This window comes from Bacillus cereus group sp. Bce019, from assembly GCF_051781745.1.
GTDB classification, from domain to species: domain Bacteria; phylum Bacillota; class Bacilli; order Bacillales; family Bacillaceae_G; genus Bacillus_A; species Bacillus_A cereus.
The window spans coordinates 1-57,671 of record NZ_JBPWJX010000006.1 but is presented as its reverse complement, the minus strand read 5'-3'; the positions used below and the strand labels follow the sequence as shown (position 1 = coordinate 57,671).

Here is a 57,671-nt window from a genome sequence, read left to right as displayed (position 1 = left end):
TTAATTCGAATTTTATAAGTTTAGCAAAATTTGATGACAAATCTAATAAATATGAGTTTTTCAATAGCGAAACAGGTCAAAGCCGCGGTGATTATGGCTACTTCGATGTTGTACACGAAAATAAAATAAGAGCCCATGTTTCAATTGGAAATAACAAATACGGTGCTGCTCTTGAACTTACTGAACTAAATAAGAATAAATTTACGTATAAAAGAACTGGTAAAGATCAAGCTGGTAAGGATATAACTATATTCGTTGAACATGAACCTTATAAAGGTGATATGAAACCACAATTTAGTTTTTAAATACGTTTGATTAAAGATCCTGTACTGAGTTGCAGGATCTTTCTTATTAAGCAAGAGAACGAAAAGACGAAAAACATGTAGCTTTTCGTCTTCACAATATTCCCACCTTATAGTTAATGATTTACAAAACCTAAAAACATACCGATACAAAATAAAATTTATGACTAAGTAAAAAAGCGCCCTACTTATAGGGCGCTTTTTTTATACTTAATGACTAATACTAGCTGTTGGGTATAATGTTGTTCCTCCAATTGAAACTTTTATTTCATTTGTTAATGGAACGTTTTGTTCATTAATAATTGTTCTCCACCATTCCCATGCAAGACCTGTACATTCTCTTGCTACAATTTTTATATTTTTTGAGTTCGGTGGAAGAGGGATAACTGTAGAGTAATGAGCCGTTTTGTCTTTTCCGCTACCATCCCATGTTTTATGTGTTAGTACTTCGTTACCCTTTTGGTCAAATGTGAATTCATCCCAAGATACATCAAATTGAGCAACGTAAGCACCGTAATGATCAAGTGTCATTTTAGCACTTGAATATTCTGTAGTTGTCGTCTCAATATAATCTGTATTGTTATGAACAGCAGCAGTTGCATTATCTTTTAAGAAAGTACTTGTATATGAAATTGGGTATGCTGGATTTTTAAGACTTAATTCAGCATTATCTTTAATGATATTTCGGATTTCATTGAAATCTTTAGTAACAACCTTGTTATGCTCTTTCGCATCTCCGCCTAATACTACAGCAGTAAAGGTACTTTCTTCAAAAATGTCTTTATACTGTCCACTTGTTTCAACGCTGTTATTCTTAAGTAAGGCTTTAAAAGCAGCTTGTACATCTTTGCTCTTAGATGTTGTTTCTAATTTTACATAAATCGTTCTACCATAAGCTACATTTGAAACCATAACAGGTGGAGCCGAATTACTTACGCCTTTTCGAGTTAACTCATCAAAAGTAACACTATTATCAAAAAGGTCGGATGGATTGTTAGGTAGTTCAGCACTTACCGTATAAAATATTTGCTTATATGCGGCAACCATCACTTTTTTCTCTCCATTTGCAACCGCATTAAAATCAATATTTAGACTGTTATCAAGATATTTAGCGTTAACATTAAGAGCACTTGCAATTTGTGATTTACTATAAACCATAGATTCCGTATACTGCATTCTTGCAGGTAACGTATGTGTTGTAGAATACTTTTCATTCCAAGTAGATACTAAATCGTCTACTGCTCCAGCTACATTACCATATGTCGGATTTTGGACAGTGATTGTATTTTCTTTTCTCATGCCCGGTAAGTCTATACTAATATTCAAAGGCTTTCTCTTAGCCACTAATAAACTCGGTTGATTGTCTGCAAAAGCTTTATTAGCAAGTTGTACAGCTCCTGGATACGTGCGATTCACTACAGAATCAATAATTGAAATATCGACTGGTGACGTTGTAAGTGATTTTTTCTCGCGTTCCACTACTACAAATTTACCATTTGAATTGATACTTTCTTTCGGAACAAAACTCTCTACCTTATCACCATTTACAGCTAAAACCTCTTGATTATTATATTTAAGATTTGCTATACCAGTATCAATGCCACTAGCATTTTTGGTTACATCAGTTGCATTACTTGCTTGTGTTTCTGCGAAGGAAATAGATGAATAATTAATAGTGCATAGACTAACTAATAAACATGCAAGGAACTTTCTTCTTTTAGTGTTTTTCTTAATATTCAGAAAAATCACCCCGTTCTTTTTTTAGTAAAATATAATAATGATTGCTAACTAATAAATTTACATAAATGCTTTTAAAAGTTCTTGAATTAACGGGATTACGCCACCTACAAATTTTAAAACTGCCATTGCGATTTCCATATTATTTCCTCCTTTTTATTGCTACGAAAATATGATTTATCTTTATGCCCTCATTATAGTAACCCCTTACACTTTTATCAATACACTCTGATATGCAATATTACATATAAAAAAACAAGCTGAATTCTTTTGAAAAATTATACAGAGATATTTTTTCCACTTGGTACATACTTGAAAAGGTGAAGCATTCTTTTGCATTTTATGAGTAATCACATAAAAAAAGCTGCTGCCTATAAAATACAGACAGCAACTTCAACTAGAGTGTCTTGCATAATCTACGCAAGACATTTTATAACTAATACACCGCGATCGGCCCATAAGGACCATTAATAATCTCTATTTTTGTTTCAAAAATATCTGTCAAAAGTGTTGAGTCCATAACCTCTTCTACTGTTCCGAAAGCAGCAATTTGTCCATCTTTCATAGCACAAATTTTATCCGAGTATTTAGCTGCAAAATTTATGTCATGCATAACCGTCAAAATTGTTCTTCCAAATTCATTAGCTGCACGTCTTAAATGCTCCATCATTTGAACAGAACGAGCAACATCAAGGTTGTTCAAAGGTTCGTCCAAAAGTACATATTCCGTCTCTTGGCACAATACCATCGCTACATATGCCCTTTGTCTTTGACCACCAGAAAGCTCATCTAAATATCTATTCTCTAAACTAGTTAAATCTAAGAAATCGATATATTTAGAGATGATAGCCTCATCTTCTTTAGTCAATCTTCCCTTTGAATAAGGAAAGCGCCCAAATCCAACTAGTTGTCTCACAGTAAGCCTAGTTACAAAATGATTTTCTTGTCGCAATATAGTCAAAACTTTTGCTAAGTCTTTTGATTTAGATTCAGAAACATCCATATTTGCTACCTGAATTTGACCTTCATCCATATCTAAAAGTCTGCCAATCATCAAAAGTGTCGTTGACTTTCCAGCGCCATTTGGTCCAATTAAAGAAGTAAAGCCTGCTTTTGGTATTTCAATATCCAAAGGTCCTATTTTTACCTTATCAGTATAGAACTTTTTAACATTATCAATTTTTATCATAAAGCCCTCTTCCTTAAAACTATAGTTAAGAATATGATTCCACCGAATAATTCAATAATAACTGAAACTACACCTTGAGCATGGAATACATGATACATTAAAAAGTATGCGCTCGTCATTATTAAAAATCCTATAGCAAAAGCCATCGGAAAAATATATCTATGATCATAAGTTGACGCTGCCTGATAACTCAAAGTTGCCACTAAAAAGCCGTAGAAAGTAAGTGGCCCAATTAGAGCTGTTGAAATGGACATTAAAATAGCTACTAATACAAGCGTATAAATTACACTAGGTTGGTATTTAACTCCAAAAGAAGTAGCAACATCTTTTCCTAGTGATAAAACATTCAAATTCTTAGAATGAGCAAAAATTAATACCGCTACAATTATGATCATAGGAATTACAATAGGAAAATATGCAGGATCTGCATGATTAACAGAACCAAATAGTCTTGCTTGTAAAATATCAAATTCTGAAGGCGCAAGTAGTTTTCTCATGAAAGTTGACACAGAATTTAGCCCGGTACCAATAATAATTCCAACTAAAAGCATAAGTTGTAAATTCCCGTATTTACCGGAAAGTAACCATCCATAAAGTATCAAACTCATGAAGACCATAACAACAACTTGGAATAAAAATGATCCAATTCCATTAAAATTTATTAACGCACTAGCACCAAAGAAGAATACTGTACTCGTTTGAATTGCTGAATAAAGTGATTCGAAACCTAAAAGCGAAGGAGTAATAATTTTATTATTCGTAATAGATTGGAAGGCAACTGTCGACAAGCTATGGCAAACCGCAGCAATAATCATTGCAACAATAGCTACTATCCTTCTCTTAACAACTGGGATAAAAGAAGGTGAATCTATCGGAACTGGATTGTTATAAACTAAAAGTCCATATGAAGAAAGAAGACCTAAAGCAATCAATGTTATCAGTAAAATCCAATAACGTCTTGCTTCCTTCTTAGACCGAAAAGCACTAGCTGATCTACTTTCATTATGAAGGCTAGAATCGATTTCGACATTTTCTTTTTTTCTATATTCTAATGTGATCATCGTAGCCTCCTTGGTTTTCTTTGTCTCAATAAAATAGTAATAAACACGACTGCTCCCACTGTTGCAAGTATTAAAGAAACAGGTAATTCAAAAGGCTGTATAATTGTTCGAGAAATGATGTCACAGGCAGTTATTGATCCCATTCCGATCACACAAACCCAAGGTAAATTACTCCTAAGATCATCACCTCTAAACATTGAAACGATATTTGGCACAATTAATCCTAAGAAAGGTAAGTGTCCAATAACAGCTGCAACAATTCCAACTGCAACAGAGATAAGAGCAGTCCCAAAAAGAACAATTCTATTGTAATTAACTCCAAGACTTGTTGCGACATCTTCTCCTAGTCCAGCTAAAGTCAATCTATTAGCATACATAAAAATAAGAAAAGTAATGATAACAATCAGCCATAAATATTCATATCTTCCCACCTGAATGTTAGCAAATGAACCTACAAACCAAGTTTCAATACTTTGCGTCTTTTGAAAAAGGAGTCCTAAAAAAGTAGACACTGCAGAAATTACTGCTCCAAGCATCAATCCAATAATCGGAACAATTAAAGACGAACGAAGCTTAACTCTTCTTAAAAATAGAAAGAAAATCATAGTTCCTATAAAAGAAAAAATGATTGCACCAGTCATTCTTTGAACTAAAGTCGGGGCAGGAAATAATAAATACACAAAAAGCAGGCCTAAGCCTGACCATTCAATAGTCCCCGTTGTAGTAGGTTCAACAAAGCGATTCTGTGTAATGAGTTGCATGACGAGCCCTGCCATCGCCATCGCAGCTCCAGTAAGCATTAATGCAGCTGTTCTCGGAACACGAGTTATGAAAAACATCTCTGTCCCGTCCTCTTGTCCACGTATATCATAAACTCCAGTAAACAGTGATATAATCCCTAAAATTATAACAACTATAACTGCTATTATAAAAGGTTTTGTCCATATTTTATTTTGATTATAAAACTGGGGTTGAGAAATATTCTCAACCCTAGAAATCATATTTTTTGACACTGTTTCGTACTCCTTTACACTACTTAGCTAAAGTTTTTGCCATATTTCCAAATAACTCTATATAAGTTTGAATTGATTCATTCGTGTAAGTATCTTCTGGTGCATAAATAACTTGTTTTTTAGAAACAGCAGTTGTGTTTTGAAGAGCAGGTGATTTAGAAATAACATCCTTAGCAGGTGTTGACTTAGCTGCATCAGATGTTGCAGCATCACGATCTAATACGAAAATCCAATCAGGATTTGTTTGTGCAATAGCTTCAACAGAAACGTCATCACCTTTATGACCTGCAGTAGAATTTGAAACTTCTAACGCTGGAATCCAACCGAAAATTTCATACATTGGTCCCCAAACACGACCAGAATGTGGAGCAGCAAAACCAATATTACCACCAGTAACGATAACACTCATAACTTTATCTTTTCCGTTATAAGCAGATTTTGCTTTTTCAATAGATTTATCAAAATCAGCTACTAATTGTTTAGCTTCTTTATCTTTATTAAAGATTTTTCCTAAAGTAATCGTAGAATCTTTAAGTCCTTTTACTAAGTTTTCGCCAGGCTTAGTAGCTTTCTCAGAAACATCAAAATTAAGATCAATAACTGCTGCATTTGGTACTAATTTTTTGATTTCTTCGTAATGGTCAGCAAATCTTTGACCAACAATTACAAGTTCAGGATTTGCCGCTGCAATAATTTCTAGATTTGGTTCACGGTGATTCCCAATATTTTGAACTTTTTCATCCTTTTTATATGCTGAATCAGCAGGCATGATATCCTTTGGAGCAGCCGCTAATTTAATTCCCCAATCAGATAAAGTTTCAAACGTTCTGTTATCCAAAGCAACTACATTCTTTGGGTTTACAGGGACTTTAACAGTTCCATGAGCATCAGTGATTTCAACCGTTTTTGGCTTATCACTACCATTATCTTTATTATTAGCCTTCGAAGTTTCTTTACTTGAATCTGAGCAAGCTACTAACATTAACGTGAAAACTGCTAGAATACTCACTAATTTTAAAAGCATAGATTTTTTCATATGTATACTCCTTATAGTGTGATTTATTTCGAAAATGATGACATCCATAGATTGAATTAGAAGGTAACTTTTATTCAATTGAATCGCTATTGATAATCATTTTCATTTGAACATCCTGTTAATTAGTATAGTCATTAATTCTGTGAAAATCTTGTGAATGGTGTGAATTCATAAAATCAGGCATAGAAAGTAATATGTGAAGTCGGGTGTATTGATTAACCTTTATTCTTCAGAGCGTGTCGATTTTTTTCGAGTAGACACTTTCAGTAGAGCTGGTCTCAACTCGTCCCCTCCACACTACCCAAAAGATGCTCATTAATAGCTAATGTTTTCATAATCCATTGCCTGATAGAAATATTCTTTTTACAGTTTTCATCTATTAATATTTCTCAGAAACTATTTGATTATCACATTTAACAAAAAAACGAGTAAAACTGAATGAAATAGTTTTACTCTTTTTCTATTACCTTATTTTATCATTCAATCATTGAATAGCCTCTGCCGTGTATCGTTTGAATATATCTCTCTTTCTTCTCGCACTTTAACTTTTTTCTTACATACCCAATATATAAGTCTACTACATTTGGATTTACTACTATATTATATCCCCATACTTGATTCAAAAGCATTTCACGGCTCAATATTGTGTTTTTATTCTTGATTAAAAATACAAGTAAATCGTACTCCCGCTTAGTAAGCGAGAGGTTTTTGCCACCTTTTTTCACAATATTGCTAGATGCATCAACAAAGAGATCTTTAAACTGAAAAAAGTTTATCTCCTTTTGCTGGTTACAATCACTTCTCCTTAAAATTGCTTGAACTCTTGCTACTAATTCTTCTTTCGCAAATGGTTTTCTTATATAATCATCTGCTCCTGCTTGTAACCCTGCTACGCAATCCTTACTAGAAATATTGTCAGTCACAATAATGATCGGTGTCGTTTTAACAAGTCGTATTTGTCTGCAAATTTCTGGTCCAGATATACTTAATGAATCCCAATCCAATATGATAATATCCCAATCTTGTTCATATATTATATTTAAACCTTCGTTTTCATTGTGAAGTTTTAAAATGAAGTAACCTTCTTGCGTTAAACCGCTTACGATTTTCTTTGCTGAAGACCGTTCATTTTTAATCACCAACACCTGCTTCACCGATGGTTCACCTCTACTTCAATATAAATTATTTAGATAAAAAAATTATCCCGAAAAAATAATTTAAGATTTATAAATTTAAAACCCCTAAATAATCCATTAAAACAGTTTATTAGGAGAACTCTATATAATCTTACAATAGGTATGGATAAAAACACAAAACATATGAAGATTCGAATAAAGTGAAAAAATAATAAAAACTCAACAATTGGGCGTTTACTAGCAGCTATATTATCTACCTGCTTATCGTCAATAACCATTTCTTCATTTTCTATTTCAGGGATATCGTCCCATCAACTTCAGCATTCTATAAAACCACAAACAAAAAGAACCATAACCTCGCCAACCTGGCAAAGTTATGGTTCATATCATACAATGTGACTTTACCCATAAAGTTGCCGCTAAAGGAATCATAACTTTGCCGGAAATCACATGTTATTGAGGAGATTTAGTTGATTATTCGAGGAAAAAGGAAGCATAACTTTGCCGTGGACTAATTATTAACCCATAAGCTTGCCGTGAATTTTACAACAAGACAAATAAAAATACCTATTATCAGTATGAGGTATTTAATCTTACTATTTTATTCATTAGAACTTTTATACGACAAGTTCAGTAACTTTAACAATGGAATTTTAGTATACAGGCTTAATGATAAAAGTGCTTGTAGTGATATCCTTTGCTTTCTAAGCATAATTGCTTTTAGAGTCATAGGATGTATTCCTGCCGCTTTACAAAACTGGCGATGGTCACTTTGAAAAAGAACTGTTACATACTGTTCAAGCATTAAAGAGATCTCTTCTATTGTCGGAGGAACAATGTATGGAGCTACTTGTAACAATTCTCCTATACTTTTATTAATCCATTCATCTCTTTGAGTTATCTCATATTGCTTTTCCGAAAAATCATATTCTCTTTGTCCTAACCAATTACCACATGCATAACAATGACCCCGAGACTGTCTAATAGCTACTTGTTCTCTCCTACATTTTGGATTAGGACACAAAGCTTCTAATTTTCTTTTATGCTTCAAACATACAGTGGCACAATCAAAATACCAAATAAATGGTTCATATATTTCTTCATCAACCTTCTTCCATTCATCAAGACAGTGGGGACACCACTTCTTATGAAAATTATATAAATTCTGAGAATATACAACTCCCTTCCAAGTTAGCATCGTCATGTACTTAAAACCTTTTTGTAACGTTAACAGTTCTAAGGATTCAGCAATTATCGATGTACTTTTTGCCATACTATAATAAGAAGTCTGATTGATAAAACTTCCCTGTTGAGGTTCTTTAGAAAGTAAGTTACGCTTCTCTGGATGCAAAAAAATAATATGAGAAACAAGGGTTCTTAATTTAACATTATGCGCATCAGCAAGTCTTTTAAGATAACTATTTAAGCATTCAACCATTGGAGTACCAATATTTATAGGTTTTATAGGATAGAAATAACTAACTGTTGGCTTTTTAGATATATCCATATTTTCAGCCTTCCATATAATCTTGTTTACCTACAGGATCTCTTTTTGGATTACGTATTCCTACCTTACGCCCTCTAGTCGCAACTGTTTTTTTCGCTTGCTTTTCCTCTCTCTCTTTTAATCCTATTTTATATAAGAAATTCATCCTATGTTGTTCATTTTCATCAAATAGAGCTTCACCTTGTTCAATTTCCCCATACAACATTTCTAAAGCCTGAATTGGCATAGCATATTTATGTAGCATTTCTTTTGTAATGGTGCTTTTTTGATTATGAAGAGCATCTCCGAGACAACGAGTTAACCAATCTTTTAATATACCTACACACCCCAATGTACGCTCATAAATAAACTCTGCATGCTGTAATAAATTAGGTTCTTCTTCTAGAGGCATGTTTTTTTGCAACATACGAATCACTGATAAAAATGTACGGTATTCATCTACATTACTGGCTTTATATCTTGGGAAGTGTATACTAATTGTCCTACGACTAAGCTGAGCACTTAAATTAAAAAATTCTTTCAATTCATATGTACCAACTAATATGTGAGGTACTTTTGTTTGATTTGCTAAAGACTTAATAGTATCTAGTTGATTTTGTAAACTTTTAGAGCCCGATACTTTTAGCAAATGTTGCGCTTCATCCAATATACAAGCTACAGGTCTTCGAAACTTAAATGCGTTCTCAAGGGAGCTTCTTAACGCATACCAGGTAGATTTACTATGATAGTTAATTGTAGAATTTTGCACCTTATCCTTTTGGTTTTCTATAATAACCTTATGATTTATAAGTGGTTCCTGTAATGCCTCTAAAGTTCGATAATAATAATCTTTCCAAGTAAATTTTCCAGAATCAAATCCTACAACTTCAGTTCTTACTATAGGGACTCTCCCTCGATCCCTTACTAATTCTTCCTTCATTTGTTCAATGAAATATTCTTCTAACACGTGGGCTAAAGTTGTTTTTCCTACCCCACTTGGTCCAAGAACTAAAAAGATAAAGGTTCCTGCCGGATTAAGGATACAAGATATGAGTTGTTCTTTGACTTGTTTAATTATAGTATGTTCTACCACAAGACTTTCAAATTGCTTTAACTTTTTATCTTGTTCAACAAGTGAAGGTCTATTCTCATTCTCTTTATATTTATTCATCTTAATCTCAGCCTCCCTTCTTATAGATATCAAACTCTTGAAATTCCATATTTTCCAATAAATCTTTAGCTTTTGATGAAATAGAAGAAGGATATTGTTCTTCAAATTCGTTCTGATCCCCTTTAGAAGACAATTGCCTCTTCATATTCTCTGCCATTAATTTCTCTTTTTCCTCAATATTATTAACAAATTCAGCAATTTTCTTAGCTGTGATGCTATATCCTTTGACATGATTTTGTTTTCTTTTCTTAATTTCCTCCATAGCTAATTTTAACTCTCGTTCCGTTTTCCCTTTTAATTCATGATAATATTCAGAGGTACACGTTATCCATTTTTTATTTACATACGCGTAAGCAATTCCGATATTAAATGGATCATATCTCACAGGTACACTTTTCGCCTCAAGTATAGAATTATTCAAAGCAGGGCTCCAATAATTTATATAATTCACTTTAATACCTGTACGTAAATTCACTTTAGCCACCCCATTCCTTGTAGACGGCAAAGTAGTAACGATGAAGTTTTCATCATACGAGATGAAATCAAGTTTCCGCTCTCCTGTTCTATATATGCCTTCATTAAGTGCTTCATTAGGCGTAAGCCCTTCCAATGATGGATGTACATTATCGCTGTATACCTCCACTAGCCATTTACCAAACACATCTTCCAAATTTTCCAAAGTCCATATCGCGTGATTTACAGGATTTACAGCCTTGGTAACTTGTCGAACATTCTTCATAATTTGAGTATTTCCCCTTAGATTATGAAGGAAATTAGCATTCGAGGTGCCAAACAATCTTTCAATTACACTTCCAAATCTAGCTTTTGCTGGTGGTCTTACTTTTTTGTTAATTTCGTACATAGCTGTAAATGTCTCGAAATAAATGCTGTGAAATTCTTTTCCTCCGTCCACTACAATAGATTGCGGAAGTCGATGATATTTACGCACACATTCTCTCAATGCTACCATCACTGATCTGTAACTAGGTGACTCGAAGGTAATATAATGGGAAAGAACCATTCTAGAGTAAGCATCCACTAATAATGTTAGCCATGGTCTTCCTAATACTTTACCCGTCCTAGAACATACAACCTGAATATCTAACTGTGTATGATCTATATGTGTAATCTCAAAAGGTCTATCCCCATGTTTTGGAACGCTTCTTTCTAAGTTCCAATAAAACGGCTCATGCTTATAAGCAGACCGTTCTCCTTGTCTTTTCTTGACTTGTTCATATCGATTTCTATTTTTAATAGCCTTACAAAATGTTTTATAGCTTGGAACAGAAATATTTTTACTTTCACATAGAATGACTAGTTGTCCGTATACGATTGTTTTATTCTTCTGTTTAAGATTCTCATATTCCCTTTCAATTACTTCTTCTATTAGAGATATTGTTTCAGTTGGAAGCTTTTTCTCTCGATTACCCTTGCTTTGATTTTTAGCTAATAAACCTATATATCCATTTCCATATATCTGTTGAGCCTCTTTGTAGTCTTTTACCCACTGTCTCAAAGTTCTTTCAGAAACTTCACTACTAGGTATTTTTTCATTATTTAATTTTCGCTTAACTACATTTATTTTTCTATTAGCCCTTGCCAACTCTTCTGGTCCCATTTCTAATATATTTTCTATAAAGGGCGCATATTTTCTACTCTCCTCTTTTTCATTTTTGAGATCTATCCTACCGTTATTCAGCAACTCTATAAAATGTATTTTAGGTAGTTCTAATAGCCCATTTTCATCCGAATAAAGCGAGATGGATTGAAAACCTACATTTAGAATCCTCCAAAGAATTCCGTCCCACATAACTGTCGCATTAACATCTATTGTTACAGCTGTTACAGGATGAATATTTTCAGTTTTTGTTGAATTAATACTTTCAAAAGCCTTACTACGCTGTTCACTCAAAAAAATCGGTACATCATTAGAATTGGCAATTATATATTTCATCAGGTCCACATATATTTCATTCTTCACAATCAATGTATATACATCATCAGCATTTGTTGTTTTTAAAGAAGCCAGCAGTTCGGATAATTTCATTCCTAAATTCGAAGAAAGAATATTAATGATTTCTTTTTTCTTGTCTTCTGGTACTGTATAATCTCCATTCTTGAGATACGCCTCTAGAAATATAAGATTTCTGTGCACATTTATATCCATTTCAGCCGATGATCGAACAACAAAATCCAAACCTAATTGATTGGCTGCAATTTCTGCAGGTGGACATCTCCAGTTCCCATCTTCATCTTTTAAGTACCTTACTGGATCTTTTTCTGAAAGCTTAATTAGTTGTTCTTCTGTTTTCCATTCCTCAATCTGTGCACCATCTTTTCTTAATACTAAAAAATCTGGAGTATAATAAAAAGATATTCTCTTACCATTTTCACGAGAATAATCTAACTTTAAGGTAATAGGCTGATCATAATATTCGAGTACATCATCATCATATTCCATTAGGTACATAGCAACTAGTTCAACTGTATAACTCTCGTATTGAATAGACATCCCCATTTTCTTACTTGGGTATTTCCCAGATACGTTTTTCTTCGAACTCCTAACACTACGAGAAGGCGGTGATGTCCGGATTTTTTGAATTGTACTAACCGCTTCTTTGGTAAAATTCAACAAAATACACCAGCTTTGAAACTCCTGTTCACTGAACATGACTTACCTCCTATCATTAGAAAATTCATTTTGCATCAATACATTTAAATACTCTCTTAACTTCTTATCTTTAAGTAACCCTGGCTTATGGGCAATTTCTTCTATCTTTCTTCTACTCGGATACACACCGTTCTTTCCTAGAACTTCAACACAGTTATCAATTATTAAGCAATTATCTTCATAAGCCTGTTTTGTTCGTCTTTTAATAAATTCTTTATTCTTTGCAGAAATAATCTTGCATAGGTCTGGAAAATGTTCGTAAAGCGTCCTTTTAGGGTAGCCTATCAACTTAGCTAATTCAGTCATAGATATAATGTGTTCTGAATTGCTGGCATACTTCTCGAGCATAGCCAATGCTCTAGTGTGATCAAATCTGATTTCTCTTGTACCTTGATTCCGTGAAGCAAGCTCTGTATTCAAGGTAATTAGAGTTTTATTTTTATTTTTATTTGTACTGATATCTTGGGTGTAGAAATAAACCGGTGAAATATCAAATAAGCTACATATTTCAAAAATCCTAGGAAGGGGTGGTAAAACTTTTCCTTTACACCAATCCCAAAGAGTCGTTTTTGCTAAGTTTAAGTTTTTCGCAAACCTTTGTAGATTCCCATCTTCATAAATTTCAACAAGGTAATTTAAATTTCTAATGATTTGTTGTCTATTTCCTGAAACCGATATTTCTTCTTTATGATTTATAAATTGTTCCGCCATTAAAGTTATTTTGCAATTAAGCTCTAGATTGTATGAATCTTGATTATTACCTTTTTCCATACCTAGCCATGTATTGCAATATACACAGTATCCATTTTGACTTTTTCTATGTAAAATAGGGAGATTTTTATTACAAGAAGGACATTGTATCTCTAGTCTACGTTTATGTTTAAAACAAACCTTAACTACCTCGAGTTTCCACAATAATGGATTATAATGAATTTCTTCATTATTCATTTGTTCTTCATAGCATGCTGGACACCACGAAAGCTGGTTTTTCAATAAATACCGTGATGGAATTACTTCTTTCAATCCCATTAATGTCAATTGATCCAAATGCTGTACTCCTGTTAAACTTTCTAAAACAGTTACCATATCTATAGCATTTTGTTCAAATGTATTAATTGTTCGGGCACCATCGTAAAATCTATTTCCACCTCTTTTAACACTATTGATAAGGAATTCTTTATCAAGTACTGGTGCAATGATATAAGAAAGTAATGAGGACGGATAAACTTTATGTACTTCTGATAACCTAATTAAGTAACTTGTTAGGCATTCCATATGGGGACTTCTTACTCCTATAGGTTTGACTCCATATAATTGACTTCTTTTTGAATATGCATAATGCAATTTCAACACCGCACTTTGTAAAATATCCTATTACAAATATGGACAGATATGTTCTTATATAAACTACTAATTCTTCCAAATAAAACATTTATGAATCCTTATTGAAAAACTAGATGAATGATATAATTAAATGTAATGAATGTACTAGCGTGAGAATTATAATGGGTACTCAACCTAATGCATATATAAACTGTCAAACCGATTTATTCGATGCCGCAAATCAATTATGTAGACCGGTTTCAAAGAATAATTTATAGGTTTGAAATAAAGCTTCATCAAAATGTTTTGCAAATCCTTATTTAGCGAGAATCAAAAAGAAGCCATTTTGAAAAAAGTTTAATCAAAATGGCTTCTTTTCTTTTTGAATGAGCCTTCCGTTTTATAAAAAAGTTTGATTAAAAATCATATAAAAACTTTAAAACGGAAAGGAATAGAACTGTAAACATTTTTATAAATAATATAACTTTATGTAAATGTGGTATCAGGTATTCATTATCATATTTTTTTCTTTTGACTTGATCGTTCTTGTTCATAACGTCCATTAACTAAAGCCTTTAATTCATTCCACAATGATAACGCTTTGTCTATACCTTCTATTAAATCATCCGTACTTGGTAAATCGCTATTGTTCATTCTTGGTTGAATATTAATTGTCATTATCTCATTCCACATTTCAACCTCTATATATTTAAACGTCCTAGGATTATCAGAATCTGCTACATTTCCAATTTTTTCAGTTACATTACCTAATGCACATAAGAACTCATAATATTTATTCCGATTGAGCCCGTCAAAGAAGGGACCTTGCAAACTGTTCCAATAGTCAGCTAAAGAATCATGAAATAAAGACCAACCACTATGTACTTTATTATTAGGAAATGCTTCTTGATCTACCGATTTTAATCTCTCAATTATGTCATTAAGCTTCATCATTTCCATATACTCATTTGATGTTATTTCAAACTTACAATTTCTAATCATTTCATCTGATTCTATAACTTCTTCTTCTGATTCTATAACTTCTTCTTTTCTTAGATATTCTAAAATTTCCTTAAGTCCGTATAGTCCAATTACAAAACCCAACCCTATCACCGTAAAGCCATCACCCATAGGAGTGCTAAATTCATAGTCTACCTTATTTGGAAACAGCCACATGAGCATTAGAATTACAAAACAAATAAGAGCTACAGATTGTGATGCTATAGAAGACTTTTTATTTTGGGTTATTTCTAGCAAATCCGAAAGACTTAGAAGAGCAGCCATTACAGATATAAGAGCAATAACAATAGTTGGGATTGAAAAGTTAAAAATTCGTAAAATCCCAGCAATAATTAAAATTCCACCAACAGCTAATACAAAAAATGCCGATTTAGACTTCATACTTTCCACCATTCCTACTTACATTTTTGATCATATTTTACCAAATCGTATTGTTATTTCAAATGAGACAACTTAGCGTTTTTTTAATCTTATAAAATATAAATTGTACTCTCTTTTAATCTATCTCTTTTGTAATGGCAAGACATCATGAATCATCATATCTTCAAAAGCACTTTTGACTGTTTTCCAATATTTTAGTTTAATTACTGGATTAGTCGCGTGTTCCTTATATGCTTCATAATTGCTTGTACGCTTTAATTCAGCCTCACTATTTTGTTTTTCAAGGTTGGGATTATAGTTCGCAACCATAAATGCAAGTTCTTCTTTTTGTACCCACCACTTCTGAACAAAGGTGTCAAGAAGCGCATCGATAGTCCGCTGAATCATTTCTTCTAATATAGAAGATACGTATTGACCACGGTAGGCTTCTGGATTCGCTTGAATTTTTGTCCATAATTCTTCCATGAGTCCAGCCAAATTAGGATTACTTTTCTTCAACCATCCGATATATTGATTGACTTCATCCACTGTTTTGTCCGCTGTTGGTTTCTTTTCAGCTTCTTCTTGCGTATTCGGCACGAAAGCCTGGATTAGCTGTAAAATATACTCGTAATTAATTTCTTCTGTTTTAACCGATTCGAGTTCATATTCGATATTGATATCTATCTCGTCTACATCCTCTTTTTCCTTGCGTAGTTTCTCTAAAGCATTGACGTATTTACCGTGATATTCCTCAATTTCATCCAATTGAATAGGATATGTTGTGCCTAGTTGCGCATCGTTATATTCTGTATATACCTGAATATTCGCAAATGCTCGGTCTAAAGCTTGATAGGCTTTTGCAAATTTCTGCAGCTGTGCTTTTTCCATACCATCTACATCAATGGATTTTGGAATTGAAGCCACTTCACGTAATTCCTCAATGGCTGTTAAGAATGTATCATGGGCCTCTTCCCATATTGGGGCGGTGACCTCATTTTCACCACCATTTGAGTAAAGAACAAGTGCTTGCTTCACCTTCTCTTCGAAAATAGCTGGTGTTTGGAAAGTAACGATTTGTCCGTATTTCTTTGCTTTATCAAACAAGCGGTTTGTACGTGAAAAGGCCTGAATTAAATCATGCGGCTTCATTGCAGGGCGGTCAATAAATAGGGTTGATAGACAAGGCGCATCAAAACCGGTTAATAAACGGTCTACTACAATGATAATATCCAATTGCTCGGAGCGTGGAAGGAATTGCTCCTTTTTACGTGCTAATCGATCATTTACATTGCGGTTATATGCTCGTATCGTTTCAATTGTATAACTTGTACCGAACTCCGCATTATAATCACGCAGCGCTTCTTTCATCTTCTCTTGGTTTTCAATAGACGATTCTTCATTTTCAGAAATCGAATACGTCATTGCTACTTTAGGAAAATCAGGTAAAACACGTTTCGTCTTCTCACTAATTTCAACAGTTGTTTCTCCCGCTTTTACACGTTTAAATAAATCATAATAACGTTGTGCCTGTGCAATAGAAGAAGTTGTTAGAATTGCATTATACGTCTTACCAACTCCATTTTGAAAGCCGAGTTTATTACGTGATTTATTGATAATCGAATGAACTACTTCCAGCATATGACGTTCATCTTCATATACGCGCCTCGGTAAACGTGCTTCTTTTTCCTCCATTGTGAGATCACTTATATCTATTTCACAATCTAATTGCACTAACACTTCATCGAGTTCTTCTTCTGAAAAGGTATTTTTATATTCGATTTGGAAACCAAGCACTGCTTTATCATAAATAGCTTCTTTTACAGTATATTCGTGCAATCGGTGTCCATATTGCCCTTCTGTTGTACGTGGCAGATTACCCATTACTTTTTTCGCATTTTCAGCAAAAATAGGGGTACCTGTGAAACCGTACCATAACGAACGAATAAAGAACTCTTTAATTTCTTTTTGTTTTTGTGGCGATACTGCTCGATGACATTCATCAACCACGAACGCTATTTTCAATTGGTGAAGTGCCCTAGCTTTCTTGTTATCATCTTGTCCTTCAAAACGTTTCATCACATGGTTTAGCTTTTGAATCGTTGTCACAACGACGGTTCGTTCATCAGATAATAGCTTCTTAATCAAATCATTTACATTATTCGTTTCATCTATATCAATGACATCATGTTCAGCATACGATTCGAATGAACCTGTTGTTTGTTGATCTAAATCGACACGATCCACGATAAAGACAGTCTTTTGTAAGGACGGTATTTGTAATAGATTACGTGCTACTTTGTATGATGTTAAGGTTTTACCTGATCCCGTCGTATGCCACACATAACCCGACTCTTGTCGACGAGATGCTTCTTTAACAGCTTCAATCGCATGGATTTGATAGGGACGAAGCAAAATCAATGATTTTTTCACACTATCAATGACTGTATATTGCGTCACCATTTTGTGCGCTTGTGGGATGGATAATACCGCTTTAGCAAAATCTAGGTAATTATTGATGGGCTGATTTTCATGGTCCACCCATTTACTTAAGAACTGTTCATTCAATTTCTCGTCACGCGCCGTTGCAATATAGCGCGTGTCCGTTCCATTCGACACAACAAACATCTGAACCGCAGAAAAAATACCTGTAAATTTATTTTCTTTCAAATACTTTTTAATTTGTCGAAATCCATCCATATAGGAGTGTTTTCGAGTTTTTAGTTCAATATGAATCATCGGTAATCCATTGATTAGTAATGTTACATCAAAGCGACGTTCTTGATCCTCTTTTGCACGACGATTACTTTGATATTGATTAATGACTTCATAAGAGGATATACCACCTGCAATATCTGCTCGATTCAATACTTTTAGACGAATCGTACCAAGTGCAGCATCTTCTCGCTGCACCTGTACTTTCGCAACCCCATTTTCGCCCGCTAGCCATTTGGCAGCTTCATAGAAATTCACAAAGTGTAATTGTTCTTGAATTTGACGAAATTCTTGTTCAGTCAAAGGAACCTCATTCAGTACATCTTTATTATTATTTTCAAGCTTTTTTTTAAAGTTTTGCCATAAATCATCTTCCGTATGTAAATCCCCACGATATGTCCATTGGGATTCACCACGAATTAATTGCTTAATCAAGCTATCTTCTAATTCTGATTCAGACACAAAAGAACGGACCATATGCTCACCTCATTTGGATTTTTTTAAACGAATATGCGCTGTAGCAACGCTTTTTTTAGTTGTTGGTAATCTTCGAGCTTTTTCTGATGAAGGGCAATTGTATCGTCCAATTGCTTGAAAAATGCACCGATTTTTTGTTGTTCTTCGAGAACAGGGACTTTAATGCTTATTTCTGAAAAAGTTGGAAATTGCACTCGTTGTTTCTCTATAAGCGATCCAGTGGCATACAACTTATATAAACGAATCGCTTGAGACGACGTAAGAACTATTCTAAAGTACTCATTATTACATTCCATTTTAATTTTCATCGTTACATAATATCCAGAAACTGCAACACTGAAATTGGAGTCATTAAAACCAACAGCCCCTAACGTCATGTTCATAGGGTTATATACAAACTCATTTGGACCGACTTTTTTGAATTTATCTGCTTTTTTCACAAGAAATTCTCGATTATACCTTGCGGTTTTTTGAGTTAATCCTTTTTCAACAGTTAAACTAAATAATTCTAAGTTAGATTCTTTGGGATTAATATACTCATTTGTTTGTTCAAATACTTCTCCCATTTTTAACTCAGTCCAATCCTCACTAAACCCATCAAACCGAACTTTCGGCACACGTTCGCCTTTTTGTGGAAACATTTTTTGCAGCATGGCTTTTTTATATTGTTGCTGCTGTTCGACCAATTTTCGTTGCAAAACAATTGTATCGTCGAGTTGTTTGAAGAAAGAACCGATTTTTTGTTGTTCTTCGAATTGTGGGAGGTAAACAACTACATTAGATAAGTTACTCCAATCTGAACGTGGCATTTTAGTTCCAGAAGAAGTATTAGCCACAGATAAAAATTTATATGTCTGAATTAAACTGTATAAAAAAACGTTCGAATTTTCACCTTGAGGATAAAAGGCCCATATTTCACCACTTTTAACACCTTCCGTATTCGAAAGCCACCATTTATTTAAATAAGGACGTAATCTACCAAATAGAATATCTCCTTTTCGAAAAATAGAATTTGATTGTGTGCGAATCGATAAATCTCCAATTAAAACGCCCATATCACTTACTAAATTTTCTAATTCTACATCTAAACTGTAATCGTTTTGATTACCTGTTTCTTTACGGATAGACATAATTTCATCAATCGAAGCTTTTCTCCATTTATCAACAAATCCCTCAAACCTCACGTTAGGCACATTCTTACTCATTCTTTTCACCACATATTGCTTGGATAAGACATTGAAGTTCTTTTTGAGCATCTTCATTCGTACCTTCCAATTTATTCAACATCGCGAATAAGTTTTGTTCAGCTTGTTGGAGTTCTTGCTGTGTTTGTCGCATTGCACCTGATAGCTCAACAAGTGAAATTTCTTCTTCTTCCTCAAACGTGTCCACATAGCGAGGGATATTTAAGTTGTAAGCATTTTCAACGATTTCATCGAAAGAAGCTACATGTGCGTATTTTTCAACATCTTCACGTTGTATATATGTTTCAAGCATTTTGTCGATATGTTCATCTTTTAAGACATTTTGATTTTTATCTTTTTCAAATTCGTTTGATGCGTCAATAAATAATACATCTTTTGTTGAACGATTTTTCTTTAGGATAATAACAGTCGTTGGGATAGATGTATTAAAGAAAATATTCGATGGTAGCCCGATCACCGTATCAATTGCTCCGTTATCTAATAAGATCTTGCGAATCTTACCTTCTGCATTCCCTCTAAATAAAACGCCATGTGGCAATACAATCGCCATCACACCACTATCTTTCAAGTGATAGAAACCATGTAGTAAGAAAGCAAAGTCTGCTTTCGATTTCGGTGCTAATACACCATACATTGAAAAGCGTGGATCATCTAAGAATCCTTTTTCCGCAGTCCATTTAGCCGAATACGGCGGATTCATTAATACACCATCAAAGTTCGTTGGTTCATCAGTAGGCCAGTCTTGGTCCAATGTATCTGCATTGTTCAAATGTTGGTTGGCAGTATCTACACCATGCAAAATCATGTTCATACGAGCCAAATTATATGTAGACGTATTTAGCTCTTGTCCGAAGTATGAAATTGTTCCAGCTTCATTCGAGTATTTCTTCACGTTTAATAGAAGTGAACCCGATCCCATTGTTGGATCATACACCGAGAAGCCTTTTTTATTTTCTTTGTCATGTAAGACGATTCTTGTCATAAGCGTTGAAATGGCTTGTGGCGTGTAAAATTCGCCTGCTTTCTTACCTGAATCCGATGCAAATTGACCGATTAAGTATTCATAAGCATCGCCTAGCATGTCCCCATCATGTCCTGCAACGTTCAAGACGGATAATTCTTTCATCACTTCCGCAATCGTTTGATTTTGCTTTTGAGGTGTTGAACCTAATTTTTTCGAGTATAAATCGACATCTTCAAATAGGTTTTCAAATGTTTCACTTGATTGCTCGATATTGCGGAAACCTTGTGCTAAATCTTCTAATTGGAATAGCCCTTTATGGATTGCTTGAACAAGTGCTGTAAAGGTTAAGTTAGGTTCAAGCGTGTAAGAAAAGTCGTATTGTAATTCACCAAGTAAATCGTCTTTCACATCTTCATCTTGGCACGCTTCTGCATAGGCTTTTTGTGCGACTTCTAGGTTGGTTGTTGGTACTTCAAGTAATGATGTAGCATGCATAAGCATCTTATCTGATAAGTATTTATAAAAAACTAATCCTAATAGGTAACTTTTATATTCATTTGCGTCCATTTTAGAGCGTAAAATATCAGCTGAATTCCATAATGCTTGGTATAGTGTTTTCGAGTTTTTTTCTTCCATTTATTCCACTCCTAGTAAATTAGTTATTTTCCACATCTGATTTTTGAATCATTTTCAAAAAAAATTGTTCTTCTAATTCAGATTGCTGTTTTAATAAATATTGACGTTTACATAAGTTAAAATAAGCTCTACCAATCAATGATTGCTTTTGAAGATTAGGCAAATTAATATGTAAATCCTTTAAAATAGCTGGTGTCATTTTAGGTAAAGTAGAACCCTGCATAAACATCAGCTTTTGTTTACGAATCTGGTTAGATTCATTTAGGAGATAGCAGAAATAATACGGATTAATCAATGATTCCTCAATAATGATTTTCGCGAAATTCTGATTAAGTAACTTCCCTTGATTACTTTCTGTTATGACAGTCGCCCTTGTACCTACAAAGCTAATTACAATATCACCTCTATATGCAAGATAATCACTTTGCGAATTCTCATTCTTTTTCACATATTCGTCATCTAGATGTGTTAGATCAAAATTCAAATCATCAAATGTATAAAATATATTGTTATTAAGCTCCTCATCAGGGATTCTTGAAATATTTTGACCTACTTTAATTATTGCAACCTCATCTATTTTCACGCCGCCCCTCCTTTTGTAATTCTTATAAATTACTTAATGACAAATTTAACATTACCATGTGAATTACACAAAAACAAGTAATTCTTTAAAATTACAAAAACACAATGAATCAAAAAAGATTTATACTCATAATTACTGAAAATATTAATGTTATTAAATATTAGATGAATCCTTATTTTTTAGTAAATGAAAAACAACCATTTTAAACAAAGATTAATCAAAATGGTTGTTTTTCATTTATTAATTTGATTTTCATAAAAAATATTGATTAAAATTTTTGTTCAAACATTGATACGGAAGGTTTTTTTAAAAATTATGCCGTCATTTTGATGGAACTTTATTATAAATGATTAAACTATTTTCAAAACATCGCACCTTCATTTCAAATTTACCATTTCTCAAGAAAAATTCATCAATATCCTATAACAGTAGTATTAACTTCATTGACAATCTCATTAGATATTGTACTTATCGGTAGTAAATAGACTTTATTTAAACGAGGATTAAATATCCCTAAATTCTCAATTTGTTTGAATTCGGAATGAATAGAATGAACACCCATTAAATAATATATAAGCAACTGTAAAGTATTTTTATTAGTCGGATCTTTCTTTGAAACTTTAAAATCCCATAAAGTCGTTTCAGTTAAAAAATCACCATCTCCACTTGATATAAGCTGAGTATAACCACCTTCAAAAGTGAAACCAACTTTTACAATCGGTCCATAATTATCGTTCAAAGTCCTACTACGCTCTACCATATTTCTAATATTAGAAATAGTAGAGAAATCTGGCTGAATAGTATGCACTGGCTTATAACTTGCAATACCAGCTCTAAAAGCAGTATCAAACCCTACCAATTTGCACGCATTCTCTATTGAATTATCATCAAGACCACTAATTCCGTTTAATAATTCTTCAGCACAATCGCTCTCATTAACCCTCGATGCACCTCTAAGAGAAATTTTAAAAGCTTTTTCTAAAGAAGTTCCCATAGTAAACCGAGTAAGATAATCAACAGCTAGTCCAATCAAAGTACTATGTATATTTTCTTCTTCATACAAATCAATACCATCATGTAATTCGATAATATTGAAATCTTTAGGTTTAATATACCCACCTCTTGGCTGTTTAACTTTAGAAATCCTCTGAGTAACTGATACCATAAAAACACCTCTTTTTTGGTATGTTATTTTCATTTTCTTTAATGGTCTGATGCAAAAAGCTCAAAACAATTATTACAGTTTTTTCAATTTCTTTATCTAATGGTGCTATAAGCACATGCTTTAGTTATTTTTGGTGTAGTGAAGTATCTTACATTAAAAATTAAACAATTATATTTTTAATTTCGTCCTAACTTTAGAACGGGCTTATGCTTCTTTTCTCACTTTTAATATGGCATGTTCATTTAGAAAGCCATAATCTTTAGCATTTTCTACGAACCGCCCTTCATTACCTCTTCTTAAATTATCAAGTATATTTTGGGTAGCATCTGTAATATTTATCTCTTTGTTATTTTCCCTTTCTTCAATAGCTTGTTTAATTTCGCTCATTAGATCCGCTATTTCATGTTCTTCACTAATATTTACAGTGGATTCAGCTTGTTGTTTCTGTAATAAACGTTCATCCAGTGCAACCGTAATATGCCTACTTAAGAATGTTAAACCACCTACACCCAAAACAACACAAACAGCTAATGGACTATTCCTTGAAATACTTTTAATATCTAAAAATCGTTTATTCTCTTCAACATATAAAGTTTTATCTATAAAGTCTCTACAAATAATTTCGACACTATTGTCATTTGGATCATAAATACCAATTATAGGTCTAATCAGATTATCAAAAGTTGATTTAAAAGTATTAAAATATCCTATTATATTAGATGGCGTTTCATTAATATCTTTAATATCATTTGCAAGGATACTTTCTTTTGCAATAGCGATACTTATAAAATCAGATTCCATTTTTTGATAAGATGAAATTACCTTAACAGTACTGGACTCTAAAGAATTGGCTAATTTTTTCCGATCTATTTTTTTATTCTGTTCGGTATTTCTTACTTCTTCTTGACCCGATTGATTGAGGTTTTCATTTGCCAAACTAATAATTTTTTCTTTTATTGCGATCATTGTAGTGTTCGGGCTTATAGAAAAAGTTATCAAACCACTTAACTTCTCTTTATTCAAACTCTTTACTTTGTATTCACTTAGGGTCTCATTCACTTTCCTAAATATCTCAAACATACAATTTATTTTTATTAATTTTTCATTCGGGAACATTCCTATGGGTTTTCCCAAATGATATAAGGTTTTTGCATCTCTCTCATTTCTAAGATTTAAAATGCCAAGATTTTTATAGATGTTATTTAACTTAAAAGATTCATCTATTATGAATATATTTTCTAAATCTGTTCCTTTATTAATGTAACTTTCAATAGTATTTAACAACTCATTCTTATAATAACTTCTTGATAAGTTTTCAATAAAGGATGAAATTTGCCAAGATGATAAAAGTTTTTCCCCATCTCTTTTCATTTCTAAATTAACTCTATAATCACTTTCAACAACAACCTTATTATAAGCATCCATCTTAAAACAATCTCCCTTATTTAATTATCTTTTTTCACACTTTTTAGCACCTCTTGTAACACTTCTTTTTTAGCTAATCTAACTTCATCTTTTAATCTTTTTTCATATATTTTTTCTTTTTGTTCTTCTTTCTTTTCATTAAGTCTAATGTTTACGAATAAAAGACCTAGATTTAGTATCATAAGTGTCCCATTAGAGATAAAATTATCAACTATAGGTGTAATAATGTTATTTTTTAAAACGTCTATATTTGTTAACCATCCTACTGTTAAGCCTAATCCTATCGCCAATATCAACAGTATGTTACTTAACCAGGAATTCCAGGATTTTCTAAACTTATTTTCTGAAATTGTAGTCAATCCAGCTGATAAAGCATAAAAAAAAGTGAACACTGAAACACCATTTTTAAAATTCGCACCCATAATATTTGAATCAGGATATACCATATTAACGATAGCCATCACTATTAATACGTATCCTATAGTCGAAATCAATTTATCACCTTTAGTCATTAAAACACCGCCCTTATATACCAATGCTCCCTATACATTGTTTTTGGAATGATAAAATTTTTCATTTGACCTCGGCATCTATTACGGTATTATGGTAATTGAATTATATTTTCACATTCCTTTTAATTCCTCTTTTCTTACCTCTCCTCTAGTTGCATCTGCCATTCTAGTCTGATTGATCATTACTTTTACAATCGAGATTTAAATTTTAAAGAACATCTTTATCTACCTAATAGCAAGCTTCTTACCAAAATAAATGATTGCTACCAGCTTAAAAAACAAAATTTTATCTTCTTATCTTTTTTATTCCTTCGGAATTCATCCACATTGCATATAATTCCTTATTAATCCATATATTAACTTCATTTTACATTAACGCCTTTAAAACATAAATACATTTCTATTATGATTATTTCCATTTACTTAAGGACGTTAAGTAAATGGAATATGTTATCAAAAGCGGACTAATGAAAGATATGGGTTTTAAGCTCTAATATAGTAAAATCTTCATTCAAAATATCCCTAAACTTGCAGAAGACTTATTTTCAAATCATAATATCGCAATAAATTTTTATAACGAATAGCATAAAAACTATATTATTGATTTCCTTTGATACAATATTTTGTTTAAATTAAAGAAGGAGGGGATATTGATGGAGGAACAATATATCAAAAAATTAGATAAAATTCTAAATCAATTTATTTTGCAATCCAAGAAATTTGTAGATTATTCATGTTTCCCCTATGGAACACATGACCTTTTATCTTATAACGTCACATCCGTAAAGCTTACATATGATTTTGAGTACTTTTCTTTTACTAAAAGTACTAAGACACTAATAAGTATCCGACATTTATTAAAAGCTGGGCACAATGAAGATGTAATGATGTTAGTACGAAGTATTTTTGAAAATTATTTAAGTACTCGATATCTACATGAAAATGAACACAAACTTGATAACTTTATTAAAAACCCTATAAAAGTTGCTTTAGCCTTTTATAATGTTCAATCAGATGGGGTACTAGTAAACCGAAATCAGGAGGAGATTGGAAAGCAAGAAAACCCGAGTACCTTTAAAATGGGCTTAGATAAGAAATATTTTACTCACTTCTATGATGTATTATCTCGATTCAGCCATTGTAATTTTGGACTTATTGACTACTATCAAGAAAATCTCAATTTTACAATTTCTAAAAATAATGAACCATTAATGATTCGATTATTTGTAATTTTCACCTTCACTAAAATTTTCGAATTGGTTGTTACTGTTGAAGGAGAAGAATTTATTAATGAAAGAACTGAAAAGATTTGCTATCAACTTGTAGAAGATTCTATTATGTTACAAGAAAAAATAATGGATTTTCTCATTGCTCGATTTAATGATAATACAGAAGAATTTCTAAAATACCATAACAAACGAATGAAAAGTTTGTTAAAAAATATGAAAAAATCACTAAAAGAGGAAGTCGGAAGTATAAAAAAATAAAAAGGATGGCATTTTTTCGCCGCCTTTTTTTATTGAATTCCTTGTAAATTTATCCCGATAAGAATAGAATCACTAGTTAAATTCTAACCAAACACCAATTCTCATACTTAAAAAGAAGCATAAGTTTGCCGCAAACAAAAAGAACCATAAGCTTGCCGTTCCGGCAAACTTATGGTTCATATCACATACAAAATAAAAAAACCACCAAATATGTATTGGTGGAGACGGTGGGAGTCGAACCCACGTCCAAAAATATCGGCACTTAAGCTTCTACGAGTGTAGTCGATATATTAGCATTTCGCGAACTCTTCGGCCTATCGACAGGCTTCCAAGTTGCTAGTCTGGTTGTTCTCTTCCTTTGTCCTCAGACGGCGAACTCCGGCGTAGTCCACTTAGTTTGAGTCCCTTACCCTACCACATGGACGATGGAGGGAGGAACCTTTAGTGCAATTAAGCAGCTAAAGAAAGATTGTTTTGTTTGCCAATTATAGGCTTTGACGTTTTAACGAGGCCGATCCCCTCGACTCGCAACCTAAGCTCGAACTATCCCTGTCGAATCCGTAACGTCCCCATGATAAAAATGGAGCATACGAAGAAAATATCGTGATAGCTACTAAGAGCTATTTTTCAATGTGCAACAACCTTACATAAATTATTATAACATACGCGCTCCATTTTACAAATGTAAATATCTGTATTACATCTTTTGGCGATCACGGAACGCGCGTGCAATTTCACGTTTAGCTTCTTTCTCTTTTAAATCGTGACGTTTATCGTATTGCTTCTTACCTTTTGCTAAACCAAGTGCCATTTTCGCAAATCCATTTTTCAAATAGATTCTAACTGGAACTAGGGCATATCCTGTCTCTTTTGAAGCACCCGTTAACTTCTCGATTTCTTTTTTATGAAGAAGTAACTTTCTCGTGCGAAGCGGATCGTGGTTGAAACGATTCCCTTGTTCGTACGTACTAATATGCATATTATGAACCCATACTTCACCATTATGTACACGAGCAAATGCATCTTTCAAGTTTACGCGTCCAGCGCGAATCGACTTAATTTCCGTTCCTTGAAGGACAAGCCCTGCTTCGTATGTTTCTTCGATGAAATAATCATGAAATGCTTTTTTGTTCTGTGCAATAACCTTACCTGTACCCTTTGGCATATAACGTCCCTCCTCTATTTTAACTATTGTAACAAATGTTAATAAAAAGCGAAAGTGGCTCGCTCTCAAGCCACCAAGAAAAAAGAAAAAGCCCCGCTTTTCATCAAAGCGAAGCCATCCTTTTCTTACTTACGCTTTTTCTTTTTCTTCTTGAATCCTGGTACGTTTTCGAAGAATGCTTTTTTCTTCTTGCCGTTACCATCTTTTTTCCCTGGTTGGCTAGCTGACGAGGATGCAGATGCAGATCCTCTTCCTTTTCCTTTACCACTGCGATCAAATTTTCTTCCTGTGCCACGTTCTCCGCCGCGCTCATTACTGCGCTCGCTACGTCCACCGCGTTTCTTTCTGCCTGTTCTTGGCTGCTCGATAACGACTGGACGATCTTTGAACTTACGGCGAGGTGTGCCTTTCATGCCAACGATTTCAAAGTCGATTGCACGCTCGTCTTTGTTTACGTTAATAACGCGAATTGTAATTTCGTCACCGATGCGGAATACGTTTCCTGTACGTTCTCCGATCATAGCGAAATGTTGCTCGTCATAACGGTAGTAATCATCCGTTAAATAACTAACGTGTACAAGACCTTCAATTGTATTTGGAAGCTCTACGAATAAACCGAAGTTTGTTACAGAGCTAATCATACCATCATACTCTTCGCCGATTTTATCAACCATATACTCTGCTTTTTTCATTTCGTCTGTTTCACGTTCTGCTTCAACTGCACGACGCTCCATATTAGAAGAGTGCTCTGCAATCTCAGGTAATTTTTCACGCCATTTCGCTTGCGTTTCATTGTCGACTTTACCATTAATAATGTATTCACGAATTAATCTATGAACGATTGTATCTGGGTAACGACGAATTGGTGATGTGAAATGTGTGTAGAACTCAGTTGATAAACCGAAATGTCCTAAACTATCCGCATCATAACGAGCTTGCTTCATAGAACGAAGCATAACTGTTGAAATAACTACTTCTTCTGGCTGTCCTTGAACCATTTCAAGAATTTGTTGCAGCGCACGAGGGTGCACTTCATTCGCGCGTCCTTTTACCGCATATCCGAAGTTCGTTACAAACTCAAAGAAACGCTCAAGCTTATCTTCTTTCGGATCTTCATGGACACGGTACATAAACGGTACGTTCATCCAGTGGAAGTGTTCTGCTACTGTTTCATTCGCAACAAGCATAAATTCTTCAATTAACTTCTCTGATACAGAACGATCGCGCATGACAACGTCTGTCGGTTTTCCTTCTTCATCCACTAATACTTTCGCTTCTTTAAAGTCAAAGTCAATTGCACCGCGGCGCATACGTTTTTCACGTAAAATTTGTGCCAATTGGCCCATCTCTTTAAACATCGGTACGAGTGGCTCATAACGCTTAATTAACTCTTCGTCCTCATCTTCTAAAATGCTTCTTACGTCAGCATACGTCATACGCTCTGTCGTTTTAATCACACTTTGGAAAATCTCGTGTTTAACAACATCACCTAAGTTGTTGATTTCCATTTCACAAGATAATGTCAGACGGTCTACTTTCGGATTTAATGAACAAATACCGTTAGATAGACGATGTGGAATCATCGGAATTACACGGTCAACAAGATACACACTCGTCGCTCTTTCCGCTGCTTCAACATCAATTGGAGAACCTTCTTGAACGTAATGACTTACGTCCGCAATGTGAACGCCAAGCTTGTAGTTACCGTTCTCGAGCTTCGTTACTGTAACAGCATCATCTAAGTCTTTCGCATCTGCACCATCAATCGTTACGATCATTTGATCACGTAGGTCGCGGCGATCTTTTAAATCTTCTTCTGAAATCGTTTCTGGTACACTGTTTGCATGTTCCATCACTTCTTCAGGGAACGCTAAAGGCAAGTGATGTTTATGAATGACAGATAAAATATCTACTCCTGGATCATTTTTATGACCTAGAATTTGAATAACTTCACCTTCTGCACTTAAACGATTCTCTGGATAGCTTGTAATTTTCACAACTACTTTATGACCTTCTACAGCGCCCATAGATGCACTTTTCAATACGAAAATGTCACTTGTCCAGCGCTTATTGTCAGGTATAACGAACCCAAAGTTTTTCGATTCTGTATATGTACCAACTAGTTCTTTCGTTCCACGCTCTAAAATGCGTACAATTGAACCTTCTTGACGTGAACCGCTTGATTGAGAACTAAGGCGTGCTAATACTGTATCGCCATGAAGTGCACCGTTTAACTCTGTAGGCGGTATGAAAAGGTCATCGTCTCCCGTTTTCTTCTCATCTGGTACAACGAATGCAAAACCACGTGCATGTCCAATTAACTTACCGCGTATTAAATTCATCTTTTCAGGAAGACCGTAACGGTTGCTACGAGTACGAATAACAAGTCCCTTCTCTTCCATCATTACAAGTGCTTTTACAAAATCTTTAAAGCCCTCAGAACCTTCAATTCCAAATGCCTCTTCTAACTCTTGTATCGTTAGCGGTTTATACGCTTCTTCTCTCATAAATAATAACAACTTATCAATATGTTCTTGTGTGATTTCTTCCAAGTAAAAATACCTCCTTTAAAACCTTATATTATTTAGTGTATCCGAAAGATAGGGGATGTATAAAGCGAAACTTCAATACTCCCCTTATGATTTTTACAGTTTTCACAAAAAATTCCTTATGAAAAAAAGAGGCAACTAGATCTTACCAATCTAGTTGCTCCAAGAAGTTATATACATCCTCATGTAGCTCGTCACGTTGTTTATCAAGTGTAATGACATGCGTAGAGTCTTCATACCATTTAATGTCTTTTAACGTTGATTCTACACCGTTATAAATAATGTTCGCACTATCTGTATTAATCATTTCGTCATGACGCGCTTGTACAACAAATGTTGGTGCATAAATCATATCCACATTGTTACGTACATCAGCAATTAATTGTTGTAATGCTTTTAATGTACTCATCGGTGTCTTTTGGAATTCCAACATTTCTTGTTCAATTTGTTCTGGTGATTTTTGCTCACGCTTTTTATATTCGCGGGCATATGCCAATATACCTTGGTACATCGTTTCTTCACTCTTAATATACATTGGTGCACACATTGGTACTACACCTAAAACCGGTACTGTATAACCTAATTTTAGAGAAAATACTCCGCCAAGTGACAATCCAACGACAGCAATTTTCTCAAAACCTTTATCTTTTAAAAGCTGATATGCCTCCGTTACGTCTTGCCACCAATCTTCAGGACCTGTATGAACAAGCTCTTCTGGTGGTACACCGTGCCCTTTATAAATTGGCGCATGACAAGTATAGCCTTTCTTTTCTAAGAAACGCCCTAACATACGTACATCAGCTGAGTTCCCTGTGAATCCATGTAGTAATAAAACAGCGCGGTCTCCACCCTCAAATGTAAATGGTTTCGGAGATGCTAATTTCATCATGTACTTCTCCTCTTTCTCTTCTGTAATCTAGTCGTATTCTTTCTATATCTAGTGTACCATATTTATATTTCTATAATCTAATTAGAAACATCTTTCAAATGACAAAACAAAAAAAGAAGAACCATTAGTACATCTTACTAACGCTTCTTCTTTCAATTCTATAAGTTTAAGTACGTAACAGCAATTGTTAATACGAAGAACAATACAGCTAAAACGATTGTAATACGGTTTAATACCGCTTCAATTCCACGTGCTTTTTGCTTACCAAATAATTGCTCCGCACCGCCTGAAATTGCACCTGAAAGGCCTGAGCTATTACTAGATTGCATAAGTACCATAACAATCATTAAAATCGATACAATAATAAGTAAAACTGATAATAACGTATGCACTTGGCGTACCTCCTACAAAGATTCAGTTATTGTAACTGTAGCATAAATCCTATAGAAAAGCGAGAGCTATAGAGTCGCTCTCGCTTTTCTTCCATTACATAAACATCATTGCAAATAACGGTCCAAGTAAACATGTCAAAATTGCTGTTAATGTCATTGTTACCGATCCAATAACACCTTCATGTTCGTTATTTTTCATCGCTCTCATCACGCCCATAATATGAGAAGCACATCCAAATCCGATACCTTTACCAACTGAGTTTGTAACACGGCTCCATTTTAATAAAAGAGGTCCTGTAATCGTTCCAGTAATACCTGCGATAACAACGAAAGCTGCTGTTAAGGAAGGTACACCACCAACTTGTTCAGAAACACTCATCGCAACTGGCATTGTCACCGATTTTGGTAAAGAAGATAAAATTAAGCTTTTATCTGTTCCCATAAGTGAAGCAATAGCAAAATCACTAGCGATTGCAACTGTTGTACCTACTAATACGCCACCAGCAATCGGTACAACATATTTTTGCAGAACATGACGTTGTTTATAAAGAGGAATTGCAAACGCTACAACACCGGGTCCAAGTAGCTTTGCAATCCAGCCACCACCACTTTCCATATAATGTTGATATGGTATATCAAGCACGATAAATAGGAAAGCCATTAATCCAGTTGCTACAAGCATTGGAATGGTGAATGGTGTTGGAAATAATTTATAGATTTTTTTAGATAATTGATATAATAGCACCGTAAAAAGAACCCAACCGATTCCGATTAATATTTGGCTCATCGCGACTCTCTTTCCTTCCTATTCGCAAGATATTGTCCTGTATGTCCTGCGACAATAATAATTAAAAATGTACTCGCTACAACTGTAATGAAAAGAGAAATTCCTTTACTCATAAAAAAAGCACCGTAATTCATTAGGCCAAGCGTTGGCGGAATTAATAAAAACGGCATAATAGCAACGAGTGTTTCTGCTCCTAAATCGAACCATTTCACTGGAAGAACTTTTAGGCTAAGTAAAACAAGTAAGAGGAACATTCCAATCAAACTTCCTGGAATCGGAATATTTAACATTTCTTGCACCCAAGTTCCAACCATATAAAACACGTAAAGAGCAGCAATTTGGACAAGAATCTTTGTAAATTTCATGTTCATCATCCCTCATGTTTATACGATCTTCTGTTAATATCTTTATCATAGTATAAATTGTAAAAAGCTGCAATTTATCAACTTGACAGCAAAAACAGCCTATGTTATACGCTTACAACCTTGATATGACTGCATTTTCAAACGAAAATTACGTCAAAAACCTTGACCTAATATAAAAAGTTTTTATTTTCTGAATTTAAAAGACTATTATTTCAATAAAATAATCTTTTTATCCTTAAACTTACATATATATAAAGTGAAACTTTAATCATTGAGGTTTTCCTCATCCTTATTGATTATTAGCCCTCACCAAGCCGGTTTGTACGGGATAAACAAGATAGGTGGTGAACATATGCCCAAAAAAGTTCTCATTTTTTGTGATCCTGGGATTGATGATACGATGGCTCTCCTCTTAGCATTCTTTATCGATGAAATAGAAATCGTCGGTATCGTTGCTGATTACGGCAATGTTTCAAAAAAAATGGCAGTAGAAAATGCTCATTTTCTTACAAACGAAGTAAAGGATAGAAATATCAAAATCTTTGGTGGATCAGAACGGCCAATTACTGGTGCCCCTCCTGCTTTTTTTACAGATGTACATGGGAAACAGGGGCTTGGGCCAATTATTCCAAAGGTGAATGTAACTAACGGAGAAATGGAGAATTTTTTTGAAGTTATTCCTCTTATTGAACAGTATAAAGATGAATTAATTATTGTGAGTTTAGGAAGACTTACCTCCCTAGCAATTTTGTTTATCATGTGCAAACAGTTAATGAAACAAATTAAATCTTACTATGTAATGGGCGGTGCCTTTTTACATCCTGGTAATGTTACCCCTATTTCCGAAGCAAACTTTTATGGCGATCCTACTGCCGCTAATATAGTCCTTCAATCCGCAGCTAACATGTACATATACCCATTAAACGTCACTCAATACTCCATCATTACAACAGAAATGGCAGAATACATTGAGGCAAAAGGAAAAGCTCCACTTGTCAAACCGTTATTTGATCATTATTACTACGGATACTATAAAGACGCCCTACCACATTTAAAGGGGAGCCCCTTCCATGACACAATACCAATACTCGCTTTACTTGATAACTCTATGTTTACCTATCACAAATCACCTATCGTTGTCATGACAGAATCTTATGCACAGGGGGCAAGCATTGGAGAATTTCGCTCTTTAGGAGAATCTAAATCATTTATTGATTGGCCGAGTCATCAAATAGCAATTGATTTTGATTATAACCGCTTCTTCAAACATTTCATGTCACTTATGACGGGTGAACAATTTTAGCATAAAAAAACAGACCGTGATTTCTCACGGTCTGTCGTTTATTTTCTACAATTATCGTTTGATGTTATAGAAAGATTTGATACCATCGTAAACAGCGATTTCGCCTAGTTCGTCTTCGATGCGTAATAATTGGTTGTACTTAGCAATACGGTCAGTACGGCTCATAGAACCAGTTTTGATTTGGCCAGCGTTAGTTGCAACTGCGATGTCAGCGATTGTAGCATCTTCAGTTTCACCAGAACGGTGAGATACAACTGCTGTGTAACCAGCACGTTTAGCCATTTCGATAGCTTCGAAAGTCTCAGTTAAAGTACCGATTTGGTTAACTTTAATTAAGATTGAGTTAGAGATACCTTTTTCGATACCTTCAGCAAGTTTTTGAGTGTTAGTTACGAATAAATCGTCACCAACTAATTGTACTTTATCACCGATACGCTCAGTTAATAATTTGTGACCATCCCAGTCGTTTTCGTCTAAACCATCTTCGATAGAGATGATTGGGAAGTCTTTGCAAAGCTCTTCATAGAAATCAACCATTTCTGCAGAAGTTAAGCCAGTACGGCCTTCGCCTGCAAGGTCATATTTACCAGTTTCTTTGTTGTAGAACTCAGAAGAAGCAACGTCCATTCCTAAGAATACGTTCTCGCCAGCTTTGTAACCAGCTTTTTCGATAGCTTCGATGATTACTTCTAAAGCTTCACGGTTAGAACCAAGGTTTGGAGCGAATCCACCTTCGTCACCTACTGCAGTGTTAAGACCTTTGTCATGTAATACAGCTTTAAGTGCATGGAATACTTCAGCACCCATACGGATTGATTCTTTGAATGTTGGAGCACCAACTGGTAAGATCATGAACTCTTGGAAGTCAACGTTGTTATCAGCGTGAGAACCACCGTTGATGATGTTCATCATTGGAGTTGGTAATTGTTTTGCATTGAATCCACCAAGGTAACGGTATAATGGAAGACCTACGAAGTCAGCTGCTGCGTGAGCTACTGCCATAGATACACCAAGGATAGCGTTAGCGCCTAGTTTACCTTTGTTTGGAGTGCCATCTAATTCGATCATAGCACGGTCGATACCAGCTTGGTCAGTTACATCGAAACCAGCGATTTCTGGAGCGATAATTTCGTTAACGTTGTTTACTGCGTTAACAACACCTTTACCAAGGTAACGAGATTTGTCACCGTCACGTAATTCTACTGCTTCGTGCTCACCAGTAGATGCACCACTTGGTACGATAGCGCGTCCGAAAGCGCCGCTTTCTGTGTAAACTTCTACTTCTACAGTTGGGTTACCACGAGAGTCAAGGACTTCGCGAGCATAAACATCAATAATTGTTGACATAATAAATTCTCTCCTTTTTATATAAGCAAATTATTTAATAATTGTTTTACCTGTCATTTCTTTCGGTTGCTCAACACCAAGAAGTGTAAGCATTGTTGGAGCGATATCACCTAAGATACCATCTTCACGTAATTCTACGTCGTTCTTAGTAACGATGAAAGGAACCGGGTTAGTTGTATGAGCTGTCATTGGCTCTCCTTCAGAAGTTAATTCTTCATCCGCATTACCATGGTCAGCAGTAATAAGTGCTACACCATCTTTTGCAAGAATCGCTTCTACAACTTTTCCTAAACATTCGTCAGTTGCTTCTACTGCTTTAATTGTTGGTTCCATCATCCCAGAATGGCCAACCATATCACAATTCGCAAAGTTAAGAATGATAACATCATGTTTATCATTTTCGATTTCATTTACTAAAGCGTCCGTTACTTCGTAAATGCTCATTTCAGGTTTCAAGTCATACGTTGCAACCTTTGGTGAGTTAATTAAGATACGCTCTTCTCCTGGGAATTCAGCCTCACGACCACCGCTAAAGAAGAATGTAACGTGCGGATACTTTTCAGTTTCCGCGATGCGAAGTTGCTTTAATCCCGCTTGCGCAACAACTTCACCTAAAGTGTTATCAAGGTTCATTGGCTTGAATGCCACGTAACCATCTACAGTTTCACTGAAGTGTGTCATACATACGAATTCTGGAATGTGAGGTACTTTTTCACCACGATCGAACTCACGGAAGTCTTCGTTTGTAAATACACGAGCAATTTGAATTGCACGGTCTGGACGGAAGTTATAGAAGATAACTGCATCATCATCATTGATTGTTGCAACTGGCGTGTTATCTTCGTTAACAATTACAGACGGCAATACGAATTCATCATAAATACCGTTCGCATAAGAGTCTTCTACACACTCTTCTGCTGATTTATAAGTAGGGCCTTCACCATTCACCATAGCACGGTAACATTTTTCTACGCGATCCCAACGCTTGTCACGGTCCATGGAGTAATAACGACCAGAGATAGTCGCGAATTGTCCTACTCCTGTTTCTTTAATTACTTCATTTGTTGCATCGATATAGCTTTGTGCTGTTTTTGGTCCAACATCGCGGCCATCTAAGAATGCATGAATGTATACTTTCTCAACGCCTTCTTTAGCTGCTAAGCGAAGAAGAGCAAACATGTGGTTCATGTGACTGTGCACACCACCGTCAGAAAGTAAACCAAATAAATGAAGTGCAGTACCTTTTTCTTTTACGCTTTTAATTGCACTTTGGAACGTTTCGTTCTTATCGAACTCACCTTCACGAATTGCAACGTTAACGCGTGTTAAGCTTTGATATACAATGCGGCCAGCACCGATATTTAAGTGACCAACCTCAGAGTTACCCATTTGACCTTCTGGAAGACCTACTGCCTCGCCACAAGCTGTAAGCGTTGTGTGAGGGAATTTGTTCCAGTAACCATCAAAATTAGGTTTCTTAGCTTGTGCTACAGCATTCCCGTAAGTTTCTTCACGAAGTCCGAAACCGTCAAGAATGATTAAAGCTGTTGGCTTTCTCATTTTACCGCCCCCAGAAGACCTAAGAACGAAGCTGGCTCTAAGCTAGCACCGCCAACTAAAGCGCCGTCGATGTCAGATTGTGCCATATACTCTTTAATGTTTTCTGGTTTTACGCTACCGCCGTATTGGATACGAACAGCTTCTGCAGCTTCTGGAGAAACAGCTTCTGCAACAACTTTACGGATGTGCGCACATACTTCGTTTGCATCTGCAGAAGAAGAAGATTTACCTGTACCGATAGCCCAGATTGGCTCATAAGCGATAACAGTTGCTTTAACTTGCTCTTCTGTTAAACCTGCAAGTGCTTTTGTCACTTGACCTGCTACTAGATCAAATGTTTTTCCGCTTTCGCGCTCTTCTAAAGTCTCACCACAACATACGATTGGTGTTAAACCATGTTCAAATGCTGCGATAGTCTTTTTGTTTACTGACTCATCTGTTTCAGCAAACATTTCACGACGCTCAGAGTGGCCAAGTACTACATAGCCAACTTTTAAGTCGCTAAGTGCTACTGGGCTAATTTCGCCAGTGAATGCACCATTTTTTTCGAAGTGCATGTTTTGTGCACCTACTTGTAAGTCAGTCCCTTCAGTTGCTGCTACAAGGCGCTCTAAGAATAGAGCTGGGGAGCAAACTACTGCATCAACAGCTGAAGCTGCTGGGATTTGACCTTTAACTTCCTCTACGAAGCTAACTGCTTCTGATAGAGTTTTATTCATTTTCCAGTTACCTGCGATAATTGGTTTACGCATGCTTTGCACCGTCCTTTTTCTTTGGCTGCTACTTATTTGTCGTTAAGACAAACTACACCTGGAAGCTCTTTACCTTCCATGAATTCTAATGACGCACCGCCGCCAGTAGAAATGTGGCTCATTTTATCAGCCATACCGAATTTTTCAACAGCTGCTGCAGAGTCACCACCGCCGATAACAGAGTATGTATCTTCTGCATCTGCTAATGCTTGTCCTACTGCTTTTGTACCTTCTGCGAATGGAGTCATTTCGAATACACCCATTGGTCCATTCCATACAACAAGCTTAGAATTTTTAATTACATCTGCATAAATTTCACGTGTTTTAGGACCGATGTCCACGCCTTCCCAGTTAGAAGGGATAGAGTCGATACCAACGATTTTAGTTGTTGCAGTTTCAGAGAATTCCTCAGTGATTACAACATCAACTGGCATGTAGAAGTTTACGCCTTTTTCTTTTGCAAGTTGCATAAATTCTTTAGCTAGTTCGATCTTGTCGTCTTCACATAGAGATAGACCAATTTCATGACCTAAAGCTTTAACGAATGTGTAAGCAAGTCCACCACCGATGATTAAGTTATCTACTTTGTCTAATAGATGACGAATTACACCGATTTTATCTTTTACTTTCGCACCACCAATGATAGCTGTAAATGGACGTTCTGGGTTAGAAAGTGCTTTACCAAGTACATCTAACTCTTTTTCCATTAATAGACCAGATACTGCTGGTAGGTAGTCTGCGATACCTGCTGTAGAAGCGTGAGCACGGTGAGCTGCACCGAATGCATCGTTTACGAAGATGTCAGCAAGAGCTGCAAATTCTTTCGCAAGTTCTGCATCGTTCTTTTCTTCGCCCGCATAGAAACGTACGTTTTCAAGAACTAATACGTCGCCTTCGTTCATTGCTGCAACCATTTCTTGTGCAACTGGTCCGAATGCTTCGTCCGCTTTTTTAACGTCTTTACCAAGAAGCTCGCCTAAACGTGCTGCTACTGGAGTTAAACGCATTTCTTCTACTACTTGACCTTTTGGACGGCCTAAGTGACTTGCTAAAATAACTTTCGCACCTTGCTCTACTAAATATTGAATTGTAGGAAGAGCTGCACGGATACGAGTTTCATCTGTAATTTTGCCTTCTTTCATAGGTACGTTGAAATCAACGCGGCAAAATACACGCTTACCTTTTAAATCTACGTCACGAATTGATTTTTTGTTCATTGGATTTCCCTCCGACTACTAGTTAGGATTGACAAAACCCACTCAAAAGCTTAACACATTTGCTTTTAAAACGAAAGAAGAGAGAGAGGGAACAAACCCTCTCCCTCGTTTTGTCATTGATAACTTATATAATTAAGAATTAAAGACCTTTTGAAGTCATGTAAGCTGCTAGGTCTACTACGCGGTTAGAGTAACCAGTTTCGTTATCGTACCAAGAAAGTACTTTAACCATGTTACCTTCCATTACCATTGTAGATAATGCATCGATTGTAGAAGAAGCTGTACATCCGTTATAGTCGATAGATACTAATGGCTCTTCGCTGTATCCAAGGATACCTTTTAATTCACCTTCAGCTGCTGCTTTGAATGCTGCATTTACTTCTTCAACTGTTACTTCTTTGTCAAGTTCAACAACTAGGTCAACTAGAGAAACGTTAGCAGTTGGAACACGTACAGCGCCACCGTTTAATTTACCTTTAAGTTCTGGTAATACTAATGCTACAGCTTTAGCCGCACCAGTAGATGTTGGGATCATGTTTTCAGCTGCTGCACGAGCACGACGTAAATCTTTGTGTGGTAAGTCTAAGATTTGTTGGTCGTTAGTGTAAGAGTGAATTGTTGTCATCATTCCGCGTTTTACGCCGAATTTTTCGTTTAATACTTTAGCGAATGGAGCTAGACAGTTTGTAGTACAAGAAGCGTTAGATACTACGTTGTGGTTAGCTGCATCGTATTGTTCGTGGTTAACACCCATAACTACAGTGATATCTTCGTCAGAAGCTGGAGCTGAGATGATAACTTTCTTAACTGATCCACCTAAGTGTTTCTCAGCGTCTGATTTTTTAGTGAAACGTCCAGTAGATTCTACTACCACTTCTACTCCGTAGTCGCTCCATGGTAATTGAGCTGGGTCACGCTCAGCGATAACTTTAATTTCTTTACCGTTAACAACGATGCTGTTTTCGTTAGCAGATACTTCTGCATTTAAAGTTCCGTGAACTGTGTCATATTTTAAAAGGTGAGCTAATGTTTTAGCATCTGTTAAGTCGTTGATTGCTACTACTTCTACCTCAGAGTTGTTAAGAGCTGCGCGGAATACGTTACGTCCGATACGTCCAAATCCATTAATACCAATTTTAGTCATTTGAATTTCCTCCTTGGGGGATTATATTAAAGGGTAATACCCTTTGTTAACTGTTTTGCTGCACCTTCATCTGTAATTAGAATTGAAGTGTGCCCTTGTTTAATTACAGCTTGTATTGCCTTTGCCTTTGAAGAACCTCCAGCGACTGCAACAACGTGAGATACATTTTGTAAATCCTCAAGTTGCATACCAACTGTTCTTACTTTATGAACAACATTTCCTTGTTCATTAAAGTAATAACCGAAAGCTTCGCCAACTGCTTCGCTTGCCTGAATCTTTAACCAATCTGCTTCTGAAGTATTTCTGCGACGTGCCATTGTTAACGCATCACCTATTCCATGAATGACGATATTGGAAGATCGAATCAACTCAAGAACTTCTTTCACGGAAGGCTCTGTCACAATAGACGCATATGCTTCGCTACTAACATGGTCTGGAACATACAATAAGCGATAATTACTCATCGTATTTTGCGCCATTTTGGCACAAATGGTGTTGGCTTCTAATTCGACGCCTTCTCCAATTCCACCACGTGCTGGGACAAATAGCATATGTAAATCTTTGCAATCAAGCTGCATCATGTCCGCAGCAGCAGCTAGCGTAGTTCCTCCAGCCACAGCAACGATATTATTCGCTGTCAGACGGTCTTTTATACAAGTCACACAAGCACGGCCCATCTCCAGTTTGACCCAAGGCGATTCATCACTATCACCAGGGACAACGAAAACTTCATCCAAGTCTAATGTTTCCTTAAGTTGCTTTTCTAAAACCTTTAACCCGGAAATTTCTTTCATAAAGTCTTCCAAAGCAAGAACTAAAGCTGTTCCTTCTTCTGTCAAAGTCATTCCAGAAGAAGCGACGTGAACTAAGTTTTGTTCTTTCAAAACTTGAACTTCACTTCGCAATACTCGTTCTGTCATACCGAGACTTGCTGATAAGTTTCTTCTTCCAATCGGCTGCATGAGCCTAATGTATTGAAGAATTTGCATTCTCGTTTGCATAACAGGTAGCAGATCAGGTAATAATTTTTTTGTGTTCTGAATCCATGAGCGCATATCTTTTCTCCTCACTACATCGGTTCATTTTTCCTCCGTGGTCACTTTACGTCCCGTAGTGACATTTTGTGTCCCACATAGGTTAAAAAAATAATCCCTGCTACGTGTATTATTGTAACAGGAGATAGAAACTTATTCAACTCTTAACTGCATTCTTTATATAGTTTATTATGACACCTTTGTGAATGTTACCATATTCTACTTGTTTTCCGTCCATTTCTACAACCGGAATCATTAAGTGATATTTTTCTAAAAGGTCATTATCTTCATATATATCTATTTCCTCGATTTGAAAAGAATATTCACATTGTACTTCCTGTAAAACTTGTTTCGCCTTCACGCAAAGGCCACAATCTTTTTTAGTATACAGTACAACTTTCATCTTCTTCACCTATCCGATCGTTTTTCGTAATGACGAAGCTGGGATATGCATTTGTTCTCTATACTTCGCCACTGTTCTTCGAGAAATAACAATTTCATGCTCTTCTTCTAATAATTTTGAAATCTTTTGATCTGAAAGTGGCTTTTTCTTATCCTCTGCCCCAATTAGCGTTTGAATAAATTGTTTTACACGTTTTGTAGAAACTGCTTCATCTTCAGTCGTCGAAACGGCATTGCTAAAGAACGATTTCATCTCAAATAAACCGTGTGGTGTTTGAACATATTTATTTCGCGTCGCACGACTAATTGTCGATTCATGCACACTTAACTCTTCCGCTACCTCTTTTAAAGCGAGAGGTCTTAAATACTCTGGACCTTTCCAGAAGAAATCACGTTGTTTTTCCATAATAATAGTCATTACTTGCAGCAGCGTCTGTTTTCTCTGCTTCAAACTGCGCATAATCCACTGCACATGCTGATACTTTTCTGATACGTAAGATGCTACTTCACTTTCACTATTATTAAGAAGCGCACTATATTCAGAATGAATTTCAATTCTCGGCATATTTCTCTCATTCATTTGTAAAACGAGGCGATCGCCATCTTTTTTCACCGCCATATCAGGCACAATATAAAGTGGTTTATCTGAAGAAAACGCAAGACCTGGTTTTGGTTGTAATGACGTTATACAATTTACCGCACTCTGTAATTCCTCATTACTACATTTCAACACTTGAACGAGCTTTCGCCAATCTTTCTTCACAAAATAAGCGAAATGATCTTCTACAACCTCTTCTGCTAATCCATTCCGTCTTTGTAAGCGCTTCAATTGCAAGGTTAAACATTCCTGAATATTACGCGCCCCTACCCCTGCTGGTTCCAGTGATTGGACAAGCTCTACAGAGCGGTCGACTACATGAATATGCGCAGAAAGGAGCTCTGCTAACTCTTCATTCGTTTCTTGTAAATATCCATTTCCATCCATGTTCATAATAATGAAAGAAGCTACTTTTCGCTCTTCTTCATCTATTTTATAATACTGTATTTGATTTAATAAATGTTGCTGAATCGTTGTAGAATCCACACTGTAGATCTCCATCTGATTCTCGACTTGTTTGCTGGTACTTTTACTGTTGTTAGAGCTCTTTTTCTTCTCCCTCTCAAAACCACCTAACTCAATAAGGGGATTCTCTAACGATTGCTCATACAAAAACTCCGATAATTCTTGTACATTATACTGGAGCATTGTAATCGCTTGCCTTAACTCTTGTGTCATTGCCAAACGTAAGCTTTGTTCTTGTAAAAGACTTGCCTTCAAACTAATCTCCCCCTTGTTTCTATTGTACAATAAGTTTGGTAAAAGGAGAATCCTCACGCAGACACCCATTCCAAAATATTATTAATTTATATGTATTAATGAGATTTACAACTTACAACCTAAATTTGAATAATATTGAAAGAAAATAATAAACTCAATTATTTGTTACCACATACTAATAGTAACCCTTAATTTTATATATAACAACATTAAATTTATCTCTGTTCAATTCCAAAATAAAAAGAGCAGTTTAGGTATAGTGACACTTCACTATGCCTAACTACTCTTTTACGATTCTTAATTAAGAAAGAAACCTCTTATTTAAAGCTAAGGAACTTTGATTCCTAATTACATAGGAATCATAGAGATAATCGTTCGATTCACTAGACGCTCCTTGAATTCCTCTCATCTCTTCCACAGACAACTCAACTATTTTTTTCACGCTTCTCTCGTTATTACTATCCATCATTTTTTGTTTTCTTTTCGAAAAAAATCCCATAATTTATTCCCCCCTGCAATTAATTATTTTTTAACAATTGAATGAATTTAAGGCTCTTACCACTTCTTAATACACCTTTCGGATAGACCTTCGCTGCAAACATAGCAATTAAGCTAATGCTAGCCAGTAATACAACCATAGATGTAATAATTTCTAAACTCCCAACGGATCCATTAATAATCCTAACTACCATACTAATTGGAGCTGTAAACGGAACATATGATGTCACCCTTGATACTAGCCCTTCAGGGTTATCAAGTACTACTAATAACTCCACCACTAAGCTTCCCATCAATATAAGAGTAATCGGCATCGTTGTTCCGGATAATTCTTCTGGCCTGCTTACCATAGAACCAAACACTGCGAAAAGTGCCGCATAAACGAAGTAACCGAGAACAAAATATAACAAGAAATATGCAGCATGCTCACCTGTAATCATATTTACATCAATATTCACTCCAAAAAACGAATCCGATACCTTAAAAATTCCAGATTTAATATATAGCGCCATACTAAGGAAGAAAATAAATAACTGTGTCAAACTAGCAAGACCGACTCCTAATATCTTCCCAAAGACCATGTGAACAGGCGACACCTTCGTTACCATCACTTCCATAACACGCGACGCCTTCTCTGACGCTACCGCTGTAGCAATCGCATTTCCATACGAAGTAATTGCTAAGTACATAATCGCTACTAATAAATACACCAGTAAGAATGAGCTTGTTTCTTCGTTATTTAAGTTTTGCTTTTTCGCTTGCACGTTCATCGTCAGTGATTTCACAGCCTCTTCTGATAACTGTTGTTTAACTACCGCACTTTGAAAATACTGATTTTGTACAAATACCTGCGCACTTTGAATCAACTTAGGATTATCCACCTTCATAAAGTAATCTAATACTGGTTCAGCACCCGCACCCTCTTTTAATATAAAGAGCGCTTCGACTTTCTTATCTAACAAATCTTGCTTATATTGATTTAATTTTGTTTTATCACCTAAAGACCAATCCCATTCTGGAAGAGCTTTACTAAGATTAGATTGATCCAAAGTAACATTAGGTGCTTCGGAAATAAATACAACCTTTGCTTTTTCTTTCTCTCCAGAAAACTTTTGTACTAAAGTTGGAAAGGAGAATAAGAATATCCCTCCTCCTATTAATAACAATGTCATCCCAATAAATATTTTCGTCCTCACACGATCCCAGTACGTTTGCCCTAAAACAATCCAGAAATTCCTCATTACTTATGCACCCGCCTTTTCAACAAAGATTTGATGTAAAGAAGGTTCTTTAATAGAAACGTCTCGGATATATTGTTTAGTTTTAATATCTTCAAGCAGCGAGAATGCATCCTCTCCATCATTAACTTTAATCATGAACGTACGATTAACTTTTTCAAAATTGAAATTTTTCTTCTTAAGAATCGGTTCAATATCCCCTTCCGTTTGCAACGTCATATATTTGTATTGATAACTTTTCTTAATATCTGACAAGGCACCCGATAATACAATTTGACCGTTTTTCATAATACAAATTTCCTCACAGAACGTTTCTACACTGTCCATTTGATGACTACAAAAGATAATCGTTTTTCTTTGCGCGATTAACTCGAGTACAACATTTTTTAACATCTCTGCATTTACAGGATCCAATCCACTAAATGGCTCATCTAGTATGATGAATTCCGGATTATGCAATATCGCTGAAATCAATTGAATTTTTTGTTGATTTCCCTTTGACAATTCCTCTGTTTTCTTCTTTAAATGTGGTGTCATTTCTAATTTTTCTAGCCACTGTAACGCATGCCTTTTTGCAAGATTTGCTGGCATTCCTTCTAACTTGCCGAAATACACCAATTGCTCCACTACATTCATTTTCGGGTATAATCCACGCTCTTCTGGTAAATAGCCAATAGATAGGTCTTTCTTTGAAAAAGGGCGATTATTCCATAGAATTTGGCCGCTATCCGGTTTGATTAAATCTAAGATCATACGAATCGTTGTCGTCTTACCAGCACCATTTCGGCCCAGCATCCCTAAAATCCCACCTTCTTCTACACGTATATTTAAATCATTAACGGCTTTATATTCACCAAATGTTTTATTTAATCCTTGAATTTCAAATGCCATATATAACATCCCCTTTACTGTTTAATAAAGTAAATAACTGCCATTCCTAAAGCAATTCCGCCAATCATAAGTAAAAACTTTTTAAAATTCATCCCTATCTCTCCCATTTTTTAAAATTTGTATTTCGAAAATCAAGTGCACCCTTCGCATTTACAATACCTTTTCCAAAATATTTTTTTCCGTCATCTAATGCCGGTTTGGCCCCCTGATATAATCTTGTTTTAACAAATCCATTACTAGGCTTCAGCCTAAATTTTTCTTTATATTCCGCAATTACAAGTGCGGCTGTAGCAGAAACTTTAGGAACTGCTAGACTCGTTCCAATCATCAGCTCATACCCTCTATCAAACCCTAACCATTCACTTAGCTGAGATTGCGGAAGGTTTGTAGGATATGTGGTTAATACCATAGCTGTTTCATCTCCCACTTTTTCACTTTCCCACAAAGATCCATAATCTCCTGATGGAGCTGCAATATCAACATTGGTTCCATAATTAGAGTAATAAGCTAATCGATCATCTTTATTTGTTCCCGCAACAGTTACTACCCCCGGTAAACCTCCTGGCATATGAAGTTGTAAGTCGTTTTCATATCCTCTTTGCTTAGCTAATTGAAAAGGATTTGAAATATCGAATCCTTCTGTTCCAGAGGAAGCCACTAGCAAACTCCCTTTACTATTCGCATACTCTATTGCTCTTTTATAAGCTAAGTACACAGCTCCTTCTTCTGGATCTTTAATGGACTTGTATGTTCCTAAACTTAAATTAATAACATCCATACCATCATTTGCAGCCTCTACAATAGCTTTAATAATCCAGCTTGAATCCGCAGAACTACCTTGAAATACTTTGTATGGTACAATCCCAATTTTGGGCGCTACCCCCTTTATTTTCCCATCAGCAGCTATTAACCCAGCAATCATTGTTCCATGACCAATATTATCTTCAATTGATTCTACATTCGGAACTAAAATTTTCCCCTGACTAACTATATTTCCCTTTAGCGCAGGATGATTTACATCAATCCCACTATCAATAACACCAATCTTTACACTATGATTTCCTTGTTCAATTTTATAGCTCTCTCCATTTTCTGTTACCTTATCGACATCCCATTTCCATTTGCTATAATCGACCTCTTCTTGTTCTAATTGTGAAGGTGCGTATTTTGTTATATTCGAAGGTTTCTTTACTATAGCGGGCGGCTTTAATTCCACTACATCCTCTCTACCTGCTTTTTCAATTATCCCTTTATAATTTTTTAATAAATGCTGCTTCGCTTCTTGTACTCTTTCTAAATTATCACCTTCGATATTCAGCATCTTAATTTCTTTTATTACTTCTAGCTTTAAATCGGGATATTTATCTCTAATTTCCTTTATCATCTCATCCGTATTTTCACCTTGCCTCAATGTAAACACATACGAATTTTCTTTAATTTGATTATGTTTCATTTCTTCAGCGCTTATCGTACTAACTCCAACTATAGGAAGGTTTAATAATAATCCTACTGTAATTCCAACACCTATTTTCGCTATAGTGTTTCGATATTTAGGCCAATCTTTCACTTTTAATCCCTCCTTTTACTTCCTGAGCTTTTGACAATTGATAATAATACCCTTGCTTCTCAAGTAGTTCTGTATGTGATCCTATCTCTACAATTGCTCCCTTATCCATAACAATAATCTTATCTGCATTCTTAACCGTACTTAACCTATGTGCAATGACAATCCTTGTACATAACATATCAGTTAAATTCTCATCAATAACTCTTTCAGACAATGTATCGAGTGCACTTGTCGCCTCATCTAATATTAGAATAGATGGGTTTGTTACCAATGCTCTAGCTAATATTAATCTTTGCCTTTGCCCACCAGAGAAATTAACTCCAAATTCAGATACCATCGTTTGAAAATTTAATGGTAGCATCATAATATCTTCTAATATATTCGCTTGCTTCGATGCCTCAATTACTCCATTTGGAGGTACACCTTTCCTTTGCGCAATGATATTTTCTCCTACCGTTTTGTTAAACAATCTCGCTTCTTGGAAAACAACGCCTATTGATTTCCTTAAAAATTTCAAATTTAACTTTTCGCTTTCAATCCCATCAAATCGGATTTTCCCATTCGTTGGTGTATATAGTCCGAGAAGCATTTTTACAATTGTACTTTTTCCAGACCCAGACGCCCCAACAATTGCGACCTTCTCACCAGCTTTGATTTTAAATGAAACATTCTGAATTGCATCTTCACTGAAATAATTGTGACGATAAGAAACATTGTCAAACTCAATATCACCATTCAGTTTCTTAATTCCTGAAAATTGATTGACCTCTCTCTCCGATCTCGCATGCATTACATCGTAAATCCGCTGAATATAGGAGCTAATATAAATCAATTCACCATAGCCACTCCCAATGGAGATAATCGGTGTTATAAACGAAATCGCTAACGCGTTAAAGCCGAGTACACTTCCTAATGTCATATTTCCAGCTAGCACCTGTTGTCCACTGAACCAAAGTAGAAACAAGGGTAAGATAAATTGAATAGAACCCGCTAATGTATTCATCAATGCCGTCCATATAGATCTCTTCTCTGCATGAATAAGTTGAGAACCAAAGCGTTCTTTCCATTCTTTATACACTTGCTTTTCCAATCCCATAACCTTCACATCACTAATCCCATTAATACTCTCAGACAAAATCCTTTGAACTTGAGCTTGAGCCGAAACCTCTTTATCAGCTAACTTCTTAGAAACAGTCGTGCTCATGACAAGTAAGGCGAATATAACAATCCCAACTGCTAACACAACGAGTCCTAATAAAGTCGAATAACGAAACATGAAGAATAAGTAAGTGAAAAGCAGAATTCCATCTATAAGAAAGGAAATTACCTTAGTAGATAATATTTGTCTAATATATACATTGGAATTTGCTCTAAATAACAGTTCTCCCATGGATCGATTCTCAAAAAAGTTATAAGAAAGACTTAGTAGTTTTTCTATAAAACTTTGCATTAAAGACATATCAATTGCCGTTTGTAATTTCGCTATTAGAAAGCCTCTTAACGAAGCAAATACTTGATAACTTATTAGCAATACTAAAATGCTGTAACCTATCATATTCATATAACTCGGATCTCTCGGAACAATTACGTGGTCAGTCATCCAACTTGTTACAAATGGAATCACCAGCGCAAAAGCCTGAATTATCAAAGAAGCTAATACAATTAAAGCTATTAATTTCTTTTTCCCTAACACAAACGATAAAAAGAATTGCAAATGAGAGACACCTTTTTGTTTTTGAAATGACTCATCTGGTTCCAGTGTTAATACAAATCCAGAATACTTTTCCTCCATTTCTTTTTTAGAGATTTTATTTCTTCCGTAAGCAGGGTCTATAACTATAGCCCCCTTTTTTGTCACTTTCTCTAGGACTACATAATGTTTATGTTCCCAATGGATAACTGCTGGTAATTTAACTTCACTTAAAGCTTCATATTCAGCTTTATATCCTTTTACTTGAAAACCATTTTTCCTAGCAATATGCATAAGCTGGTATAAAGATGTACCACCTTTCGGAACACCAAACTCTTCTCTTAATTCAGCTAACGAAACATGCTTTTCATAAAAACTAAAGACCATCGCCAATGAGGCTAATCCACATTCGCTATGTTCCATCTGTTCTATAAAGGGCACCTTTGCCATTTTATTCCCCCCTATCTCTTTAACTATTAATCATAGCAACACCCTCATGGTTACCATGATTAAAATTAAATTCAAATGTAATTAATCCTAAAAAATATGCAGCTATTCCAATTTGGACCCTTGAATGTATTTCTAACTTTCTTTTAATTGAGGCTACTAATTCCCCCACTCTCCTTCTACTAATAAATAACTCCCTTGCTATTTCAACATCCTTCAAACCTCGTGCAATCAACACAGCTACTTCTTTTTCTCGACCACTTAAAACTTTCTTCATCATTCTCCTCCTTTATTCTCAATCCATATTAGATTATTTTTTCTCGTTTATTAAACTGTGTTGTCTTAATCTGTACTCCTATCATATCCTTCTTTTAAACGTTATTGTCCGCAATGCACGTTGTAGTTACCGCAAACAAATTAGCGGGATTCTCCGCAACATCTTCATAAAAAAAACATATCGCATTTACGATATGCTTAATTGTGAAGATGTCCCTCTTATGTTACAATTGGAATATTCCGAATTTTTACAAAAGGGGAGCTGCGAGTGATTTATTCATTACAAAATGAATTAATTTTGCGTGCAAAAAAACTGGTTTATGGACATTTTTTCGAATCTACATTACGTCAATGTTCTTCAGAATATATTGAATACAAATTCAATGATTCTACTCGTTTTGCTAACATCACTCTCGTACATTATGAAATATTTCAAGATAACCAAAATGAAGAGGAAAAACAATTACTGCTAACAATTATAGAATTACTTATGCTTGCTCTAGATATTATGGATGATATTCAAGACGAAGATTTCTTAGAAGGACCTTGGACAAAACATCCAATTGCCACAAATCTCAATATAATTATGGGATTTTTACTTATTTGTTTGCAAGAAGTTGACAAGGCTTCCCTTTCAATTCAAATGAAAAACTGGCTCAAAAATGAAATACACTCTTCTATTTTAAACTCTATTAATGGACAACAACTAGATCTTAAAAATGAAATCCATTCCGAGAAAGATTATATTGATATGGTAACTCACAAATCTGGATATCTAATTAAACTTGCATGCTTATTAGGAACAGGGAATATCAACCCTATCCAGCGTTCTTTAATTGAAAACTACGCACTATGTATAGGCGTTATTAATCAAATAAAAAACGACATGCGTGATATTATGCAATGGGATAAGAAAAATGATTTTCTTAATTTAAAGAAAACTTTACCAATACTATATTATTTAAATAGTAAAAATGATAACTTTATACTTATAAAAAAGTTCTTTAATCAAGAGATACAATACGATGAATTAAATAATCAAACATTAGATTCTTTAAAACACATATTACTGTACGGTGGATCAATGGAGTACTGCTCCGTTATGCAGAACCTATATGTATACAAATCAAAAGGATACATCGAACAACTTTCACTCAGTCAAGCAAATAAGGATAGGTTAATTGATACTCTAATTTAGTTTACTTCCATGTCTCAGCAGCTTTACTAAGTAAAGACGATTTATTTAAAGTACCTAAAATAATTTCTAATTCTTGTTTTGATATACCATCAATGGCTATTGTTCCTTGACTACACACATTTTTAAATTGAATATCTTCTAATATACGTTCAACTAATTCTCTAATCATATATCGTTCACCCCACCAATTTTTATAGTTTTATATTATTACATATTCTTTTGCTATTATCCGCAATCCTATTGCGGGATTCCGAAATTATATATGATAGTGAGGTAATTCTAGCAATGATTAAACAACGTCCAATTTATTTCGTAATTTCATTAATAATTTTTTACTTAATCATACAAAGTTACATCCTCTACAAGTTTTATCAGCCTTACAGTGGCATTATCGCTTCTAAAGAAAAACATAATACATATACAATCAGTCAAATTGATACGTCGGGTTGGGCTGCAAAAACAGCCTTAAAAGCAGGTGATGAAATTTACAAAGTGGATGGGGCGAATCCTTATTTAGGGGTTTTCAAGCGATACCAAAATCAATTTTTAAATGCAACTGAAATTCAAACTATACAGAATGATAGGATTTCTACTTATAGCACAACAGCTACTTCAGACAACGAAGAGCTAATTATTACATTATATCTACCAATGATTTTTTCTCTGACCATTTTAAGCTTATGCTTTATTGTCTATAGAAATAAAGCTATAAGGCGAGAAGAGCGTTATTTTATGCTTTTTTTATTAGCAACCTCTATTAGCCTTTCCGCCTCTTCTATATCTAGTAAATCTGATTTTGGCGGACTCTTAATTATAAGTATCTCTTTTCAAAGCGTATCTTTATTTCTTACTTTATTTTTATATCAGCTGTTTAAGCGGAAGGAAATTATTATTATACATAAAAATGTGATTAGATTTCACATTTTTCTATACATGACAGTTATTACTACCGGCTTATTATCCGTTACCTTTCTTCCAAATTTGCAACAAGTCTCTGCTTACACAGATTTAGCTTATTTATGTTTTAGTATTCTTTTAAGTGTATATTTCCTTTTAAAAGGATACATAAAATATAGAAATACTTTACACAGGCCTTTTTTTAAATTTATGTTAGTTATCCAATGTATTTCTTTCGGGCCATTTATAATGCTATATGCTCTTCCAAGGATATTATTTAATGCAGCCATTATTAGGGCTGATATTGCAGCATTATTCCTATTTTGCATTCCAATTGGCTACTTTTATTTAATATTAACAAAGCAAATCTTTGATATTGATTTTATGTTTGATCGTGTTCGGTACTACTCTTTGCTTTCATTACTTCCAACTATCATTATTACATTAATTATAAGCTGGGGTATTAATCCTGATGAGCGATTCTTTATTAGACTCATGCAAAATTTCATTATCATTTTCCCTTTAAACATACTGTTTCTTGTAATAAAAGAACGATTAGATTTCACATTTCGCAATCAATTATTCAGAAGCAAAACCAATTTACATGTAAGTATTGATCAATTCGCACAACAACTTTCTTCCATTATGAAGGTAAAAGATTTAGAGAAAAAATTTATGAATGAAATTATCTCCCTACTAAAACCGTGTTTTATACAATTTATTGAGTTTGATACAAAACAAAATACATACAATTGTTATAAAAGTTACGGAGAAACAGAAAAATTTCATCTTTCGAAAAAGAAACAATGGGGAATGGAATCAGGGTATATAAATGATTTATTAGAAGATGACGGATGCATCGGTATTTATTTATATTCTACCCAAAACACAAAGCATTACATTTGGGTTGGAAATAAAACCAACAATATTAAATTTAATATCAATGAAAAAACTTGGTTTATTGCTATCGTAAAATATGTACGTCTAGTTTATGAAAACCTAAATTCAGTTAATCAAATCATTCAATCTTTAGAAAAAGAAAGCATGGCAAATAAAACACACTCAGCAACTCTTTCGCGCCTACTATTTCAAATCTCAGAAACTGAAAGGCGTCGGCTTGCTGCGGATCTTCATGACGCTGCCCTGCAAGACCAAATTGTCTGGTATCGTAAACTAGAAACCGTATTAAAAGAACATACTGTACCAGGTGAATTGCAGGGACAATTAGAAAAAATAAAATTCGGTATGTTTGATGTTATTCAACAAATTCGTGACACTTGTAATGAATTAAAACCGGCTCTTCTATCTGAAATTGGTCTTATAGGTGCACTTAAAGAGCTATTAGCACAAATGCAACTACGTACTAATTTCCGAATTCAATTTGAATATGACTCAATACAGGAGAATCATTACGAATTTGATAAAATTTTATCTATTTATCGTATTATCCAAGAATTATTAAACAATGCTGATAAGCACTCTAATGCAACCTTAATTAATATATTTTTATGGGAAGAAAATAATTGTATTTATCTAGATTATCGTGATAACGGCATCGGTTTTAATACCCAAGCCCCCTATTCTTCAAATAAACATATGGGTTTATCTGGAATCAAAGGGCGCGTTCAAGGAATAGGAGGCGAAATTCAGCTTATTTCAGAAATAGGAAATGGACTACAAGTAAATATTACTATACCGAGGTGAATAAAATGATACACGTTTTGATTGTAGACGATCACCAAATAGTGGGTGAAGGTACGAAAAATATGATCGAATTAGAAGAAGATATTCAAGCAACATACATTTTAAACGAACAGGAAGCAATTTCTCAAAGTTCAAAAACACCTTTTGATATATATCTTTTAGACATGAACATGCCTAATTATAGTGGACTTGATGTGGCTCAAAAACTTTTACACATACAACCAGATGCAAAAATTATTCTCTACACAGGCTTCGAATATTTATCACAATTTAATTTATTAATAGATTCTGGTATTAGCGGTATTGTTAGCAAATCAGCATCACAGCAAGAGTTATTAATGGCTATTCGGGCCGTCTTAAATGGGTATACTTTAATTCCAATTTCTTTATTGCGACAACTTCGAGTTGAAGATATGACTGTTGATAACTTAGATACGAAAAGAGCATCAAGCCATGTTACAATTACACAAAAAGAATTAGAAATTCTTGAATCCATTGCGAAAGGAAAAAGTAATAAACAAATTGCAGATGAATTATATATGAGTTCTAGGGCTGTTGAATATAATTTAACGAAACTGTTTAAAAAGTTCAAGGTAAGTTCTCGTTCTGAAGCATTAGCTGAAGCTGTTCGAAAAGGTATAATAAATGTAAATGTATAATAAAGACATTCTACCAAAAGGTAGAATGTCTTTTCATTTATCCTTTTACATTTTCTAATGTCATAACGGATGGAATTTCATTCGGCTGTAATAGTCTTAACAACTGCATACCAACTCCTGCTATCCCTACAAACATACCAAATGATTGAATATCATCTGGTGCATCACATTGATAACTACCAGTTTCTCTATAATTAGTAATAACTTGTATGCCAATTTGTAACGCCTGTTCATACAATTCTTTATTACCATACAACTGTGAAACAGCCAATAGTAATTCCGTGTCCCCCATATTCCCATGACATAATGTATCATTATTTTTAAATCCATACTTTCGCACATTATCTACAGCCACTCGAATTTCTTCGTCCATTTCTACATCTTCTTCATAGCTTCTTACTAAAACTCTACTCAATCCTATTCCAGTGGAACCGTGGCACCATTGATGTAAGCACTTCTTCTCACTCTCTCTTGTGTCTTTCCACGCACTTTCTTCTTTTTCAAACAATGATCGATCATAAGCAAATGCTTTTTTAGCTAAATCAATATATTCTTGATTCCTATTCATAATCCCTGAACGCCATAAGCTCCAAGCGATACCACTCGTCCCATGAGAAAAACCGCCTAAATAACTGTTAGTATGTTTATTCTTCCACGCTACTCCATTTTCTAATATTGATACATTTTCCACCAAATGCTTACTGTACATATCAGCAAGATCTAAATAATCTTGATCCTTTGTCATTTCAAATAAATTAAGGGCCACTTGAATAACTCCTGCTGAGCCACTTAACAAATCAAACTCTTCTTCTTCTTTGAGCCTTTCTTTTAATTCTACTTTTATTTCTTCTAAAAAATCCTGATATTCTTTTCTAGGACTTATAGATTGAAAATGTGCTAATGGATATAACAATGAATATTTACTCAAGAAGGTCGATAGAAGCCCCTTCGCTTTCGATAAAGGGTTCATCGCTGACTTCAACGCCTTATGAGCAACCTCTAAATATTTTTCGTTTCCTGTAACCTTATTTAGATACAATAAGAATAGTGCTACGCCACCTAAACCGTCATATAAATTTTGCTTCATCGGGGCAACATACCACTTGTCGTGAATAACATTTGCTTGTAACCATGATGCTGTTGTTTTATCATCTGATAATACTACATTCTCTACTAAAGACTCTCCGATATTTATAGCTTCCTGCAAGATTGTCTCCTGATGATTTTCTAATAATTCACTTCTGTAATCCTCTTTTCTTCTCACTTTAATATCAACATCTCTATTTCCCTGTATTGCCAACTTCAGCCACCCTCGTTGCTTTTCCAATTCCTTATCATCAAAATGATAAATTCTATTATATACTTGCTCATAACCGCTCTCCTTAAAAAAGTCTTCCATCCTTTCACCTGTACTACTATATAGATCTCGTGAATCTGTAAAAGTCGTAAATATAGGAACATCCGCACGTAATAAGTCTTGAATCTCATGAATGACTAGCCCCTTATTTTCATATGGGTAATACCATACTCTTTCAAATAATTGTTCCAATAAAATTGAATCTCTCATATAGTCTGGATGTGTAGACTCTTGTAAGAAATTACAATATTGTTGAGTTGCCCTAGCAACAATGCGAATTTTATTTTCTCTAAATGTAATTAAAGGTCCTCTTTCTGATAAAATCTCTTCCTTATACTCAATAAAAAATTTACACATTTCCTGAAAACCATCAATAATAAAGGTTAAATAATCCTCTACATAAATTTCTTCTACTCCAAGTTTCGGTAGATTTTTAGCACTTTGACTTTTGGCTTCTTTCATAGTAAATTCCATTTCATCCTTACTATTTTGACTTAAGGCCAGCACCTTAAACGGCAAATCTTGCTCTTTTCCATTTAAAGCACTTAAATCTATACCTTTTCCATCGATGTTTTGAAACATAGCTTGCGGTAACAATCCAGATCCTATCACTGAGTCGCTTTGTTCATATTTCAATTTTACTTCCGCACTATCCGGAAAATTCAGTTTTGGATATTGATGGAAAATCGTCTCCGAATCAATAATGTATGGATACTCTCCATGAGCAATTATATTTTCAAAATGCAAATCAGCACCTTTTAACATATGCATTAAACCAATCAACTTACCAAAACGTAAATAGTAGCGCTCCACCTCTTCTTTAGAAGAGCACGGTTTATACAATATTTTTTCTTCCCATCCATATTCACCAAAGTCTAAAACTTTATATGATGGAAGTTGTATACTTCCACTTACCTCATTCATCCATTCTAAAAATGCATGGTACGATTTCGTAATTTCCATAGACTTTGGCTTATATAAAATTTCTTTACCTGAAGAGAATACAAGCTGAACAACTGTTTTACCTTCTTGATGTGTATCTCCTAATCCAACCTTAATTTCGCTTAATGATACATCCTGCAATTGAAATTCTTTTTGTAACTGTAGCCAATTTTCATTCAAACGAAATAGTAACATTTGAACATTTTGTATAAAATACTCTGTTCTCAAAATTAACCTTCGTGTTAATGTTGCGTATTCCTCATAGAACGCAATTAAATTCTCCTTATTTCTAGCTTTCTCTCTGACAAAAGAAAGGAATCGCTCTTCTGGAGTCTCTCCTATTAGTTCCTCCCTCAGTTTTGCAATATTAAACTCTAAAACTAGTGATCGCACCGCATTATTTAATAACTCTTCTACTAAAGATCGCACTAACATTTCTTTAATCTCTTCATGCTCATAACGTATCTTATTTAATCTATATTTCAACGAACTATCTATCATTTCGGCTGCATAAAGTGCAAACGGTCTAACAAATTCTATAAACCCTAAATCTTCCTCTGCACTTAATGGCTTACTTTCACACAACTCTATTCCCATTTCTAACACGCGCAAATTCACATGCTCATTTAATTCATCTATATATAAATGCTCTTTTGATTCAGGGATTTTCTCAATTAAACTCGCAAAATCTTCTTTTGTCATTTCATTCATTTTTAATTTAAAATCAAAATCAGCTTTATTACTTCTAAACATTTTATCTATCCATTTATTTAATTGGGCTAAATTTAAATCTTCCGATAATAATAAATCTCTTCTACTCATTAGCGTTTTATAGCGCTCTTTCAAATTAAGACTCTTTGCAAATGCCTTTTCATTTATATATGAGTGAATTAACATAATAATTTAATCCCCTTCCTTATTTTAAAATCCATATTCCAATAAATTGGTCCCCTTCAGGGGAAACAGATTCCAACATTCGATTTTTCGCATTCGAATATTGGAATCTGTTTCATTCAAAAGGAGATGAACACCCCTTTCGAATGAAACCTATCTACTTACAAATTTTAATTGATGTCGTTATTCCTATAATTACTCCCACACAAAGTGGTGTTGTTTCTGGTTGTACATCTGATGCCCCTTGAATTTCCGCTAATTCTTCTTCGCTTAATTCATTTAGCGCTTTTCCCGATGGATGTTTCGGTAAATCTTTTAACTTCTCTCTTACCTGTGGATCTTTCCATGCTTCTACTAACTCTTCTTTTGTGAACTTGTATCCTTTTGACATTTCATTCATCCTCTCATTTTGTTTTTTTATTTTATTTACAAATCTTGATTGACGTTGTTAACCCGATAATTACTCCCACACAAAGTGGTGTTGTTTCTGGTTGTACATCTGATGCCCCTTGGAT

Annotated in this window: 48 protein-coding genes and 1 other RNA gene (1 of these 49 running past the window's edge); 6 read left to right on the top strand and 43 right to left on the bottom strand. The window is 34.7% G+C overall.

The annotated features are described in order from the left end of the window. Window positions 1–305 carry the 3' end of a DUF4822 domain-containing protein gene (locus tag ACS2QP_RS11425; protein WP_001034143.1) on the top strand. It extends 661 nt beyond the left edge of the window, so only the last 305 of its 966 coding nucleotides appear in the window; its start codon lies off the left edge, out of view; its stop codon occupies window positions 303–305. 207 nt (window positions 306–512) lie between these two features. On the opposite strand, the gene alo is transcribed toward ACS2QP_RS11425, so the two are convergent. The 18 genes from alo to ACS2QP_RS11335 all read right to left on the bottom strand — a co-directional run bounded on the left by alo (window position 513) and on the right by ACS2QP_RS11335 (window position 25,187). Continuing rightward, window positions 513–2,051, bottom strand: a complete 1,539-nt coding sequence (gene alo / locus ACS2QP_RS11420) for an anthrolysin O/cereolysin O family cholesterol-dependent cytolysin Alo (protein ID WP_000576728.1) — start codon at window positions 2,049–2,051, stop codon at window positions 513–515. Window positions 2,052–2,475: 424 nt separating this feature from the next. Further along, window positions 2,476–3,228 carry an iron ABC transporter ATP-binding protein gene (locus tag ACS2QP_RS11415; protein ID WP_063548995.1) on the bottom strand — a complete coding sequence of 251 codons (753 nt, stop codon included), beginning with the start codon at window positions 3,226–3,228 and terminating at the stop codon, window positions 2,476–2,478. Next, window positions 3,225–4,289, bottom strand: coding sequence for an iron chelate uptake ABC transporter family permease subunit (locus ACS2QP_RS11410; protein ID WP_000631245.1), 1,065 nt, complete (start codon window positions 4,287–4,289; stop codon window positions 3,225–3,227). The genes ACS2QP_RS11415 and ACS2QP_RS11410 overlap by 4 nt, the downstream gene beginning before the upstream one ends. Further along, window positions 4,286–5,302 carry an ABC transporter permease gene (locus tag ACS2QP_RS11405; protein WP_000042077.1) on the bottom strand — a complete coding sequence of 339 codons (1,017 nt, stop codon included), beginning with the start codon at window positions 5,300–5,302 and terminating at the stop codon, window positions 4,286–4,288. Before ACS2QP_RS11405 ends, ACS2QP_RS11410 begins: the two co-directional genes overlap by 4 nt. Before the next feature lie 19 nt (window positions 5,303–5,321). Next, a complete protein-coding gene (locus ACS2QP_RS11400) occupies window positions 5,322–6,338 on the bottom strand; it encodes a siderophore ABC transporter substrate-binding protein (protein WP_332284804.1) in 1,017 nt (338 codons plus the stop codon). Between the two features lie 476 nt (window positions 6,339–6,814). Continuing rightward, the gene (locus ACS2QP_RS11395; RefSeq protein WP_000815816.1) at window positions 6,815–7,492 is read right to left on the bottom strand and encodes a response regulator transcription factor; all 678 of its coding nucleotides are present in this window, start codon (window positions 7,490–7,492) and stop codon (window positions 6,815–6,817) included. 583 nt (window positions 7,493–8,075) lie between these two features. Then, window positions 8,076–8,981, bottom strand: a complete 906-nt coding sequence (locus tag ACS2QP_RS11390) for a TniQ family protein (RefSeq protein ID WP_098434237.1) — start codon at window positions 8,979–8,981, stop codon at window positions 8,076–8,078. 4 nt (window positions 8,982–8,985) lie between these two features. Continuing rightward, window positions 8,986–10,131 carry an AAA family ATPase gene (locus ACS2QP_RS11385; protein WP_438882438.1) on the bottom strand — a complete coding sequence of 382 codons (1,146 nt, stop codon included), beginning with the start codon at window positions 10,129–10,131 and terminating at the stop codon, window positions 8,986–8,988. 7 nt (window positions 10,132–10,138) lie between these two features. After that, a complete protein-coding gene (locus ACS2QP_RS11380) occupies window positions 10,139–12,802 on the bottom strand; it encodes a TnsA endonuclease N-terminal domain-containing protein (protein WP_438882437.1) in 2,664 nt (887 codons plus the stop codon). Between the two features lie 3 nt (window positions 12,803–12,805). Further along, complete coding sequence (locus ACS2QP_RS11375; RefSeq protein ID WP_438882436.1) at window positions 12,806–14,155, bottom strand: TniQ family protein; 1,350 nt, start codon at window positions 14,153–14,155, stop codon at window positions 12,806–12,808. Window positions 14,156–14,641: 486 nt separating this feature from the next. Further along, a complete protein-coding gene (locus ACS2QP_RS11370; RefSeq protein ID WP_438882435.1) occupies window positions 14,642–15,526 on the bottom strand; it encodes an APC family permease in 885 nt (294 codons plus the stop codon). 120 nt (window positions 15,527–15,646) lie between these two features. After that, window positions 15,647–18,697 carry a type I restriction endonuclease subunit R gene (locus tag ACS2QP_RS11365; protein ID WP_242298711.1) on the bottom strand — a complete coding sequence of 1,017 codons (3,051 nt, stop codon included), beginning with the start codon at window positions 18,695–18,697 and terminating at the stop codon, window positions 15,647–15,649. A gap of 23 nt (window positions 18,698–18,720) precedes the next feature. After that, window positions 18,721–19,902 carry a restriction endonuclease subunit S gene (locus tag ACS2QP_RS11360; protein ID WP_438882434.1) on the bottom strand — a complete coding sequence of 394 codons (1,182 nt, stop codon included), beginning with the start codon at window positions 19,900–19,902 and terminating at the stop codon, window positions 18,721–18,723. Beyond that, window positions 19,895–21,502, bottom strand: coding sequence for a type I restriction-modification system subunit M (locus tag ACS2QP_RS11355; protein ID WP_242298709.1), 1,608 nt, complete (start codon window positions 21,500–21,502; stop codon window positions 19,895–19,897). The genes ACS2QP_RS11360 and ACS2QP_RS11355 overlap by 8 nt, the downstream gene beginning before the upstream one ends. A gap of 19 nt (window positions 21,503–21,521) precedes the next feature. Next, a complete protein-coding gene (locus ACS2QP_RS11350) occupies window positions 21,522–22,085 on the bottom strand; it encodes a restriction endonuclease subunit S (RefSeq protein WP_438882433.1) in 564 nt (187 codons plus the stop codon). A 412-nt stretch (window positions 22,086–22,497) separates the two neighbouring features. Next, window positions 22,498–23,250 carry a hypothetical protein gene (locus tag ACS2QP_RS11345; protein ID WP_438882432.1) on the bottom strand — a complete coding sequence of 251 codons (753 nt, stop codon included), beginning with the start codon at window positions 23,248–23,250 and terminating at the stop codon, window positions 22,498–22,500. Between the two features lie 204 nt (window positions 23,251–23,454). Continuing rightward, a complete protein-coding gene (locus ACS2QP_RS11340; protein ID WP_438882431.1) occupies window positions 23,455–24,675 on the bottom strand; it encodes a hypothetical protein in 1,221 nt (406 codons plus the stop codon). Window positions 24,676–24,695: 20 nt separating this feature from the next. Next, window positions 24,696–25,187 (bottom strand): hypothetical protein, encoded by a 492-nt coding sequence (locus tag ACS2QP_RS11335; RefSeq protein ID WP_242298266.1) that lies wholly within the window; start codon window positions 25,185–25,187, stop codon window positions 24,696–24,698. Window positions 25,188–25,840: 653 nt separating this feature from the next. On the opposite strand from ACS2QP_RS11335, the gene ACS2QP_RS11330 reads away from it, so the two are divergent. Beyond that, on the top strand, window positions 25,841–26,674 hold the full coding sequence (locus ACS2QP_RS11330; protein ID WP_438882430.1) for a DUF5677 domain-containing protein: 834 nt from the start codon (window positions 25,841–25,843) through the stop codon (window positions 26,672–26,674). 216 nt (window positions 26,675–26,890) lie between these two features. Here the strand turns inward: ACS2QP_RS11330 and ssrA are convergent. The 7 genes from ssrA to ACS2QP_RS11295 form a co-directional block, all read right to left on the bottom strand. Further along, window positions 26,891–27,245, bottom strand: a transfer-messenger RNA (tmRNA) gene (gene ssrA, locus ACS2QP_RS11325). A 126-nt stretch (window positions 27,246–27,371) separates the two neighbouring features. After that, a complete protein-coding gene (gene smpB, locus ACS2QP_RS11320) occupies window positions 27,372–27,839 on the bottom strand; it encodes an SsrA-binding protein (protein ID WP_048528182.1) in 468 nt (155 codons plus the stop codon). Window positions 27,840–27,964: 125 nt separating this feature from the next. Further along, window positions 27,965–30,391: a ribonuclease R gene (gene rnr / locus ACS2QP_RS11315; protein WP_438882429.1), complete on the bottom strand. Its 2,427-nt coding sequence runs from the start codon at window positions 30,389–30,391 to the stop codon at window positions 27,965–27,967. Between the two features lie 142 nt (window positions 30,392–30,533). Beyond that, the gene (gene estA, locus ACS2QP_RS11310; protein ID WP_332284806.1) at window positions 30,534–31,274 is read right to left on the bottom strand and encodes a carboxylesterase; all 741 of its coding nucleotides are present in this window, start codon (window positions 31,272–31,274) and stop codon (window positions 30,534–30,536) included. 161 nt (window positions 31,275–31,435) lie between these two features. Beyond that, window positions 31,436–31,669 carry a preprotein translocase subunit SecG gene (gene secG, locus ACS2QP_RS11305; protein ID WP_000557263.1) on the bottom strand — a complete coding sequence of 78 codons (234 nt, stop codon included), beginning with the start codon at window positions 31,667–31,669 and terminating at the stop codon, window positions 31,436–31,438. Between the two features lie 94 nt (window positions 31,670–31,763). Further along, window positions 31,764–32,456, bottom strand: a complete 693-nt coding sequence (locus ACS2QP_RS11300) for an LrgB family protein (protein WP_000078304.1) — start codon at window positions 32,454–32,456, stop codon at window positions 31,764–31,766. Then, window positions 32,453–32,821, bottom strand: coding sequence for a CidA/LrgA family holin-like protein (locus ACS2QP_RS11295; RefSeq protein WP_000673222.1), 369 nt, complete (start codon window positions 32,819–32,821; stop codon window positions 32,453–32,455). The genes ACS2QP_RS11300 and ACS2QP_RS11295 overlap by 4 nt, the downstream gene beginning before the upstream one ends. Window positions 32,822–33,173: 352 nt before the next feature. Between ACS2QP_RS11295 and ACS2QP_RS11290 the strand changes: the two genes are divergently transcribed. Then, on the top strand, window positions 33,174–34,124 hold the full coding sequence (locus ACS2QP_RS11290) for a nucleoside hydrolase (protein ID WP_332284807.1): 951 nt from the start codon (window positions 33,174–33,176) through the stop codon (window positions 34,122–34,124). Window positions 34,125–34,175: 51 nt separating this feature from the next. On the opposite strand, the gene eno is transcribed toward ACS2QP_RS11290, so the two are convergent. The 14 genes from eno to ACS2QP_RS11220 form a co-directional block, all read right to left on the bottom strand. Continuing rightward, the gene (gene eno / locus ACS2QP_RS11285) at window positions 34,176–35,471 is read right to left on the bottom strand and encodes a phosphopyruvate hydratase (RefSeq protein WP_000103951.1); all 1,296 of its coding nucleotides are present in this window, start codon (window positions 35,469–35,471) and stop codon (window positions 34,176–34,178) included. Between the two features lie 30 nt (window positions 35,472–35,501). Beyond that, on the bottom strand, window positions 35,502–37,031 hold the full coding sequence (gene gpmI / locus ACS2QP_RS11280; protein WP_001231152.1) for a 2,3-bisphosphoglycerate-independent phosphoglycerate mutase: 1,530 nt from the start codon (window positions 37,029–37,031) through the stop codon (window positions 35,502–35,504). Further along, entirely contained in the window at window positions 37,028–37,783 is a 756-nt protein-coding gene (gene tpiA / locus ACS2QP_RS11275; protein WP_001231038.1) for a triose-phosphate isomerase, read from the bottom strand. Before tpiA ends, gpmI begins: the two co-directional genes overlap by 4 nt. A gap of 32 nt (window positions 37,784–37,815) precedes the next feature. After that, complete coding sequence (locus ACS2QP_RS11270) at window positions 37,816–39,000, bottom strand: phosphoglycerate kinase (protein WP_001036350.1); 1,185 nt, start codon at window positions 38,998–39,000, stop codon at window positions 37,816–37,818. A gap of 139 nt (window positions 39,001–39,139) precedes the next feature. Next, entirely contained in the window at window positions 39,140–40,144 is a 1,005-nt protein-coding gene (gap, locus tag ACS2QP_RS11265; RefSeq protein ID WP_000161236.1) for a type I glyceraldehyde-3-phosphate dehydrogenase, read from the bottom strand. 26 nt (window positions 40,145–40,170) lie between these two features. After that, on the bottom strand, window positions 40,171–41,199 hold the full coding sequence (gene cggR, locus ACS2QP_RS11260) for a gapA transcriptional regulator CggR (RefSeq protein WP_048528176.1): 1,029 nt from the start codon (window positions 41,197–41,199) through the stop codon (window positions 40,171–40,173). Window positions 41,200–41,335: 136 nt separating this feature from the next. Beyond that, complete coding sequence (locus ACS2QP_RS11255) at window positions 41,336–41,581, bottom strand: glutaredoxin family protein (RefSeq protein WP_000869730.1); 246 nt, start codon at window positions 41,579–41,581, stop codon at window positions 41,336–41,338. Window positions 41,582–41,590: 9 nt separating this feature from the next. Next, on the bottom strand, window positions 41,591–42,898 hold the full coding sequence (gene rpoN / locus ACS2QP_RS11250; RefSeq protein WP_000647955.1) for an RNA polymerase factor sigma-54: 1,308 nt from the start codon (window positions 42,896–42,898) through the stop codon (window positions 41,591–41,593). Between the two features lie 301 nt (window positions 42,899–43,199). Further along, a complete protein-coding gene (locus ACS2QP_RS11245; RefSeq protein WP_000505575.1) occupies window positions 43,200–43,397 on the bottom strand; it encodes a hypothetical protein in 198 nt (65 codons plus the stop codon). 19 nt (window positions 43,398–43,416) lie between these two features. After that, a complete protein-coding gene (locus ACS2QP_RS11240; protein WP_001243601.1) occupies window positions 43,417–44,637 on the bottom strand; it encodes an ABC transporter permease in 1,221 nt (406 codons plus the stop codon). Between the two features lie 3 nt (window positions 44,638–44,640). After that, complete coding sequence (locus ACS2QP_RS11235; protein WP_000863489.1) at window positions 44,641–45,525, bottom strand: ABC transporter ATP-binding protein; 885 nt, start codon at window positions 45,523–45,525, stop codon at window positions 44,641–44,643. Window positions 45,526–45,619: 94 nt separating this feature from the next. After that, window positions 45,620–47,092, bottom strand: a complete 1,473-nt coding sequence (locus ACS2QP_RS11230; protein ID WP_332284810.1) for a S8 family peptidase — start codon at window positions 47,090–47,092, stop codon at window positions 45,620–45,622. After that, window positions 47,076–49,232 (bottom strand): peptidase domain-containing ABC transporter, encoded by a 2,157-nt coding sequence (locus ACS2QP_RS11225; protein ID WP_332284811.1) that lies wholly within the window; start codon window positions 49,230–49,232, stop codon window positions 47,076–47,078. The genes ACS2QP_RS11230 and ACS2QP_RS11225 overlap by 17 nt, the downstream gene beginning before the upstream one ends. Before the next feature lie 19 nt (window positions 49,233–49,251). Next, window positions 49,252–49,506, bottom strand: a complete 255-nt coding sequence (locus tag ACS2QP_RS11220; RefSeq protein ID WP_000757187.1) for a response regulator transcription factor — start codon at window positions 49,504–49,506, stop codon at window positions 49,252–49,254. A gap of 267 nt (window positions 49,507–49,773) precedes the next feature. On the opposite strand from ACS2QP_RS11220, the gene ACS2QP_RS11215 reads away from it, so the two are divergent. Next, window positions 49,774–50,703, top strand: coding sequence for a polyprenyl synthetase family protein (locus ACS2QP_RS11215; RefSeq protein WP_000640554.1), 930 nt, complete (start codon window positions 49,774–49,776; stop codon window positions 50,701–50,703). 1 nt (window position 50,704) lies between these two features. Here the strand turns inward: ACS2QP_RS11215 and ACS2QP_RS11210 are convergent, their stop codons facing one another. Next, a complete protein-coding gene (locus ACS2QP_RS11210) occupies window positions 50,705–50,872 on the bottom strand; it encodes a hypothetical protein (protein WP_000617614.1) in 168 nt (55 codons plus the stop codon). Window positions 50,873–50,988: 116 nt separating this feature from the next. On the opposite strand from ACS2QP_RS11210, the gene ACS2QP_RS11205 reads away from it, so the two are divergent. Beyond that, window positions 50,989–53,304: a sensor histidine kinase gene (locus ACS2QP_RS11205; protein ID WP_332284813.1), complete on the top strand. Its 2,316-nt coding sequence runs from the start codon at window positions 50,989–50,991 to the stop codon at window positions 53,302–53,304. A gap of 5 nt (window positions 53,305–53,309) precedes the next feature. Beyond that, on the top strand, window positions 53,310–53,963 hold the full coding sequence (locus ACS2QP_RS11200) for a response regulator (protein WP_000582194.1): 654 nt from the start codon (window positions 53,310–53,312) through the stop codon (window positions 53,961–53,963). Window positions 53,964–54,000: 37 nt separating this feature from the next. Here the strand turns inward: ACS2QP_RS11200 and ACS2QP_RS11195 are convergent, their stop codons facing one another. The 3 genes from ACS2QP_RS11195 to ACS2QP_RS11185 all read right to left on the bottom strand — a co-directional run bounded on the left by ACS2QP_RS11195 (window position 54,001) and on the right by ACS2QP_RS11185 (window position 57,671). Next, the gene (locus ACS2QP_RS11195; RefSeq protein WP_438882428.1) at window positions 54,001–57,159 is read right to left on the bottom strand and encodes a type 2 lanthipeptide synthetase LanM family protein; all 3,159 of its coding nucleotides are present in this window, start codon (window positions 57,157–57,159) and stop codon (window positions 54,001–54,003) included. A gap of 154 nt (window positions 57,160–57,313) precedes the next feature. Then, on the bottom strand, window positions 57,314–57,547 hold the full coding sequence (locus ACS2QP_RS11190; protein ID WP_438882427.1) for a mersacidin family lantibiotic: 234 nt from the start codon (window positions 57,545–57,547) through the stop codon (window positions 57,314–57,316). 31 nt (window positions 57,548–57,578) lie between these two features. After that, a complete protein-coding gene (locus tag ACS2QP_RS11185; RefSeq protein ID WP_002162981.1) occupies window positions 57,579–57,671 on the bottom strand; it encodes a mersacidin family lantibiotic in 93 nt (30 codons plus the stop codon).

Excerpts from the sequence above, each read along its gene's own strand:
- ACS2QP_RS11415 (WP_063548995.1), bottom strand. The coding sequence starts at position 3,228 with ATGATAAAAATTGATAATGTTAAAAAGTTCTATACTGATAAGGTAAAA.
- ACS2QP_RS11410 (WP_000631245.1), bottom strand. The coding sequence starts at position 4,289 with ATGATCACATTAGAATATAGAAAAAAAGAAAATGTCGAAATCGATTCT.
- ACS2QP_RS11400 (WP_332284804.1), bottom strand. The coding sequence starts at position 6,338 with ATGAAAAAATCTATGCTTTTAAAATTAGTGAGTATTCTAGCAGTTTTC.
- ACS2QP_RS11390 (WP_098434237.1), bottom strand. The coding sequence starts at position 8,981 with ATGGATATATCTAAAAAGCCAACAGTTAGTTATTTCTATCCTATAAAA.
- ACS2QP_RS11385 (WP_438882438.1), bottom strand. The coding sequence starts at position 10,131 with ATGAATAAATATAAAGAGAATGAGAATAGACCTTCACTTGTTGAACAA.
- ACS2QP_RS11380 (WP_438882437.1), bottom strand. The coding sequence starts at position 12,802 with ATGTTCAGTGAACAGGAGTTTCAAAGCTGGTGTATTTTGTTGAATTTT.
- ACS2QP_RS11370 (WP_438882435.1), bottom strand. The coding sequence starts at position 15,526 with ATGAAGTCTAAATCGGCATTTTTTGTATTAGCTGTTGGTGGAATTTTA.
- ACS2QP_RS11365 (WP_242298711.1), bottom strand. The coding sequence starts at position 18,697 with ATGGTCCGTTCTTTTGTGTCTGAATCAGAATTAGAAGATAGCTTGATT.
- ACS2QP_RS11360 (WP_438882434.1), bottom strand. The coding sequence starts at position 19,902 with ATGAGTAAGAATGTGCCTAACGTGAGGTTTGAGGGATTTGTTGATAAA.
- ACS2QP_RS11355 (WP_242298709.1), bottom strand. The coding sequence starts at position 21,502 with ATGGAAGAAAAAAACTCGAAAACACTATACCAAGCATTATGGAATTCA.
- ACS2QP_RS11345 (WP_438882432.1), bottom strand. The coding sequence starts at position 23,250 with ATGGTATCAGTTACTCAGAGGATTTCTAAAGTTAAACAGCCAAGAGGT.
- ACS2QP_RS11340 (WP_438882431.1), bottom strand. The coding sequence starts at position 24,675 with ATGGATGCTTATAATAAGGTTGTTGTTGAAAGTGATTATAGAGTTAAT.
- ACS2QP_RS11335 (WP_242298266.1), bottom strand. The coding sequence starts at position 25,187 with ATGACTAAAGGTGATAAATTGATTTCGACTATAGGATACGTATTAATA.
- ACS2QP_RS11330 (WP_438882430.1), top strand. The coding sequence starts at position 25,841 with ATGGAGGAACAATATATCAAAAAATTAGATAAAATTCTAAATCAATTT.
- smpB (WP_048528182.1), bottom strand. The coding sequence starts at position 27,839 with ATGCCAAAGGGTACAGGTAAGGTTATTGCACAGAACAAAAAAGCATTT.
- estA (WP_332284806.1), bottom strand. The coding sequence starts at position 31,274 with ATGAAATTAGCATCTCCGAAACCATTTACATTTGAGGGTGGAGACCGC.
- ACS2QP_RS11300 (WP_000078304.1), bottom strand. The coding sequence starts at position 32,456 with ATGAGCCAAATATTAATCGGAATCGGTTGGGTTCTTTTTACGGTGCTA.
- ACS2QP_RS11295 (WP_000673222.1), bottom strand. The coding sequence starts at position 32,821 with ATGAAATTTACAAAGATTCTTGTCCAAATTGCTGCTCTTTACGTGTTT.
- ACS2QP_RS11290 (WP_332284807.1), top strand. The coding sequence starts at position 33,174 with ATGCCCAAAAAAGTTCTCATTTTTTGTGATCCTGGGATTGATGATACG.
- eno (WP_000103951.1), bottom strand. The coding sequence starts at position 35,471 with ATGTCAACAATTATTGATGTTTATGCTCGCGAAGTCCTTGACTCTCGT.
- gpmI (WP_001231152.1), bottom strand. The coding sequence starts at position 37,031 with ATGAGAAAGCCAACAGCTTTAATCATTCTTGACGGTTTCGGACTTCGT.
- tpiA (WP_001231038.1), bottom strand. The coding sequence starts at position 37,783 with ATGCGTAAACCAATTATCGCAGGTAACTGGAAAATGAATAAAACTCTA.
- ACS2QP_RS11270 (WP_001036350.1), bottom strand. The coding sequence starts at position 39,000 with ATGAACAAAAAATCAATTCGTGACGTAGATTTAAAAGGTAAGCGTGTA.
- gap (WP_000161236.1), bottom strand. The coding sequence starts at position 40,144 with ATGACTAAAATTGGTATTAATGGATTTGGACGTATCGGACGTAACGTA.
- cggR (WP_048528176.1), bottom strand. The coding sequence starts at position 41,199 with ATGCGCTCATGGATTCAGAACACAAAAAAATTATTACCTGATCTGCTA.
- ACS2QP_RS11255 (WP_000869730.1), bottom strand. The coding sequence starts at position 41,581 with ATGAAAGTTGTACTGTATACTAAAAAAGATTGTGGCCTTTGCGTGAAG.
- ACS2QP_RS11245 (WP_000505575.1), bottom strand. The coding sequence starts at position 43,397 with ATGGGATTTTTTTCGAAAAGAAAACAAAAAATGATGGATAGTAATAAC.
- ACS2QP_RS11240 (WP_001243601.1), bottom strand. The coding sequence starts at position 44,637 with ATGAGGAATTTCTGGATTGTTTTAGGGCAAACGTACTGGGATCGTGTG.
- ACS2QP_RS11235 (WP_000863489.1), bottom strand. The coding sequence starts at position 45,525 with ATGGCATTTGAAATTCAAGGATTAAATAAAACATTTGGTGAATATAAA.
- ACS2QP_RS11225 (WP_332284811.1), bottom strand. The coding sequence starts at position 49,232 with ATGGCAAAGGTGCCCTTTATAGAACAGATGGAACATAGCGAATGTGGA.
- ACS2QP_RS11220 (WP_000757187.1), bottom strand. The coding sequence starts at position 49,506 with ATGAAGAAAGTTTTAAGTGGTCGAGAAAAAGAAGTAGCTGTGTTGATT.
- ACS2QP_RS11210 (WP_000617614.1), bottom strand. The coding sequence starts at position 50,872 with ATGATTAGAGAATTAGTTGAACGTATATTAGAAGATATTCAATTTAAA.
- ACS2QP_RS11205 (WP_332284813.1), top strand. The coding sequence starts at position 50,989 with ATGATTAAACAACGTCCAATTTATTTCGTAATTTCATTAATAATTTTT.
- ACS2QP_RS11200 (WP_000582194.1), top strand. The coding sequence starts at position 53,310 with ATGATACACGTTTTGATTGTAGACGATCACCAAATAGTGGGTGAAGGT.
- ACS2QP_RS11195 (WP_438882428.1), bottom strand. The coding sequence starts at position 57,159 with ATGTTAATTCACTCATATATAAATGAAAAGGCATTTGCAAAGAGTCTT.
- ACS2QP_RS11190 (WP_438882427.1), bottom strand. The coding sequence starts at position 57,547 with ATGTCAAAAGGATACAAGTTCACAAAAGAAGAGTTAGTAGAAGCATGG.